Origin of the sequence: Natroniella sulfidigena, from assembly GCF_023223645.1 — a bacterium.
GTDB classification, from domain to species: domain Bacteria; phylum Bacillota; class Halanaerobiia; order Halobacteroidales; family Halobacteroidaceae; genus Natroniella; species Natroniella sulfidigena.
On record NZ_JALKBY010000011.1, the window covers coordinates 57,672 to 115,342 of the forward strand.

Genomic DNA, 57,671 nt, shown 5'->3' on the forward strand with positions numbered 1-57,671 from the left:
AGAGTTTGCTCTTACTTTACTTTCCTACTATTAGTCGTTGGGCAATAGTCTATGCTACTTTTCATTATCCTTATGTCCGCAAGGAAGGATTAGGTAAGGCTTATGTAAATCATTTTACAATAACTCATTTTTTATTAGCAACTGCCTGGACAATGGTGCTGGGAATAATTTTGTTTGGATTAACTGGAATAGTGATCCATTTAGTCAGTTGGCTAGCTGTAATCTTAATTGCTAAAATTATTATTAATCAGATAGATGGACTGACAGGTGATAGTTATGGGGCGATCAATGAGTTGATGGAAGTGGCGGCGTTGTTGATTATGGTAATCTTAGTTTAAGTTTAAGTTTGAGGTTAAGTCAACCATTAAAACCATAAGGTCTTAGGTTTTACTTAAACTTAGCCTTAGCCTTAAACTTAATATTAGTATAGGGAGTAAAAACTATGAAAGTAACAGTTAAAGTGCCAGGGACTTGTGGTGAGTTGGTACAGGGTCTATTAGATGAAACTAATTTTTTAATCAGCTGTCCGATTGACCTATATAATGCAGTTACAGTTAAAGTAGATAATTCTCAATCGGGGATTAAGATGGCTCAACAAGCAGATAAGACCTTACTGGCAATTAAAAAGACTTTACAGTACTTTGGTTATCAAAACTTAGGCTTAGAGGTTGAATTAGAATCTCAGTTATTAGTGGGCAAGGGAATGGCTAGTAGTACAGCAGATATTACAGCAGCTATTATTGCGACTACCTTGGCTTTAGGAGAAAAGGTAGAGCTAGAACTAGTTACTAGGTTAGCTTTAGCGATTGAACCTACTGATGCTTCCTTTTGGCCCGGGATAGTTGCTTTTGATCATTTAGAAGGAAGTAAGGTAACTAGATTAGGGCAGATAGAACCGACTACATTACTGATCTTTGATTGCGGAGGAGAGGTTGATACTGTTAGATTTAATCAAAGGGATGATTTAGTAGAGTTAAAGCGGGCCAACTCTGACCAGGTTGCTCGAGCTTATCAGTTGGTTAAAGAAGGGGTTAGACAGAATGACTGGGAGCTAATTGGACAAGGGGCTACTATCAGTAGCTTGGCTAATCAAGATATTTTAGTTAAACCTAATTTGGAGCAATTAATTGATTTAGTAGAACGAGAGGAAGGTATGTTAGGAGTCAATATTGCACATAGTGGAACTTTAGTAGGAGTACTAATTAAAGATGGATTTAAAGTAGAGTCACTCTTGAATAAGATTAGAGAAAGGATTCCTAAGTTAAATTATCTAACCTGTCGAAGAATAATCAATGGAGGTTATTTTGAATCTGCTCAGCTAAAAGAAAATATTTAGTTGTAAAATGGTTGATGGGTTTAGTGTTTTGAATCTTAATTGTCAATTGTACATTGTAAATTGTACACTAAGATGGGGGTGCAAAGAAACTTAACTATCTGCGAAACGTTGTAGTGAGAGGGTTAAATTTATCTGAGAGTATTGATCTTAATAAGTAGGGGGGATAAAGATGTCACAAGAGAAGCATGGCGGCAATCTCAATCAGGCAGTTAAGGAGTATGGTTTAGAGCAAGAAGAGATTATAGATTTTAGTGCTAATATTAACTTTTTAGGCCCTCCTAGTAAGGTAATGGAGGCTATTAAGGATAACTTAGATCAGATAGTTAATTACCCTGATCCAAACTGTACTGAGTTGAAGGATAAACTAGCAGAACAGTTAGGAGTAAAGCAGGAAGAGATTATAATTGGGAATGGTGCTGTGGAGTTGGTTTATTTACTGGCTAAGGTATTACAACCACAGCGGGCGTTGGTGTTGGCCCCGACTTTTTCTGAATATGGAGCAGCGGTAAGGAGTGTAGGGGCCAACATAGAAGAGTTTAAATTGAGTAGAGATGATGAATTTGAGATTGATCTAGAGCGATTGATAGTTAAATTGGCTGAGGTTGATCTCTTCTTTTTATGTAATCCTAACAATCCAACCGGGAAGTTAATTACTAGATCAGAGATAATTGAGATTATTGAGGCGGGCCAACAGCATGATACCTTTATTATGGTTGATGAAGCCTTTGTCGATTTTTTAGAGGAAGAGGTAACAGTAATTGATCTAGTTGATCAATATGATAATCTATTCGTATTACGTTCGTTGACCAAGTTTTTTGCTATTCCTGGACTGCGACTAGGCTATGGGGTCAGCAATTCCAGTCTGCTTGAAGAGTTAGAGCGGGGTAAGGATCCGTGGAATTGTAACTTCTTTGCTCAATTAGCGGGCCAAATAGCCCTTAATGATCAAGAGTATATCACAAGGACTAAAGAGGCTATCAAACGGGAAAAAGAGTTCTTGTATCATAACTTAAAGGAAGTAGCTGGATGGAAAGTCTACTATCCAACAGCTAACTATATCTTGATCGATTTGAGTTCACTCTCTATTACGGCAAGTGAGTTAGAGGAGATGTTGGCCCGGCAAGGAATTTTAATTCGTAATTGCAATACATATACTGGACTTGGAGAAGACTTTATTAGGGTTGCAGTGAAGAGTAGGGTAGAGAATAAAAATTTAATAGACAATCTGGTTGAGGTAATTAATGAGTAATTACAATATTGTGCCACAATATTGAGTTGACAGTTTACGGTTGACAGTTTACAGTTAAGATCAAAATCTTAAAATCTTAAGAACTATAAAAAGCCTTAAAATTATAGCTTTAGATTGGTTTGGGGTTTAAGTTTTAAATGGTTTTAACTGTCAACCGTCAACTGTTCACTGTAAACTGATATAAAGTGGCACTTTGCCACTTTATATCAATTAAGCTTTTTTAAGATTTTTAACTATACACTATTAATTATTAACTATTAACTGCTCTTAAGGGGGGGTTGAATGGAGACTGAAGTTATTTTGGTGCGGCATGGTGAAACAGAATGGAATCGAGATTTTAAATTTCAAGGAAGTAAAGACATTGAATTAAGTGCTGAAGGCAAAGAACAGGGAGCAAAATTAGCGGCTAGATTTGCCAGTGAAAAGATAGATAAAGTTTATTCTAGTAATTTAACTAGGGCCTACCAAACGGCTAGCTTGGTAGCTGAGAAGCATGATTTAGAAGTGATTCAAGTTGATGGGCTACAAGAGATCAACTTTGGTAAGTGGGAGGGAATGACTTATCAAGAGATTAATAAAGAATTTGACTTTACTGTTGATGAGTGGATGAAAGATCCTGCTAATAAAAAACCTCCAGCAGGAGAAAGTTTAAAGCAGTTAGAAAAACGTACTGTTAAAGCTTTAGAAAAAGTTTTAGAAGAAGAAGAAGGAAATAAGATAGTAATCGTTAGCCACGGGGGAGTAATCAGAACCTTACTCTGTAATCTATTAGAAATGCCCCTTAGTAAGTCTTGGAGATTAAAGCAGTCTAATACAGCAGTCAATATTCTTAAGTTTTATGAAGGGGAAGAGAGTGTTATTTTAGAGTTGTTTAATTCTACTGTTCATTTAAATGATTAATTAAGAAATTTTAGAAGAGTTTAAATAAAAAAGAGCCAATTGAGAAATTAATTTCTCAATTGGCTCTTTTTTATTTTGTCATTAAGGAAATTATACTTTTTAGAGCTTGTTGATAACTTTTATTAATTTGTATTTATTGGTTTTACTTAAACTCAATCTTAGACTTAAACTTATATTTAGCCTAAATTAAGAATTCGATGTTAAATCTTTGCCTAATCTTGAATAAGCTAGCTTCACGTCGTACATAATACCTAATATGATTGGCAAGTGATTCGGGAAATTTGACTAGCTAATAATCTACTACTATTAAATCTAAAGTAGTAGTTATGACATGCCTCCTCTCTTATAGTAATCAAGTATGTGATCTTTTGTGATTTAATTATATTTTTGATTAATTCTCTATGAAAAATAGATGTATAGATACTTTAATTACTGCTAATACTGTTAATGGATTAGAGGTTTTAATATGGCAATAAGTGGGAGGGTAATAAATGGGAAAGAAAGTAGATCTTTGTGGTGTTAACACTTCAGAGCTACCAGTTTTATCTAATAAAGAGATGAGAAAGTTATTCAAAAAGATGCAGCAAGGAGATGAGTCAGCTAGAAATACGATTGTTGGGGGAAACTTAAGGCTAGTTCTTAGTGTATTACAACGATTTAATAATCGTGGAGAGCCAATTGATGATCTTTTCCAAGTAGGGTGTATCGGGTTGATGAAGTCCATAGATAACTTTGACTTAAGTAAGAATGTTAAATTTTCTACTTATGCTGTTCCAATGATAATTGGGGAGATTAAACGTCATCTGAGGGATAACAACCCAATTAGAGTTAGTCGTTCATTACGTGATACAGCCTATAAAGCTTTGCAAATTAAAGAAACTTTAGAAAATAAAAAGTCTGAAGAACCTAATTTAACTGAAATAGCTCAAGAATTAGGAATTCCAAGAGAGGATATTGTTTATGCTCTTGATGCTATTCAAGATCCTATTTCACTTTTTGAACCAATTTATCATGACGGTGGTGATCCAATCTATGTGATGGATCAAATTAGCGATGATAATGATGATAATGATTGGTTAGAGGGAATTGCAGTTAGAGAAGCATTAAGACAATTAGAAGATAGAGAAAAGTTAATCTTAACATTAAGGTTTTATGAGGGTAAAACTCAAATGGAGGTAGCTGGGAATATAGGAATTTCTCAGGCCCAAGTTTCCAGATTAGAAAAAGCGGCTTTGAATAATTTAAAGAAGTATGTTAAGGAAGGTTGAGGAGGAGTAAAAGATGAAGCGGGTTAAGTTTATAATTTTAATTGCTATTTTGATCAGCTTTGTTTTTGTAACAGGCTATCGAAATAGTTTTACTATTAAGGAGGGAAATCTCAAAGCTTATGGGTCTGAAGATTTACTAAGGTTACATGTAGTTGCTAATAGTAACTCACTAGATGATCAACGAATAAAAAGAGCGGTAAAAGCTGAAATACTTAAAGAAACTACTTATTTATTCAAGCATTTAGATAATCCTTTACAAGCTGAAAGAGTTGTAAAGGATAATTTAAGTGAAATTAAGCAGATAGTAAAAGATAAACTAAGAGCGAATGATCAAGATTATAATGTTGAACTAGAACTAGGAAAATTTGATTTTCCTACAAGAAGTTATGGTGGAACAACTTTAGAAGCGGGAGAGTATCAAGCATTGCAGGTAAGGATTGGTGAATCAAATGGAGAAAATTGGTGGTGTGTATTATTTCCCCCATTATGTTTTGTCGATTCAATTGAGGAATTATCAGAAAAAGAGTTAAATAAACTAGCTAAAAAAGAAGATGATATAGAAAATGAGCTGCCAGTGGAATTTAAATTTAAGTTAGTTGAAGTTATAGAAGAAAATCCTCAAGTAGTTAAGTCTAAATTAAAGTTGGCCCAAATTTTAGAAAGTTCTTTTCCTGGATTAAATAAATTATTATTCTCAGGAGAACAGAATACTAAAGATAAATAATAAAGATTATCACTTAATATTAAGTGATAATCTTTATTATTTTGTAACAAACTTATATCTGGCACATATAATAATTATAAATAACTGGGTTAAGAAGGGGGAATAAAAATTGATCAAAACTTCTGAATTGAAAGCAAAAGAGATTATTAATGTTAGTAATGGACAGAGGTTGGGAACGATAGAAGATATAGATATTGATTTAGTGGCTGGTAAGATAAATGGAATAATTGTCCCTAAAGAAGAGAAATTTATAAAATTTTTCAGTGAAAATAATGATTTATACATATCCTGGTCAAATATAGAAAAGATTGGTGAAGATGTTATATTAGTTACAGTCAATGATGGATTAGACTCATCTCCTGGTGAAGATTAAGAGCTATCACCTTTATTTTCATTTGCAAAAATAAGACTTTTTTTAGATATTGTAGGATATAAAAAATTGAATTGGAAAATATAAATAATAAAGGAGGGAGAAAAAATGGATCTTTCAAAAAAGTTTAAAGATAAGTGGGCCAACTTATCAGAAAATGAGGTTGATAAATTAAGAAATATGGAAGAAGCAATGAATGAAGATAAAGCAGAAAAGAATATAAGATTGATGGTGGTTACAGATAAATAAAGCGACTAAGCTCTCTTTTTTAGAAAGGAATTCTTTAAAAAGAGGATTTTAAATAGCTCTCTTGAATATTTATAAGAGAAGTTAGTTCTTGAACTTAGTTATATTTATTTTCAAGGGAAAATAAAATTTGCAGTTTAAAATAGCTAATTTAATTTAATCTAATCTAATTGACTGAAATAGGGATAAACAAATTGCATAACAGTTAGACATATCATATATAGTATGATATTATTTCCAAGCACACAACATATTGTGTGCTTTTCTTTTGTGTGGGGAGTAGTTTAATGAGAGGGGTATAGTTTTAGTTATGAAATGTCCATATTGTACAGAGGTTAATAGTAAAGTGGTTGATTCAAGAGCTACAGAAGATAATACAACAATTAGACGGAGAAGAGAATGTTTAGATTGTAGTAAACGATTTACTACATATGAGAGAATAGATGAACTTCCTATCATAGTTGTCAAGAAAGATGGTAGAAGAGAAAGATTTGATAGAAATAAGGTTATGAGTGGTTTGATCAAAGCTTGTGAAAAAAGACCAATATCTAGAGAACAATTAGAAGGGGTAGTTAATTCAGTAGAGCAGAAGATCAGAAATCAAATGGAAGGTGAAGTTGAGAGTACTGTAATTGGTGAACTTGTAATGGATTATCTATGTCAACTTGATGAAGTAGCCTATGTTAGGTTTGCTTCAGTTTATCGTCAGTTTAAGGATATTGAGAATTTCAGAAAAGAATTAGATAAATTATTAGATAACTAAGGAGTGGAATAATCAATGACTAAAAGAATGAGTGCAAGATCTGAAGAGAGAAGATTCACTAAAGTAAAGAAACGAGATGGAAGAGTAGCACCATTTGATAAGCTTAAGATAGTAGATGCTATTTTTGGTGCAGCACAAGAAGTAGGGGGGCATGATCGAGAGCTGGCAAAAGAAGTAGCAGAACTAGCAATTAATTATGTAGAGGAGAATCTTAATTCTGAAATACCGACTGTAGAAGAGGTGCAAGATTGTGTAGAGAAAGCTTTAATTGAAAGAGGACATGCTAGAACTGCTAAGGCATATATTTTATATCGAGAGAAACGTTCTCGTTATCGTCATGCTAAAAGTGATTTAATGCAGCAGGTATCTGAAGTAGAAGAAGAGACTATTAGAGATAATGCTAATGTTGGAAACTCTCCTTCGGCTAAGATGCTGCAAGTAGGGATGGCAGCGAGTAAAGAATATTATCTTTCTAATTTAATCCCAGAACATATTGTAAAAGCTTATCGGAAAGGGAATATACATATTCATGATTTGGATTATTATGGTAAAACAATAAATTGTATGCAAATTCCTTTAGCTAAATTATTAAAAGAGGGGTTCAATACTGGGTATGGATATATTCGACCGCCGAAAAGAATTTCTAGTGCAGTAATGTTATCTTGTATTATTTTACAAAGCTGTCAAAATGATATGTATGGGGGGCAAGCTTTCCCGTGGTTTGATAAAACTATGTCCGATTATGTTCCAGAAAGGTATTCAGAATTAAAGGAAAAAGAAGAAGCAGGAACTATTACAGAAGTTGAAAAAGAACTTTTAGATAAGATTATTGATGATGTTTATCAAGGGATGGAAGCATTGGTTTATAATTTAAATACGATGCATTCTCGTGCTGGAGCCCAAGTTCCATTCAGTTCAATTAACTTTGGAACTGATACTACTCCTGAAGGTAGATTGATTAATGAACAATTGTTGAAAGCATTTAAAGCAGGGTTAGGAAATGGAGAGACTCCTATCTTCCCAAACTTGATCTTTAGATTAAAAGAAGGTGTTAACTTTAATCCTGAAGATCCAAATTATGACTTGTATCAATTAGCTTTAGAGGTAGCAGGAAGGAGAATGAACCCTACTTTTTCTTTCATGGATGCTAGCTTTAATCAAGAGTATGATGATCGAGCCTCATATATGGGATGTAGAAGTCGGGTAATGGGCAATAGGCATGGTGAATCGACTCCTGAAGCACGAGGGAATATTGCTCCTATTTCAATTAACTTACCAAGGTTAGGAATCAAATCTGATAGTATAATTCAATTCTTCAATGAATTTGATAAGGTGATTGATCTATGTGAAGAGCAGTTAATGCATCGCTATGAAGTCTGTAAAAAATTAAAAGTAAAGGATTTACCATTTGTAATGGGCCAAGGGATTTATGTTGATGCGGAAGGATTAGAGCCTACTGATAGTATTGAGGATGCTATGAAGCATGGTACTTTAAGTATTGGATTTATAGGATTAGCAGAATGCTTAAAAGCCTTGATTGGCCAACATCATGGAGAGAGCGAAGAAGCACAAGAGTTAGGATTGAAGATTATTGGACACTTGCGTGATCGTTTAGATCAATTAAGTGACAAGCATGATTTAAACTTTACTTGTTATGCTACTCCTGCTGAAGGTTTGTCAGGACGGTTTATTAAATTAGATCAAGATAAATTTGGAGAAATAGAAGGTGTAACTGATCATGATTTCTACACTAACTCCTTCCATGTTCCAGTTTATTATGATATTTCTTTTGAAGAAAAGGTAAAGATAGAAGCTCCTTATCATGAATATACTAATGCTGGTCATATTTCTTATATTGAATTACCAAGTGCTATTGAAGAGAATACAGCAGCATTAGAGAATATTCATCGAGTAATGAAAGAATCTAATATGGGATATGCGGGGATTAACTTCCCGATTGACGAATGTTTAGATTGTAATCACTCAGGCATTATTGCTGAAGATGACTGTCCATCCTGTGGTAGTGAACGGATAAGAAGGGTGCGTAGAGTAACTGGATATTTATCAACGTTAGATCGTTTTGCACCAGGTAAAAAAGCTGAATATGATCAAAGAGTAGATCATTTAGATAAGTGTTAATCTAAGAGTAGTTTAAATTTAGTTCCTGCAATAAAGGTATATACCTTTATTGCAGGAACTTTTTTATTGCTTAGGAAATTATGTTTTTTAGAGGTTGGAATAACTTTTAAATTTTATTTTTTTAAAGGTGATGATAACTTTTCTCAGTTTATATTTGTTGGTTTTACTTAAACTTAATCTTAGACTTAGTTGCCAGAGGCAACTTTCTATTTTAGCTTAAAAAGTTATTTATACAGGGAAAAGACAATTTTTGTTGAAAATAGTAATAGTATCAGTTTTAAACATAAAATAGATAGGGAGATGAAAAATGAAGAAGATTAGTGTTGGTTTATTAGTGATTATTCTGTTGGTGATAGTAACTTATCAAACGGATTTTTTTAATAAAACTTTAGTTAGTGAACAAGTTAGCTTAAATGCTGAAGAGTATAGTATGTATGATTTTGAGCTAGATCAAAAGACTAATGTAAAGATCAGTTGTAAGAGGTTAGAAGGAGCAGTAGTTGAATGGTTACTGATTGATCAAAAACATTTAGAAGAAGATTTATTTATTGGAGATATAATCGATAATCCTGAGTTTAGAGAGTATGGTCTTTTTATTTCTACTGATGATGGAGAAGCACAAAGGTTTACTTTGGAACCAGGTGCATATACTGTTATTTTAAATAATACTAAACATGGTAACATCTATCCTAGTGATTTTGTACAGCAGGATTCAACCTTAAAAGTTGAGATTGAAATTGTTAGGTGGTAGCGGAAATAAAACTTGAATATTTATTAAGTTACATGTATAATTATTTAAAAAGGAGTTGAGAATAAAATGGAGCATTTATTAACGATAAAAGATCTAAAAAAAGAAGAAATTAATGAATTGTTTTCTTTAACTAAGAAGTTGAAGGAAGAAAATAAAGAAGGTATTGCTCATAATTTATTAACTGGAAAGAGTTTGGGAATGATCTTTGCTAAATCTTCTACTAGAACTAGAGTCTCTTTTGAGGTTGGAATTTATCAATTAGGGGGTCAAGGGGTATTTTTAAGTTCTAATGATATTCAACTAGGACGAGGTGAATCAATCAGTGATACTGCTAAGGTTTTATCACGTTATTTGGATGGAATTATGATTAGAACCTTTGCTCATAGTGATGTAGAAAAATTAGCTGAACATGGTTCAATTCCTATAATCAATGGACTGACAGACTCTTATCATCCTTGTCAAGGCTTAACTGATCTATTTACAGTTTATGAACATAAGGGCCAACTCTCTAATTTAAAGCTGACTTATATTGGAGATGGAAATAATGTCGCCCATTCACTGTTGTTAGCTACTACTAAGATGGGAATGGATATCTCAATTGCTACACCTAGTGATTATCGACCTGATGCAGAAGTCTTACAGGTTGCTAAAGAGTGGGCTGCAGAGAGTGGTAGTCAAGTTGAAGTTGTAACTGATCCGCTACAAGCAGCTCAAGAAGCTGATGTTTTATATACTGATGTCTGGGCCAGTATGGGAGATGAAGCAGAGAAAGAAGAGCGCAAAGAGGCTTTTAAGGATTATCAGGTTAATACTGAAGTTATGAATGTAGCTCAAGATGATGCTATTTTCCTGCATTGTTTACCTGCTCATCGTGGTGAAGAGGTAACAGCCGATGTAATAGATGGAGAGCAGTCAGTAGTTTTTGATCAAGCAGAGAATAGAATGCATGTTCAAAAAGCAATTATGGTTAAGCTGATGAAATAAAAGAAGCTGCCGCTTAAGCGGCAGCTTCTTTTATTTCAGTAACTAAAAATAGACCAACAGACAACAAGAAAAAATAAAATTTATTTAATATTAAAAATATGAAGGAATTTTAGGTCAAATGGCGAAATTGTCTAAATAACACATTATAAAAAAAAGTGACACTGGATAAAAGGAGGGTTTATGATGCACTTGCCTGATGGAGTTGTTAGAGAAGGGGTTTTATTAGCAAGTTATGGAGGTAGTGCTTTACTATACTATTTATCATCTCGACAAAAAAAGGCTGATTTTAAATTAGTTCCTAAGATGAGTTTAGTAACAGCTGTTTTATTTGTAGCTTCTTTAATCCATATTCCAGTCGGAATGACAACTGTTCATTTTTCATTTGTAGGGTTGGCTGGAATCTTATTAGGTCCATTATCTTTTTTATCGGTTTTAGTTGCTCTATTTTTACAGTTAATATTATTTAATCATGGAGGCTATTCTACCTTAGGGGTTAATACCTTAAACTTTGCTATGGGAGCTTTGAGTGGTTATTATATCTTTAGACTTAGAAAGAATTTAGAAATGAATAATTTTTTAGAAGGGGTCTTTGCTTTTCTAGCAGGGGCTGGTTCTATGCTAGTTAAGGTTGCCGTTGCTTCTGTTGGTTTATACTTGTCGGACTATCCAGCTAGTGTAGCAATCTCTTTAACTACAGTACATCTGCCTATATTTTTAGGAGAAGGGGTAGTTACTGCTTTATTGGTTGTTGCTTTATCAAAGAAGAATAGGGGGTATATCTATGATGAAGAGTAAGAAGTTATTGCTTATTATCTGTTTCAGTTTAATGTTCAGTTTTATTATTATAGAAGATGCTTTAGCACATCGGATGTTGATTGAAGAGGTTGGTGAGGATTATGTAGTAGTTGGCTTTGATGATGGGACTAAAGCTATGGAAGTAGATGTTGTCCTGTATGACCAAGATGAAGAGGTTCTTTTAGAGGGGAAAACTGATTTAGAAGGGGGATTTGAGTTTGACCCTGAACTTCAACCCTATAAAATTGTTTCGAGTGATACTTATGGTCATCGAGCTGAATGGACTAGTGATGAACCAATAACTGAAGAGAGATTTCCACGCTGGGCAAGAGCTTTACTAGGGATTGGTATTTTGTTATTTATCGGAGTTAGTGCAAATTTTATTAGCAAGAAGAAGGACAATTAAGGATTAAATATTAGTTGTAGTTGAGGTTATTCTTAGCTACAACTTTTTTGTTTTAATAATGTGGCACTTTTGATATGGCGGGAAAAATAATTTTGTAGGGACAGGTCCCTGTGGATATGGTTTCTATGGTTTTCACGAAGAGTCTTGATTTTTAGACTCGTAGGTCTGCCCGTAAAACCAGGGCGACCACGGGGAGTCGCCCCTACAAATATCATTGGTTTCCATGTAGGGGTGAACCTTGTGTTCACCCTAAGTAAGCATTTCTCTAAAACAAGGGCGAATACAAGATTCGCCCCTACAAAAACACATTATTACACGAACGAAAGTGAAGCTTTATATCAATTTTATTATAAGGTTAATTGATTTCAAGAAGGATTAAACTATCTGGATCGAGAAATAATTAAAAGTGGAATTTTATTCTATTGTTAGTGGTTAAAAAGAGTGATATAATTTTAACAAACAGGTTTGTCCATTTATAATTGTCGGATTTTGAATTAGAGTGTCAATTAAAAAAAGGGGGGATAATAAAATAACTTTACTATTATTTCAATTAATAATAAATAATGATTGGAATAAATGAGATTTTTATGTACTAAAATTAGTAGTGAATATAATATTAAATTTATGGAATATTAAAGGTGATGAGAAATGAAAGATGTAAATTAATGTAAACTAGGGAGGATTAAAAAGTGAAGCGTGATCGTTTAATAGTCTTACTTGTTTTAGTTACAATAATTATCAGTTCAACAGTTGGAGTTGCTAGAGCTAATCAGCGGGTATTACAAAGAGGTATGCGGGGAAATGATGTTAGGGAATTACAAGAGAATTTAGTTATGCTAGGAGAGAAAATAATAATTGATGGTATCTTTGGAGAAGCAACTGAAGAAGCAATAAAGGATTTTCAAAGAAATAGTGATCTTCCTGATGATGGTGTTGTAGGAAGTCAGACCTGGGCTAGGTTAGAACAAGCCCTTAGCTTTGATGAGCATACAGTAAGAAGAGGGGATAATTTATCTCGTTTAGCTAATACATACGGAGTTTCGTTAGATGTAATTAGGGAAGCTAATGACCTTAGTTCTGATATTTTGCAAATTGGTCAGGAGTTAATTATTCCTAAAAGTGGCTTGGGTGGGGTGAGTACTACAGAGTTTTATGAATTTATTGAATATCAAGTTCGATCTGGGGATACTTTGGAAAGACTTGCTAGAGAATACAATACTACAGTTCGCAGAATTAGAGAAGAAAATGATCTAAGAACGGATAGAATTATTCCTGGACAAAAAATTACGATTCCGAAGTTGATGATTAATTTACCAGAGACTTCAGAAAACGTTGAATCAGTAGAAAGAGACTTTATTTGGCCAGTTGAAGGGCGGATAACTTCTGGTTTTGCTTGGCGGGTAAATCCTATTTCAAATCAACGACAATTCCATAATGGAATTGATATTGCAGTTCCTGAGGGAACACCTGTTAAAGCAACTAGAGCTGGAGAAGTATTAAGCAGTGGTTGGATTAGAGGTTATGGAAAGACAGTGACAATTGATCATGGAAATGGAGTTGTGACTTTGTATGCTCATAATTCTCAATTATCAGTAAGATCTGGTCAGCGAGTTGAACAAGGAGAAGTAATTGCTAGGGCAGGTAGTACAGGGCAGAGTACAGGGCCACATGTCCATTTTGAAATCAGAATAGATGGAGACCCAGCTAATCCTAAGGATTATTTAGAATAAAGAGAATGGAACTCCATTCTCTTTTTATTATCTAGAGAATAAAAAAGTAACTCTCTTTAAAGAGAGTTACTTTTTTTTGATTTTACTTATTCTTAAACTTAAACTTAGACTTAACCTAAAGTAGACGATAGGCCATTTTATTCAAATAATCACACCTTAAATTTACCTACTAATTCTTGTAACTCTTGAGCCATTTGTGCTAATTCTTGTGATGAGCTAGAGATTCCATCAGACATATTATTTATATCTTCTGTTGCAGTTGTAATCTTATCACTACTTTGAGCTAGATCATTAGTAGCACTTGCAGTCTGTTCTATTTGACTTGATGTCTCTTTAACTGAACTTTTAATCTCATCAAATATATCTCCAGTTTTTTCTACAATTTGTTGACCTTCTTTTGCTTTTGTTTCTACCTCTTTTATCTTCTTGATTCCTTGATTAGATTGTCCTTGAGTTCTGTTAACTAAGGTAGCAATTTTATCTGTTGCTGTAGCAGTTTCACTAGCTAGCTGTCTTATTTCTTCAGCCACAACAGCAAAACCTTGGCCATGTTCTCCAGCTCTAGCTGCCTCTATAGCTGCATTTAATGCTAATAAGTTAGTCTGCTCTGCTATATTTGTAATCAAATCAACTATCTCTCCTATCTCCTCTGATGTATTATCTAAGTCATCTATTACCGCTACTGTTTCTTCAACCACTTCATTAATTTCTTCGATATTATTTACGGTAGCTTCAATATTTTGACTACCTATATTAGTTTGAGAGTTAGCCTCCTGAGAAAAACCAGCTACTTCTTGAGCATTAGCCGAAATTTGTTGAATACCTGCTGACATATTATCTATTAAATCATTGGTGGCTTCTATAGTGGCATTCCCTTCCTCTGCTGAAGCAGATAATTCTTCACTATAAGCTGATAAGCTTTCAATTTTATCTAAGATATTAGTTATCACATTTTGCATAGCTGAATTTGTTTTATTAAATGCTCGGGCTAACCTACCAAATTCATCTTTCCTTGTAGTAAACTCTTCTCCAACAATATTAGTAAAATCACCATTAGCCATAGTTTCACAATCACTTGCTGCTCCATTTATAATATTACCAAAATAATTCCCCACCTTAAATCCTATAAATAGTAAGATCAATAAAGAAATAACTAACATTAAAATTAAAATATTCCTGATATTAGTTATTGGTTCGTGGATAAATTCATCTGGAACTCGAGTAACTACTCTCCAACCATTAGTTTCAGGAATTTCATAAAAATAAGCATATGTAGTCACACCATTGAGTGTGTAGTCTACTCGTCCCATTCCATTAGTTAATATATCATCTGCTATATCTGCAGTTCCGTTTAAAGTTGTAATACTTTCTTCTAATACAAAAGAGGAGTTAGGGTGAGCAAGAAAAGTTCCTTCTTCATCAATTATATATGAATAAGAGTCTTGATGATCGACTCCGATGTTAGAAATGAATTCAGTTAAATTATTTAAGTTAATTGAGCCTCCTATTGCACCTATTACTTCTCCATCTTCTTTAATTGGAGCTCCAACTACTGTGATAGGATTTCCAGTGAGCAAAGAGATAACCGGCTCTGAAATAACAGTTTCTCCAGCCATTAGATCTTGAAAATAATCTCGCTCACTTAAATCGCTAGTTGCTCCATCTGTGGAAGTAGAATTACCTGACTCATCTATCAGAAATAAATTTTCGAAAATATCAGAATTTTCTTCGTAACGTTGTTCTAAATAATCTTGTGCTTGATCCCAATCCATACTCTTGACTTTTGATAAAGCAGCATAGTCTTGCATTTGAGATCTTCTTTCTTCAAACCATTGTTCAACAAAATCAGCATTTTGTTCTGTAGTTATCATGAAATTATTATTAGATATATCAAATATTCTATCAGTAACAATAGAGTTAGATATTAAGATAATTAATGAAAATAAAATTATACTTGATATAGCTATAATAAACATAATTTTGAGACCAATGCTTTGTTCTATTTTTTCTTTAAGTGACATTTTATAACCTCCTGAGATATTAAGTTATTAAATAATAGCGTGTTATCAATTGTTTGTTTAGATTTAAATGCTTTCAATTTAGTTAGCAATAATCCCCCCCTTTAGTATACATTCTTCCCTTGAAATTATATCTATTTATGTTAGATTATAAGCTAACTATTAGAATATAATATCATAATTATATAAATAAATCAAAAATATTACAAAATGAATTAAATATGTTATAAAATAATTCCTAATTGACAAATAAAACTATATATTATCTTTTAAATAATATTATATACTAACAATATTAAGAAAGTATTAAAATTTGACTAAGTTTTAATTATAACTAAGAAAGATTAGTATGGATCTTTATTAATTGGATATTAAACTTATTTACAGAAGATAGTTATGGAAGAATTATTTTAGATTGGTTTGATTTAATAAAAAGGAGTAATTCTAATTTTGGTGAAATAATATAATTAGTTCTTTTACTGGATTTTAAAACAACTTATACCTGGAGGGATATAATGATTAAAGATAAAGATCTAGAAGAGCGAGCTTTAGAAATTTTAAGAAAAATTGATGAAGAAGAAAAGAAAGAGATAGAACAGGTAATAGAGGAAGCTGTTGAAAATAATAGTGATCAAGATGGGAAGAGTAAAGAAGAAAAGATTAAGGAACTAAAAGAAAAAATAGAGGAAATAAAAATGGAGAAAAAGAAAAAAGAATCCAAATTGGAAAAATTGAAACAGATAGATGAGTTAGATGAATTAAAAAGTGTAGAAAAGATAGATTTTGATCAAATTAAAATAGCCACTGAAGCTGAAAGAGAGAATTTTGCTGATAAACTTATGTTTTTGGCTAAATCAATTAAGGAGAATCGATTTTTAGCTAAAAAGACTTTACAAGCATTTGATTTATATCGAGCGAGAATGATTGATAGAAATATAAAAGAAAAGGATTTAGGAGTTAAGGTAGATAATTTGAGTTAATAGAGGTAAGATTTAAAATTAATTTCATAATTTAACGTTAGTTAAAGTTGCCAGCTGGCAACTTTTTATTTATAGTAGTAATTATTTTTTAGTAAATATTGACATTATAATTTCTGTTTTATAACATATAGATAGATTAGATGCAAATCATTTGCAAAAAGGGGGAGAGGTATGAAAAAATCAGGGTTCTTTTTGTTCATCAGTTTGCTAATGATAAGTCTAATTGCAGTTGGTTGTACTGGAGGGGAAGAAACTGTGCAACAGGAGAAATCAGAAGAAAATTTGAGTGTTTATAGTAGTTTTTATCCTTTATATGATCTTGTTAATAAGATTGGTGGTGATAAGGTAGATGCTGAACTTGTTGTCCCTCATGGGACAGAAGTACATAGCTATGAACCTTCACCCCGCAAGGTTGCTCAAATGGAGGAGGCTGATCTATTTTTATATAATGGATTGGAGTTAGAGCCGTGGGCGAATAGATTGGTAGAGAATTTAAGCTATACAGAGGTTAAGACAATTAATGCTAGTAAATTTGTAGAGGTATTAGAATATGATGATCATGACCATGATCACAGTCATGAAGATGAAAATGAAGCAGATGAGCATGGAGATAGTCATGAAGATGGAATTGATGAACATAGTCATGGGGATTATGATCCACATATCTGGTTAGATCCAATAAATATGAGATTGATTGCAGAAGGACTAGTAGATCAGTTAAGTGAATTAGATCCAGAAAATCAAGAGTTTTATCAAGCTAATTATGATCACTTTGCTCAAGAAATAGAAAAGTTAGATCAAGAGTATAAAGAGGGATTGGCAGATAGAACGAGTGATTATATCTTAGTTTCTCATTCATCTTTTCAGTATTTGGCTGATCGATATGGCTTGCAAGAGCTTTCTGTAGCAGGTGTCAGTCCACACCAAGAGCCAAGTTCTGGGACGGTGGCCCAATTAACCAAAGAGGTTAAGGAGCATGGTTTAGATTATATCTTTTTAGAGGTATTAGCCAGCCCTAGAACAGCAGAGGTCTTAGCTGAAGAAGCTGATTTGGAAGTGCTAACCTTAAATCCGATTGAAGGGTTAAGATCAGAAGATGTAGAAGTTGGCGAGGATTATTTTTCAATTATGAGAAAGAATCTTGAAACTTTAGAGAAAGCATTGGTGGATTAAAATGGAAGAAAAAGTGATAGAGGTTAATAATCTATCTTTTAAATATGATGATAAGCTTATTTTAGATGATATTAGTTTGGAGGTTAATAAAGGTGATTTTATCGCCTTTGTTGGCCCTAATGGTTCAGGGAAGAGTACTTTGTTGAAGTTATTGGTAGGTAGTTTAGATTTTAAAGAAGGTGAGATTAAACTTTTAGGTCAGCCCATAGGAAAGTTTAGTAACTGGACAAAGGTAGGGTATATTTCTCAGAAGGCACGAGATTTTAATGGTAGTTTTCCAGCTACTGTTAAGGAGGTTGTAGGGGCCAACCTCTATTCAAAGATGGGAATCTTTAAGTTTTTAACCAACAGATTAAATAAGAAAGTTGAGCAAGCTTTGGAGCTTGTTAATATGTTAGAGTTTAAAAATAGAACGATTGGTGAGTTATCTGGTGGTCAACAACAGAGGGTCTTTATTGCTAGAACCTTAGTCAATGATCCAGAAATAATCTTGTTAGATGAGCCGTTAGTAGGGGTTGATGCTCAAGCTCAGGATGATTTTTATCAATTAATTGGGAAATTAAATCAAGAGTTAAGGATTACAATAATCATGATCTCCCATGATATCAATATGATCAGTAGTCAAGCTGATAAGATTGCCTGTTTTTCTAATCGTAAAATCTATCTTCACCAAACTGAAGAGTTTGATTATCTTGCTTATCTTAATCAGATTAAAACAGATAGTAGCATCTTAGTTCCAGAACATAGTCATCAGGTGGTGAGTAATTAATAATGCTAGAGATCTTTAGTTATTCTTTCATGCAACGAGCCTTTATAGTTGGTAATATTATAGCAATTATCTGTCCATTAGTAGGAGTTTTTTTAGTTTTAAAGCGACTGTCATTAATTGGGCATACTTTATCTTATGTAGCTTTAGCAGGGGTAACTATTGGAATGATTTTGGGTATTTATCCTATCTATACTGCTTTGTTATTTTCAATTTTAGCAGCCTTGGGAATTGAAAAGCTACGGAAGGATTATAAGGATTATGCTGAGTTATCCTTAGCAATAATTTTGGCTGTTGGTTTAGGGATGGCTACTATATTAATCAGTTTAAGTAATAATAATGCTGGGGTCTTTAGTTACTTATTTGGGAGTATATCTTTAGTCACCAGACAGGATTTATTTGTAGTAATTCCGCTAGGAGTATTAATTATTGGGATAATAATATTATTGTACTATGGATTTTTCTTTTTAGCTTTTAATGAAGAGGATGCAAAGTTGGCTGGAGTTCCTGTTAGGTTATTGAACCTTTTATTTATGATTTTGGTCTCGATTACTATTTCTTTATCAATGAGGGTTATTGGTAGTTTGTTGGTCTCTTCTTTAATCACCTTACCAGTAGCTACAAGCTTACAAGTAGCTAAGAGCTTTAAGCAGACTATCTTTTATAGTGTGGTCTTCAGTATGCTGGCTTTAAATACAGGTTTAATCGGTTCATTTTATTATGATTTAGCACCAGGAGGAACTATTATCATTGCTAGTGTAGTTTATTTATTAGGGGTGATTTTATATAAAACTATTAAAAAAATAATTTATCAGAATAAAACTGTAAATCTAGAAATAGAGGCTAAAGACAGTTAAATTAAAGGTTAATTACTAAAATTGAAGAAGCAAATGAGGGGTTAAGATGGATGAATTAATCTTGTGGAAAAAGCGATTAAAGGACAAGGGAATTAGATGGACTAAACAACGAGCTGCTCTTTTAAGAGTATTACTACAGGTTAAAAGACCTTTATCGGCTCAAGAAATATTTGTTGAATTGGAGGAAGAAGGGATTAATTTAAGGCTATCGACTGTCTATCGAAATCTCAATTGTTTTAAAGCTAATGGGATTGTTAGAAATTTAAACTTTGATCAACAGGAAAATAAATTTGAGTTAATTAAGGGAGAACATCACCATCATTTAATCTGTGTTAATTGTGAAGAGATTAAGCCGTTAGATTGTCCGTTGCAGGAGTTTGAAGCTGAAGTAGATCAGAAAACAGATTATGCTATTTTAGAACATAGAATGAAGATGTATGGTATCTGTCCTAATTGTCAAAAAAAGACTGGTGATTAATAGCTATTTTGGTTGAAGAGGAGTAGACAAGAATAAAACTAATTTCCATAAATTGTAACTTGACATAGAGGGTTATATTTGTTATTATTACTTTGGAATTTCCAGAATAAGGTTTTTGATTGAGCGATCTGAGCTACTTAGTGATCCTAAGTGCTCAGATTTTTTTGTTATAAGCTAATTTTTGGGAGGAGATAATAGGTGAATCTTACTGAAATTAAGGAAGAATGGGCTTGTACTGAAGAAGAATGGAATGATTGGCGTTGGCAATTGGAAAATAGGATTACAACTGTAGAAGAATTGACGAGTAAGTTTGATCTTTCTGAAACTAAAGTTAAGGAGATTAAAAAAGCAACTGAAATCTTTCCGATGTCGATTACTCCTTATTATGCTTCATTGATCAATTTTGATAATAAAAACTGTCCGATTAAAAAACAGGCAATTCCAGATAAGTCGGAATTGGATAACTTTAATTATGAAATGGATGATCCATTATGTGAAGATGAACATTCTCCAGTTGATGGTTTGACTCATCGTTATCCTGATCGAGTTTTATTATTAGTGACTAATGAATGTTCAATGTTTTGTCGCCATTGTACTCGAAAAAGAAAGGTTGGAGATGAAAAACAACCGATTGATTTTGCTCAAATTGAGCAAGGGATTGATTATATAAAAAATAATTCTCAGATTAGAGATGTTTTATTATCAGGTGGAGATCCTTTATTAGTTGATCTGGAGAAATTAAGAATGATTATTACTAAATTGAAGGAAATACCACATGTAGAAGTAGTGAGAATTGGAAGTAGGGTTCCTGTAGTTCTACCACAGAGGATTGATGATTCTTTAGTGGAGATGTTACAAGATGTTGGCCCGGTTTGGATTAATACTCACTTTAATCATGAACAAGAGATAACCGTAGAATCTAAACAGGCATTAGATAAACTGGCTAATGCAGGAGTTCCTTTAGGGAATCAGACTGTTTTGTTGCGGGATGTTAATGATTGTCCTGAAATAATTAAGAACTTGATGCATCAATTGGTTGAAAATAGAGTCAGGCCGTATTATATGTATCAATGTGATTTATCGCAAGGAATTGAGCATTTTAGGACACCGGTAGCTAAAGGAATAGAGATTATGGAGCATTTGATTGGTCATACTTCTGGCATGGCAGTACCTCGTTATGTAGTTGATGCTCCTGGTGGAGGTGGAAAAATACCAGTAACCCCTAATTATTTATTATCTTCATCGAGCCGGAAGACGATCTTGAGGAATTTTGAAGGAACAATTACAGTTTATACTGAGCCAGAAGTTAGACCACATAATTGTCCACCAGAATGTAATATTTGTGAGCAACCTTTCGATGGGCAAGATGAAGAACAGGAAAAAGTAGGATTAGAACGTTTATTTGATGAAGAAGATGATGTAATTAGCTTAAAGACAGGTGAAAGAAGTTATGCAAGCTATAATGGATAAGAAGCAAGATGAGTTGCTTAATTTAACAGGAACTAATTATCAAGCTCAAGTTAATCTATCTTTTTTGAATAAGCGGATTGTGATTAAGCAGTATCAAGGAAGCAATTTGTCAGGTTTCGTAAAAGAATTAATAGCTATTGCTAACAGTAGAAATTTAACTAAGATTTGGGTCAAAGCTCATGCTGAAGATGAAGAAGAATTTAAAAGTATTGGTTTTGAATCTGAGGCAGTTGTGAAGGCATTTTATGGTTCAGAAGATGCAATCTTAATGGCTTTCTATTTAACTGAAGATAGAAAAGAGAGCCAAGATAGAAGAAAAAAGGAACAATTAATAAGCAAGGTTAAATCTAGTGAGCAGGATGATGAATTTACTTTACCAGCTGGATATAATTTTAGAATAGCTACTGAGAATGATTTGGCTCAATTGTCTAACTTATATGATGATGTTTTTACCAGTTATCCTTATCCAATTAAGAAAGAAGATTATTTAAAGCAGATGAGGCAGAAGGGCACTATCTATGGAGTCATTAGTAAAGAAGGAAAGATAGTTTCAGCTGCAGCAGCCGAGACAGTAGCAGAATATAAGAATGCAGAGTTGACTGATTTTGCTACTCATGTTGAGCATAGAGGTCAGGGATTAGCAGCATATTTATTAAATAGATTAGAAAAAGAACTAAAGAGTAATAATTACAAATCACTTTATACGATTGCCCGGGCCAACGTTTTTGGAATTAATAAGATTTTTAGTAGTCTTAATTATGAATATACAGGAAGATTGATTCAAAATTGTAATATTGCTGGTGGTTTTGAAGATATGAATGTCTGGAGTAAGGTAATTTGATATTTAGGGAGCAGCTTTGCTGCTCCTTTTTTTAGTTTTAATCTGGCAATTTCCACTATAGATGCAGGTATTTAATGATTAATATCTAAATTAATAGTTAAGCTATGTAATAAATATAAAAAATGACAAAATAAACTTGTTTTAGATTGAGAGTAATAATTAAGAGTTGAGAAGGTGGTGTAAAATGGTTACTAAAGATAGGTTTGAGTTGATGAGTGAAAAGTTAATTGACAGGATATTTACAGAAAGTTCTGACCAAGAAAAAGCAGTTTTAGATTATGGTCTGCAGGTTGTTTTATCAAGTTTACTTAATTATTTATTTATCATTATTATTTCTTCTTTATTAGGGGTTAGGACTTTAGCTTTAACAGCAGCTATTACAGCTTCTTTGATCAAGGTGTTTTCAGGAGGTGTTCATGCTAGTTGCTTAAGAAATTGTGTTTTGACTGCGGTTACTATTTTTACGAGTATAGGACTTATCTCTAAATATGTAGGGCCTATTCTAGGTGAAAATGTGATTATATTCTTTTGGTTAGTCCTTTTAGTTGGATTTTTAGTATTATATCTTTATGCACCGGTTGGGGTTAAGGAAAAGCCTATAACTTCACAAGCTAAGAGAAGTAAGTTAAAGAGATATTCTTTTATTGTTTTCTTTACTTTTCAGATAGTATACTATTTGTTGTACTTAACTGGGACAAGTGCTAGTCTGATTTTAGCTGGCCTATTAGGAGCCTGTTGGCAGTTGTTTGGGATTACTCCTGTAGCTTATAGGCTTTTTGGTAGAGAGTATAGAAAGGAGGTGAAAGAATATGAAAGCTAAAAAGGTAGTGGCTGAGCTATTGAAAAAAGCTGCTAAGGCCAATGTGGCTTCTGCATCTGGATTGTCTTTATATCAGCCAGAGGTACCGCAGTCGTTAAAAGAGGATAAGTAGTCTTAAGTACAAACCGAATCTTATAGAACTATAAGATTCGGTTTGTAGATTTTTTGGGATAGTAGATTATTTAGCACTTACAAGAGTAATTTTAAATTAAATAGTCAAGGAGGGGAGCTAATGGAGATAGCTACTGGTATATTACTGACAGTTGCTTTAGTCGAAGTTTTGTTGATGAGCTATGTAGGGTTAGGATTAGTGGGGGTTAAGACAGGTTTTAAAGATTATTTAAAAGTAGGGCTGCTCTATATCTTAGGGCTGTGGGTGTTAAGAAATCTAATTAGACTTTATGGGTTTCATTCACTAATCTTACTTCTGTTTTTAGTTTTATTAATTAAATTCATAGTTAAGGTTGAGTTATGGGTTGCTGCTACAGCTACATTGCTGGGCTGGATTTTTTTATTGATCGGTGAATCGTTTGTCTTAGGGTTTGTTGTTGAGCAGTTTGGTATAAGTTTAAAAGAACTAATTGCTGGCAGTTCATGGATCTCTTACATAATACTCTTAATGACTCAATTTGGACTGGTTATTGGAGCGATCTTGGTTCATTTCTTTGAGCTGAAGATCATTGATTTGGGGAGTGAAAAGTATGATCGAATCTAGCAAGTTGCAAATAAAAGCTTTGGTTCTTACTTTATTGTTGCAATCTTTTTTGTTGTTGTGGGTTCATCAGTGGCGAATATCAGAAATAATAAATATTCAAGATAATTACTTAACTAGAATAATCTTATTTATGGCGGTCTGTTTATCGATCTTATCTATGATTATAATCAGAAAAATCTTTAATTTGGTTAAATATGAGTTGGATTATAAGGTTCAAGAGGTTAAACTTGAGGAAAAGAAGAAGATGATCGAGGCTTTTAGGAGCCAAACCCATGATTTTTCCAATCACCTGCAGACAATCTATGGGATGGCACAACTAGATAAGACTGAAGAGATTAAAGAGTATATTAGATCTTTAAATAAAGATTTGGCTACTACTAAATATAATAATCTAGGAGAGGATGGCTCTATTTTGGATTCACTCTTGATTCCTAAGAAGTTGGAGGCAGTTAAAGCAAAGATAGATTTTGACTATCAAATTGACCAAGGGCTTAGGGAAGTAAATTTATCCTTGGATAAGCTTTTTCGGATAGTAAGTAATTTAGTTGATAATGCTATCGAAGCTACTAAATCTTTTAATGGCGAGAAAGTGATTAAAGTTATAGGGAAGGATCAAGAAGATGACTACTTATTAAGGGTTAAGAATAGCGGGCCAACGATAGAACAAGATGTGCTAGAGAAGATATTGGAGCCTGGTTTTTCTACTAAAGATGATGGTAGGGGATTTGGTTTATATATCGTTAAATCTTTAATTGAAGAGGATGGGGGAAGGATTGAAGTAAGAAGTGAAGCAGGTTATGGAACTGAGTTTTCAGTTTTATTAAAAAAGAAAAGGATTAGTAACTAAAAATTAAGATTAAATTGAATAAATAATTGATTAACGAGATATAATTAAGATTGAATCTAACTAAAATTAAAACTACTAATTATGAAAAATTGAAGGATTAATCGCTCTTGTGCTGAAATAAAGAAGAGAAATTCAAATTAGTTGTTGAATTTTTATTCATTCGGATGTATAATAATAAACAACAATCAACTTAAAAAAATATAGTTTCAACATAAATCAAGGAGGAATTAAGATGAAAAAAGAGATCAATAAGATTGTTATGGCTTATTCGGGAGGGTTGGATACATCAGTAGCTATCAAATGGTTACAAGATAAATATGGTGTAGAAGTTGTTACTTATTCAGCCGATGTAGGGCAGAATGAACCTTTGGAACCGGTTAAAGAGAAAGCTTTAGAAACAGGGGCAGTTGCAGCTTATGTTGACGATTTAAAAGAAGAATTTTTAACTGAGTATGCATTTAAGGGATTAAAAGCAGGAGCAATTTATGAAGATAAGTACCCATTAACTACTGCTTATTCTCGACCTTTGATTGCTAAAAAGATGATTGAAGTAGCTAAAAAGGAAGGAGCGGATGCTGTAGCTCATGGTTGTACTGGAAAGGGAAATGACCAGGTACGTTTTGATGTCTCATTTCAAGCTTTAGCTCCAGGGATTGAGATTGTAGCTCCATTAAGAAAATGGGAATTTAATTCGCGACCAGAACAGATTGAGTATGCAGAAAAGAAAGGGATTCCAGTAGGGGCTACTAAGGAGAGCCCTTATAGTATCGATCGAAATATGTTAGGGGTCAGTATTGAATGTGGAATCTTAGAAGATCCGGCTCAAGAACCACCAGAGGATGTTTATCAAATCACTACTGCTCCTGAGGATGCACCTGATCAGCCTGAATATGTAGAGCTTGAATTTAAGAATGGAGAACCAGTTGCTTTGAATGGAGAAGAGATAGATCCAGTAAGCTTAGTATTTGCTTTAAATGAAGTTGCTACTAAGCATGGCGTGGGCAGAATTGATATGGTAGAGAATCGTCTGGTAGGAATTAAGTCGCGAGAAATTTATGAAGTGCCAGCTTATACAGTATTACAGGAGGCTCACAGTCAGTTAGAGGATTTAGTCTTGGATAGAGAGACAGCTCACTATAAGCAAGCAGTGGCAGATAAATATTCTGAATTGGTCTATTATGGTCAGTGGTTCTCTCCACTTAGAGAAGCGTTGGATGCTTTCGTTGATTATACACAACAATATGTTAATGGAACTATTAAAGTTAAGTTATATAAAGGTAGTTGTACGGTAGTCGGTAGAGAGTCTAATAATTCACTCTACCAAGAAAACTTAGCTACTTATGATAAGTCTGATACATTTAATCATGAATCAGCGATTGGATTTATTGAACTGTTTGGATTACCATTGAAGGTTCATGGAAAGATCCATAATGAGTAAATTAGCTTTAAGCTATCAGAAAACGAAGGAAGAGAAAGTTAGAATTAGAACAGCTACCAGTCAAGATGTTAAATTAGTCTTTGATCTGACTAAGCGGATCTTTCAAGATTATAATGTTCCTACTAATTCTTCGGTTTCTCCTGCATTATTAGAGACAAAAGAGGATGTTAAAGAGGATATTGTAACTAAAGAAGTCTTAGTAGCTACTTATAATAACGAACCTGTTGGCTCGGTTCGTTATTATTCTTTAGCTGAGAAGAAGTTTTATTTGAGTAGATTAGGAGTCTTAGCTGGATATCGGGGCCAAAAGATTGGTTCTAAGTTGGTTGCTGCTGTTGAACAGCAGGTTCGAGCTTGTGGTGGAGAGGAGATTATGCTCCATTCTGCGTATCAATTAAAAAGATTATTACGATTTTATCAGAATCTAGGGTATCAGATTAGTGGATTAGAGAATAAAAGTGATTATACTCGGGCAATAATTAGTAAGAGGTTGAGTTAAGAAGGGGGTAGTCGGATGAAATTATGGGATGGCAGATTTGCTGAGAGTACAGATCAATTAGTAGAAGAATTTAATGCTTCAATTGGATTTGATTATAAATTATACCAATATGATATCCAAGGAAGTATTGCTCATGCTAAGATGTTAGCTAAGAGTGATATTATTTCAGTAGAAGATAAAGATCAGATAGTTACAGGATTAAAGGAGATCTTAGCTGAGATTGAAGCAGGTGATTTTGAATTTACAGTTGAGTTAGAAGACATTCATATGAATATTGAACGAAGATTGATTGAGAAGATAGGAAAAGTAGGTGGGAAGTTACATACAGCTCGGAGCAGAAATGATCAGGTTGCCTTAGATATTAGGTTATATCTAAGAGATCAGATTGAGCAGGTTACAGAGTTGACTAAGAATTTACAATTAACATTATTGGAGTTGGCAGAAGATAATATTGAGATTATTATGCCTGGTTATACCCATCTGCAGCGAGCTCAGCCAATTAGGTTGGCCCATCACTTGTTAGCTTATCAACAGAAATTGAAACGTGATCAGCAGCGTTTAGCTGACTGTTATCAACGGGTTAATGTCTTACCATTGGGTTCTGGGGCATTAGCTGGTACTAAATTTCCAATCGATCGTGAATATGTTGCTCAAGAATTGAACTTTTCTGAAATCAGTCAAAATAGTTTAGATGCAGTCAGTGACCGAGACTTTATTATTGAATTTTTAGGTATTGCTGCTACGGTAATGATGCACTTAAGCCGTTTAAGTGAGGAGTTGATTTTATGGTCATCTTCTGAATTTGAATTTGTGGAGATAGCTGATGCTTTCTGTACTGGAAGTAGTATCATGCCTCAAAAGAAGAATCCAGATATTCCTGAGTTGATTAGGGGGAAGACTGGTAGGGTGTATGGACATTTAATGCAACTGTTGACTACTATGAAAGGGTTACCTTTAGCATACAATAAAGATATGCAGGAAGATAAAGAAGGACTTTTTGATACTGTAGATACTTTAAAGATTAGCTTAGAAATCTTTGCTCGCATGCTAGCTAATACTAGCTTTAATCAACAACAGATGAAAGAAGCTACTGAGGGTGGCTTTGTTAATGCTACTGATGTTGCTGATTATTTAGTAGATAAAGGAGTACCTTTTAGAGAAGCTCATGAAATAGTAGGAAAAGCAGTTTTATACTGTATTGAGAATAACAAAAACTTATCAGATTTAGAGTTAAAAGAATGGAATGATTTTTCTGAAGTATTTGCAGAGGATATCTATGATGCTATTGCAATTGAAAATTGTGTAGATGCTCGAAGTACGATCGGTGGGCCAGCACAACAAGAAGTTGAACGGGTAATTGTTCAAGAAAAAGAAATAATAAGTGATGAATAAATACAAAAGGGTTAGGACTTAAGTCCTAACCCTTTTGTTTGTTTAGGAAATTTATGCTTTTTAGAGGTTGTGGATAATTTTTATTTTTAATGGTTTGGTTAATCTTAGACTTAGCCTTAGACTTAGACTATGACCGAAGGTCATTTTCTTTTCTGTTAGTTACTTGCTTTAAAAACTTTAATTTTTGTGATAAAATGGATTAACCTTTGGATAATGACGTTTTTTATAATATAATAGGGGTGAGGAAGTGGGAAGGAGGATTGAAATGAGTAAGGATAATAAGTATCGGGCCAACAAAATCAAACGAGAGCATACAATTATAGAAGATGTATTACCACTATTAGAAAATTTATCTAAATTAGCTATAGTTAAGAGTATTATTCCGGGGCGGATTAATCGGCGTGGTGGAAGTGGAATTCCTCCGCATTTAAAATTGAAGTATAATACATCCAGTGGAGTCAAAGTATTAGCTAAAAATAGTTCTTCCGTTCAGGAAGTCTTTGTAGTAACAGATGAACCTGACCAAGCAATGGAGGTAATGAAGGAGCGAAAGCTTGTTAAATAAAAGATAATGGTATTACTGATTTTTATTCGGTAATGCCATATTCATTTTAAAGGATATTTAATGATAATCTAGAAGTAATAAAAGGAATAATAATTTATAGTTGATAATTGAGAGTTGACTGAAAAATGAAACGAGGAGGTGTCTTTATGGTGAGCAGGAATAAAAAAGTTATAATTGTATTGGTATTGCTCATTAGTCTAATGATGACTAAAGTTGGTCATGCTCGAAATTTAGCTTTTGAAAATTATAAACAAGCAGTAATGGCTTTTGAAAGTCAGGATTGGTCTCAAGCTAAACAACATTTAGATCAAGTTATTTTAAATGACCTAGCTTATTCAGATTATATGGCTAAATCAGTTTATTTAAAGAGCCTATTACTGGCAGCAGAAATTGAACGGGATATAAAATTAAAGGAAGCATTTATAGCTGGTGAGGAAAAGTTGGACTTTGCTCAAGAAGATCTTAGAGAAAAATTTAAGATGCAAGCAGATAATTATCAATTGCAGGCTAAAAGAAAAGTCGACACATTACTTGGTTTGGCTAATTATTTAGCTATTAATCTACCTCCTGTCGAAATTGATATTGATTTACCACATAATCGCAGGGGTTATGATCAGCAAGTTTTGGAAGAGATTGAAAGTGGAGAAGAGGTAGCAGAAGATAATTTAAAGGAATTAGAAGAGAGGATTTTGATGCAAGGGGTTTATGATTATTTAAATTTAACTGTAGGGACTAAAACGGATATTTTTGATAATAATTTTGTTATTAGAGCTGAGGAAGGAGATAGTTTATTCAGCCTAGCTAGAGAACATAATATTCCATTGCAGTTGTTAGTTGAGGTAAATAATCATCTTCAAAACCCAAATCGAATTTACCCTGAGCAGAAAATTTATATTCCTCAAGTAGAGAATTATTACATAAACTACCCAGCTTATTTTTATTATTTGTCTTATGTTAGTTATCAAGCTAATCAGAGACGAAAAGAAGAAATTTCCGAATTAGTTGAAAAGGCTTATCAGTTAACAGCTAAAGATGATGGCCCAAGCTTGGGTGAAGAGTCTAAAGGACTAGTTGCTTTGATGAGGCTTGATGAATATGAGCAAAGAATAACTGAAAAAACAAAGACGATTGAAGAGTTGGAAAGTAATTATCAATTTTTATTACAAGAAGTAGAAGAGTTAACCTTAAATTTAAATGAAGAAGAACTAGAAGATGAGAAGGAAGAAAAAGAAGAGGAATCTGATTTTGATCCTACTCAGGAGCCATTAGATTATTAAATCTGTGTTTATTTTTAAATTTTGTTACAAAACAGCTTAAGTTTAAGGTTGAGATTGAGTCTAAGTCAACCGTTAAAAATATAAAGACTTTTAGTTTTTACTTAAACTTAGACTTGGACTTAAACTTAAGCTATATCAATTAAGAAGATTTTAGTTAGAAAAATATATTAAGCTGACGCAAAGGAAGTGCTTATTATAGATCAGTTTGTATAGTAAATAAAAAAGTTATCCGAGGAATTTATTCCTCGGATTTTGAAATAAGGGGGAGAATTATGAAACAGTATATAGGATTTTTATCGCTAGTATATATTATAGCTATTATTGTTAAATTAAAAGATAATACGAAGAGTTTTGACGATTACATTACTGAATATGAGGATATAAAGTCTCAATTAAAGTTGGCCGGCCAACAGAAGAATCCTTTTTTGATGTTAAAGTTTGTTAACTTTATTTTTTATCTATTCTTAATTCTATATTACATAGCTAATTCGATCTTATTTGAAAATTATCTACTGTTACAAATTTTGAGTTATGGACTAATCTTGATCTGTCTTTTTAAATTGGGTCGAAAATTGGTGATAAGTTCTGTTGATGACTTTGAAGCAAGAATCAAACATGATAGGAAAGATTATAATAAAAAGCAAAGGTTAAAATTAATGTTGGGGTTATTAGAATTTGCATATGCTTTTAATGCTTTATCATTACTTAGCTTGTACTATTAAGTTTTACTTTAGTTTCTCATTAAATTCCTTTGTATTAACAATAGCTTTGAGTAGATTGATGACACCATCTAATTCGTCTTCTTTGATATATCTAACATCTTTGGCTTCTTGACTTTGAATTCTTTTAAGATCTGTTACTATCTGTTTTAGACCATTTAAGTTTGTATAATCTAGCATATTAGTTATCCTCCTTAGTGATGAATTCATTTATATTATTTGTCAAGACTAGACTAATAATGTTAGTAAAAATAGTTATTAGTTTATAATATTTGTAGTATAACTAAAAATATTGGAGGGGAAAATAGTGAAAAGTGATGTTTATTTTTGTAATTTAAGGGCCAACAATAAACAGGATAATTTAGTTAATAAGCTAGCTAGATTATTTGACGCAGCTAATTTTAATCAACTAATAGATCAGGATGATTTATGTGGGGTCAAACTCCATTTTGGAGAGTTAGGAAATAATGCTTTTATTAGACCACTTTTTGTTAGAAGGATAGTAGAAAAGATCAAAGAAGAAGCAGGAAGGCCTTTTTTGACAGATGCTAATACCTTATACTCAGGAGCACGGGCCAACTCTGTAGATCATCTAAATACAGCAATAGCTAATGGATTTGGTTATTCTACAGTTTTAGCACCGTTGATTATTGCTGATGGATTAACTGGGAAGAACTTTTCTGAGATAAAGATAGATGGTGAACACTTTAATGCAGTTAAGATTGGGAGTGAGATTGTACAAGCAGATGGGATGATCAGTTTGGCCCACTTTAAAGGGCATGAATTGACAGGCTTTGGTGGAGCGATCAAGAATGTAGGAATGGGCTTAGGTAGTAGAAGTGGCAAGCAGATGATGCATGCTGCTGTAGAGCCAGAGGTTGCTAGTGCAGAATGTATTACTTGTGGTAAGTGTAAAAAGTGGTGTTCTCAGGATGCTTTTGTAATCAATGAGGTCAGTGAAATAGATTTAGAGAAGTGTATAGGTTGTGGAGAATGTGTAGTAACCTGTCCGACAGATGCTATTTCAGTCCAGTGGGATGATGCTCCAGTTGCTGTCCAAGAAAGAATGGCAGAGTTTACTTTAGGAGTGGTCAAAGGTAAAGAGGAGAAGGTAGGGTATATAAATTTTGTCCTTGATATTTCACCTGATTGTGATTGTTGTGGTTGGACAGATCAACCGATTGTTAATGATATTGGGATCTTAGCTGCTAAGGATCCGGTAGCAATTGATCAAGCATCTGCTGATCTGGTTAATCAACAACGAGGTAATCAAGATAGTGCATTAATAAATAACTTTGCTCCTGGAGAAGATAAATTTAGAGGTGTACACCCTGAAGTGGATTGGGAAGCACAGTTAAGGCATGGAGAGAAGATTGGGTTAGGGAATCGAGACTATAATTTGATCGAAATCGATTAATGTTAGATTAAACTAAATTTGGATTGTCAAGCAAAATTGTTTTGAATTAAAGGGATAAATAGTATATAATAGATTTAGATAAAGACAGCAAGTTGACTTGCTGTCTTTAGTCTATAAATCAGGAGTTAAGATAGCTGATCAGTATTATAGATTTGGCTTAGAAACTGTAATAATAATTGATGCAATCTTAGAAGGAGTGGAATTGGATAATGATCAAGGTAGGTCTATTGAGTTTAGGATGTTCAAAAAATCAGGTTGATTCTGAAATTATGTTAGGATTGATTGCTGAAGCAGGTTATCAAGTAGTAGATAATTATAAGAGTTCAGATGTATTGATTGTCAATACTTGTGGGTTTATTGATGATGCTAAAGAGGAATCAATTAATTCGATTTTAGAGTTGGCCCAGTATAAACAAGAAGGTACTTGTAAACTATTAATAGTAACAGGGTGTTTAGGACAAAGGTATAGTCAAGAGTTAGAAGAGCAGATTTCAGAGATTGATGCTATTTTAGGAACAGGAAATTTCGATCAGATTGTAGAGGTCATTGAGGAGAGTTTAGAAGGAGCAAAAAGGATAGAGGTTGAGAATCCAGATTTTGATTACGATCGCTATCTACCTAAAAGTAATTTAAGTCCTAATTATACTGCTTATCTGAAGATAGCAGAAGGGTGTAATAACTGTTGTTCTTATTGTGTGATTCCTCAATTGAGAGGGACTTTAAAGAGTAGATCGATTGAAACAATTGTTGATGAGGCTGAAAGGTTGGCCCAACAAGGGGTTAAAGAGGTCAATATTATTGCTCAGGATATTACTCAGTATGGGCTTGATCTATATGGTGAATCTAAGTTGATTGAGTTATTGAAGGAGTTAGTTAAGGTTGAAGGTATTAAGTGGTTTAGGTTATTATATGCTTATCCGAGTCATTTAACTGATCAATTGATTGAATTAATAGCTGCTGAGGATAAGATCTGTAATTATCTCGATCTGCCCGTTCAACATGCTGATGCTACGATTAGAGAAAGGATGAACCGGACTGGTAGTCAAGATGATATTTTAGCTGTAATTAAGAAATTACGGGCCAAAATACCAGATATCTCACTACGAACCTCTTTGATTGTAGGTTTTCCTGGTGAGACAGAAAGAGAGTTTCAAAATTTGATTGACTTTGTTACAGAAGCAGAATTTGATCGATTAGGTGTCTTTACTTATTCGCAAGAAGAAGGAACTCCAGCTGCTAAAATGGCTGAGCAAATTCCAGAAGAAGTAAAAGAAGAAAGATATGAAGAGATTATGAAATTACAACAAGAGATCTCTTATCAGCGTAATCAAGAGTGGATTGGAAAGCAAGTAACTGTCTTAGTAGAAGAGGTTCAAGCTGAAGAAGCACCATTAGTGATTGGTAGGACTGAACGAGATGCACCCGAGATTGATGGAGTTGTATATGTTAAGGATTCAACTGCAGAAGTTGGTGAGTTGATTGAGGTTGAGATTGTTGATGCCTATGAATATGATTTAATGGGAGTGGAGGTTAAATGAAGTTAAATTTGCCCAACAGATTGACATTAATTAGAATTTTACTGGTTCCAATCTTTATGGCATTTTTATTATTTCGCATTGAAGGTTATCAAACATATGGAAGGTATATTGCTGTAGGGGTCTTTATAATAGCTGCTATTACCGATGGAATAGATGGCTATATTGCTCGGAAGAGAGGATTGGTTACTAAATTAGGAAAGTTTATTGACCCTTTGGCTGATAAATTATTAATTTCGGCTGCTTTGATTGCTTTGGTTGACTTAGGAGATATTACAGCTTGGCCCGCTATTATTATCATTGGACGAGAATTTGCTGTAACTGGTTTACGAGTCTTAGCAGCTTCGGAAGGGATTGTAATTGCTGCGAGTAATTTAGGTAAATATAAGACTAATGCTCAGATTTTTGCAGTGATTGCGCTTATTATACAATTGCCTTATGCTAGCTTATTATTATGGATTGCAGTATTTTTAACTATTATTTCCGGATTAGACTACTTAATCAAATCTAAAAAATTAATTAAGGATGATGATAATGAATAAACTAATCAGGTTACTAGCAACAGGATTTAATAGTGGCTTTAGTCCAGTAGCTCCAGGGACAGTTGGAACTATAGTAGGGTTAGCTTTGACTTGGTTGTGGTTAATATTTGGTTTTGAAATCAATTTTCCACTAGTCTTTATTTTAGTAGTAGTAGGGACTTATCTGGCTGATAGTGCTGAAAAATTTTTTGGTAAGAAGGATGCTCAACAGATTGTGATTGATGAAATTGTTGGATTTGTAATTGCAATTTATGGCTTAGGAATTAATATGTTGATTCCTGCGTTTGTTTTATTTAGATTATTTGATATTTTAAAACCACCTCCAATTAATAAATTTCAAGAATTAGAAGGTGGAGTTGGAGTTATGGTTGATGATATTTTAGCTGGAATTATGGCTAATTTATTATTGAGATTAATCTTATTCTTTGTTTAAGAGTACAGCTTTTGGTTGTACTCTTTTTCAGTGAATTTAAAAGAAGAGGATGATCTAGATGAATTATAAAGAGAGTAAGTATTATAATAGTAAGCAGCTTAGTTGGATTAAATTTAATGGTAGAGTGTTAGAAGAGGCTCAGGATGAATCTAATCCATTGTTAGAACGGGCCAAATTTTTGGCAATAACTGCTTCTAATTTAGATGAATTTGTAATGGTTCGAGTAGCAAGGTTAAAAAAGAAGGTTAACTTAGGGGTTACTAAGCAAGATAAAGCAGGTTATAAACCGCAGCAGTTATTAGCTGAATTGTTGGCTAGAATACATGAGTTGGTTGCTGAACAGTATAGTTGTTTTGCTGATCTTTTAACCAGTCTAGAACGAGAAGGCATTTCTTTTACTAGAATTGAAGATCTGACAGAGAAACAAAGATTATTTTTAGAGCAATATTTTACAGAAAGTATCTATCCACTTTTAACTCCACTAACAATCACCCAAGTTGATTCCTTTCCGTTGTTATCAAATAAAAAATTATACTTAGCAGTACGATTAACTAAAGATCAAGAAGAACTCTTTTCTGTAATCAAGATACCAGATGCCCTATCTAGAATTGTTGAACTTCCTACTGTTGATGACGAGAAACGAGAGTTTATTTTGATAGAAGAAGTAATAAAAGAGTACTTAGAAATATTCTATTCTGATTATCAGATTGAAGCGGTAGATATCTTTAGAATTACTAGAAATGCTGATATTGAAATTGACGAGGAAGCAGAAGATATATTATTAGAAATGGAAGATTACTTAAAAAGAAGAAAAAGAGGCTTTCCAGTGCGACTAGAGGTTGAAGAGAAGATGGATGATCAACTGAAGCAATTTCTATTGGCAGCTTTAGAGTTGGATCAAGCTGATAGATATGAAGTTGCTGGGCCAGTTGATTTGACATTTTTGCTGGAAATTAGTCAGTTAGAAGGATATGAGCAGTTAAGATTTGAACCATTAGTACCTCAGCCAGCTCAAGATTTTAATGGTTATGATGATATCTTTGCTCAAATTAAAGAGCGAGATCGGTTGGCCAATCATCCTTATGAATCCTTTGAACCAGTAATTGAGTTGGTTCAACAAGCTGCAGTTGACCCTAAAGTAGTGGCAATTAAGCAGACTATTTATAGGGTTAGTGAAGACTCACCAATTATTGAGGCATTGATTAAGGCAGCAGAGAATGGTAAACAGGTTACTGTATTTGTAGAGTTGAAGGCAAGATTTGATGAGGAGAATAATATTGCTTTGGTTAAAAGATTAAAAAAGGTAGGTTGCCAGGTGCTTTATGGTTTAGTTGATGTGAAGGTACATGCGAAAGCATTAATGGTTTCTAGAGTAGAAAATGATAGAATTAAACGTTATATTCATTTGAGCACAGGCAATTATAATGATCAGACTGCTAAGGTATATACAGATATAGGTATGTTTACTGCTAAAGATGATTTTGGAGTAGATATTTCCAAGTTGTTTAATTTATTGAGAGGTTCTTTAACAGCAATTGATTGGGAAAAGATAGCAGTTGCCCCATTTAATCTACGTGAAAATTTTATTAAATTAATTAGGAATGAAATCAAGCAAGTCAAACTGGGTAAAGAAGGACGAATTATTGCTAAGATGAATGCTTTGGTTGACCAAGGGATTATTACAGAGTTGTATCGTGCCTCAAAAGCAGGAGTTAAGATTGATTTGATTGTTAGAGGTATGTGTTGTTTATACTCTGGGCGTAATAAGTTAAGTGAAAATATAAGGGTAATTAGTATTGTAGGTAGATTTTTAGAGCATAGTCGGGTCTTTTATTTCCACAATGGGGGAGCAACTAAACTCTTTCTAGCCAGCGCTGATTGGAGACCACGTAATTTGAATCGAAGAATAGAGGTTTTATTTCCAGTAGAGGAAGAAGATTTAAAGGAGAGAATTATTAATACTTTAGAAATAATCTTGAGTGATACAGTTAAAGCTCGTAAACAGCAGCCAGATGGAACTTATCAGCGTGTTGAATCAGAAGAACGACAGTTGGAAGCACAGCAGATACTCCTCCTTCCAGAAATTACATCTTTCTTCTATTAGAAGGAAGTCGTTATCTATGTTATAATATCTTGTGTCAGAGAAAACTGATAATAGTTATTAATTGAAGGAAGGGGGAAAGAAGATGAAACAGATTAATTTTAAATTATTGGCTGGTGTCTTAATTGTTTCATTGGCTGTCTTTTTTCTAGGAAATTACTTGTTAAATAACTATCGTTTGAATAGTAACTTGACTGAGCAATTGATAGAAATTGATGGTATAGAAGAAGTTGAAATCAATCAAAACAATGCTCAATATAGATTGGAGATATTGTTAGATCAAGAAGTTGAAGACTTACAGTTAACCTTCAATCAACTTAAGGATCAAGTTGATGATACTTTTGAAGACCGAGAATATGAAATAGAAGTGAAAGCAGATTCGAATGAGGTGCTTGAGCAAACAGGTAAGGTAGCTGATTTGGCCTTGCATGAGGCAATCACAACTGGTGAGTTTGTTAAACTAGCTGAACGAGTGGAGGATTATAAAGAAGAGTATGAGTTGGAAGAAGCAATAGTTCAGGTTGATAATGATCATATTTATTTAACTTTAACTGAAGATGAAGCAGTTCTTTATAAAGTGGTAGAACGAGAACAAAAAAATGATTAGGAGGTGACCAAGATGGTTAAAGAATTCAGTTTAGGAATTGGACTAGCAATTGTTATCTTTTTAGCTGTACAAGGAATTAATCTATTTCCGTTCGTCTTTTTAGGTGGAATAGGTTATTATTTCTTTAGAACTATTGGTAAAGAAGAGTTAGGAAATAAATTTTCAATTACAGGTGGTAATAATGATCAATCAAATGTTCCTCAAGTTGATTTTGCGGATATTGGGGGGCAAGAGACAGCTAAAAATGAATTGTTGGAAGCATTAGAATTTGTTAAGAGCAAAGAAGAGATCAAGAAGCTAGGAATTAGACCTTTAAAAGGTCTACTGTTGAGTGGGCCACCGGGAACAGGAAAGACATTGATGGCCAAAGCAGCAGCTAATTATATTGAGTCTGTCTTTATCTCTACATCAGGAAGTGAGTTTATTGAGATGTATGCAGGTGTAGGGGCCAAGCGAGTTAGAAAGATATTTAAGGAAGCTCGAGATAAGGCTAAGAAGGCAGAGAAGAATAATGCGATCATCTTTATCGATGAGATCGATATTTTGGGTGGTAAACGAGGTCAAAACAGTAGCCACATGGAATATGATCAGACTCTAAACCAATTACTTGTTGAACTTGATGGAATCTCTGTAGATGATCAAGTCAATATCTTGGTTATTGGTGCTACTAATAGAATGGATATTTTAGATAATGCCCTATTACGGCCAGGTCGATTCGATCGAATTGTAAAGGTTGACCTACCTGATAAAGAGGGAAGAGAGCATATTCTAGAGATTCATACTAATAATAAGCCTTTAGTTGCTGATGTTAGTTTAGAGCAGCTTGCTAAAGAGACATTCCGTTTCTCAGGAGCTCAGTTAGAAAATCTGACCAACGAAGCTGCAATTATGGCAATGAGAGAAGAAGCAGAAGAAATTGAAATGAAGCATTTCAAGGAAGCAATCGATAAAGTAATGATGGGAGAAAAATTAAACCGTCGTCCTAATGAAGAAGAGTTGAAACGGGTTGCTTTTCATGAGACTGGACATGCTTTATTAGGAGAAGTAGTTAACCCTAATTCTGTCTCTAATATTACGATTACGTCACGAGGAAAGGCATTAGGGTATGTAAGGCATAATCCTGAAGATGACTTTTATCTACAGACAGTTGATTATCTAAAGGATCAGATTGCAGTCTTGATTGCAGGTTCTTTAGTGGAAGAAGAGATTTTAGGGAATCGAAGTACAGGAGCAGCCAATGACTTCAAAAAAGCGATGGAATTGGCCAAAAAGATTGTATTTTCAGGAATGTCTAAATTGGGTGTGGTAAGTAAAGATACGGTTCCACAAAAGCTGCTCTATGATACTATGAGTGAGATTATTGCTGAACAAGAGGAACGAGTTATAGCAGAAATCTTACCGAAGCAAGAGTTTATTGCTGAGGTTGTTGAAAATTTATTAGCTGAAGAAAGTATTACAGGAGACGAGTTTAGAGCAAGATTGAAAACTGAAGAGGAAGTAGTAGCATAAACAGGCTAACTTGTAAAAGTTGGTCTGTTTTTTTACGTTAAATTAGTACATACAGTTGACAAGGGATAGAGTTACTGCTATCAAGTATAAAATTAAGTTAGTAAATTAAGAAGTGACCCTAGATTTTAATTTAGTAATAAATATCAGAGATAATCATTATTTTTATTGTAGTTGAGTATAGATATATAGGAGTAGAAAAAATATTTTGGGGGCCAAAGGTGTGTTTATAGTACAAGATAGAATTGTATTAGGGATGGCATTGATTCGACTTATGTCAGGGATTATTGAGATTTCAGCTGCTATGTTAATGTTAAGATTTAACTCCAGGGTAGTAGCTTTTAAAATTAACTCTTTTTTAGCTTTAGTCGGGCCAACAATAATGGTCTTAGTAACCAGCCTAGGATTAATAGGTTTAGCCGGTAAATTTTCTTTACTACAGATGGCAGTGATTACTTTGGGTGTAATCTTAATTTTTGTGGGAATGAAGATGTAAAAAAGTATAATGAGGTGATTTGGTGAAGGAAAATGGGTGGGGACTTGATTTTGAATTTCCGTTGATTGGAAGAGAGGAGAAACCACGTAGGAATGGTTTGACGATGGTGTTGGATAAAGGATTGGGAATGACTGAGTTGGAGGATTTATTAGATTTAAATGCAGATTATATTGACTTTTTGAAATTAAGCTTTGGAACGTCAGCTTTATATCCCCAGCAGATATTACAAGAAAAGATTAAATTAATCAAATCCTATGGGATTGATGTTTATCCAGGAGGGACCTTTTTTGAAGTGGCAATTATCCAAAATAAGAAGGATGATTATCTTAAACGGGCCCAGAAACTAGGGTTTACAGCTATTGAAATCTCTGATGGAACGATTGACTTATCTGCTAATTTGAGATCGAATCTGATTCATCAGGCCAATAAATTAGGGTTTAAAGTACTGACTGAGATTGGTAAGAAGGATAAGCAAGAAAAGTTCAAAATAAATAAGATGGTTAAACAATTAAAGAGAGATTTAGCTGATGGGGCTTATAAGGTAATTGTTGAGGCTCGTGAATCAGGAACTGGAGTTTCAATCTATGATGAGCAAGGAGAAGCAGATGAATTTAAACTAAAAAAATTACTCCTAGAAGCTCCTAGTCCAACTGATATTATTTGGGAAGCACCATTAAAAAAGCAGCAAGTATTCTTTATTAGTCTGCTTGGTAATAATGTTAACTTGGGTAATATTAAAACAGAGGAGATATTAGCCTTAGAATCTTTAAGGAGAGGTTTAAGAGGTGACACCTTTAAGACAGTAGTTAATAATTCTCAAGCACCAATAAAAATGGGTAAAGGGTTTATAGAGATGGATTTTTAATAAGATACTAAAATTGATAATACTAACTTAGGAGGATTAATTAATTATGAAGATTGATCTAATTTTTTCAGCAACTGACATTAAAAGAGAAGAGGTAAAAAATAAGGCTGTGGTTGTGATCGATACATTACGAGCTACCAGTACGATTATAACAGCTTTGGCTCAAGGATGTAGCAAGGTGATACCGGTAGCTGAGATTAAAGAAGCTAGAAAGTTAAGCAAAAATTTAAAAAAAGACTGCTTATTAGCTGGTGAACGACAGGGGATTAAAATAGATGGGTTTGATTTAGGTAATTCCCCACGTGATTATACAGCCAAAAAAGTTGCAGGGAAAGTGATTGTTTTAACAACAACTAATGGCACCCAATGTTTTAAACGCTTGATCGAAACTGAAGAGATACTAGTAGCATCACTTTTAAATGTAGAGCAGGTTAGTGCTCGATTAGAGTCAAAAAAAGAAGTTGTTTTTTGTTGTGCTGGGGTTGCTGGTCAATTTGCTTTGGATGACTTTATTACTGCAGGCAAGATTATAGCAGAATTGGTTGCAGAATCTGAAGTCAGTTTGAGTGATCGAGCATTGGTTGCTTATCAAACTTATTTACAGAACAAGAATGGTTTAAGATCTATTTTAAAACGCTCACAAAGTGGAAGAAATTTAATCAGCCTTGGCAAGGAAGGCGATATTGATTATATTGTTGAACATCAGAAAGATTATTTACCTTATTATGAGAATGGAGAAATCAAATAAGCTTAAAGGGCGTCAGGGCCAACCTGGCGTTTAATATTGTGGCACTAAGAGTGCCACAATATAGTTTACAGTTGACAGTGAACAGCTTACAGTTAAAAGTCAAAATCTACAAAACTAGATCTCTAAAAGTCTTATAGAGTCACTAGTACCATGGTTTTAAAGTTTCAGAGTTTTAATGTTTTTTTATCAACTGTCAACCGTCAACTGTATACTGTAAGCTGTTAGTAGCGAGGAGTGAATAGAGCAGTGGAAGGTAGTTATATTTTTCTATTTATTATTTTTGCAGTAGGTTTATTAGGTCATTCTTTTGTATTAGTTATGGCTAGTTTGATTTTAGGGCTTTTGAAATTAAGTGGACTAACTGGAGTTTTATCATTAATAGAGAGTAGAGGGATTAAGCTTGGTTTATTATTTTTATTGTTGTCAGTATTGGCTCCAATAGTAAATGGAGAAATATCACTTGCTGATATGGTCAAAAGTTATAAATCAGTCTTGGGTGTTTTGGCTTTAATCAGTGGTGTTTTGGCTACTAAGGTAAATGGAATGGGGCTAAATTTATTAGATAGTAGTCCAGAGTTGATTGTAGGGATAGTTTTAGGCTCAATTATTGGAATTATCTTTCTAGATGGCATTCCTGTTGGCCCGTTGACTGCTGGAGGTTTAATGGCTCTGTTTTATCAAGTCTATTTATTATTAAGTTAGGAGGGGTTAGATGTTTTGGTTATGGGGAGGGATTATCGTAATCTTGATCTGTTTATTTATAAGCCACCCCAAAAGCAAGGATAAGAATAAAGAAAAGAATAACTATGGATATTATTCAAAAAAACAAGCCAATAAACAGAAAAAAAAGGAAGATTAGTTATCTTCCTTTATTAGTTTATATTTGTTGGTTTTACTTAAACTCAATCTTAGACTTAAACTGAGTTGCCGGAGGCAACTTTTTTAATTTTGTTGTTGATCACCTTGTTGCATATCATCAGGTAATAAGACATTTTCATCTACAAATAAGTAGGTTAAGATTGAGACAATAAGACTGATTACTGCAGCTGTGAAGAACATAACTGTAGTACTTATTTCATTTAATAAACTAAAAGTTGGTGGGCCAAAGGCAACTCCTAAAAATCTAGAGCTTCCATAAATTGAGGTGATTCCTCCACGTTGTTCTTTAGAAGCGGTACTGGTTACTAAAGTATTTAATGCTGGTAAGACCAATCCATTACCAATCCCTAATAATGCAAGTAAAGCTACAAATAAGACTATTCCATCTAAAAATGGCAAGGTGGCTAAAGCAATTGTATCGATAAGCAACCCTAGAGCCATTGTCTGTTTGAAATATTGGCCCTTGTTTTTAAGATATAGTCCTGATAGATAAGCAGTAGTAGACATAAATAAGATAGGTAATGAAATTAATAATCCTTTCTTTAATCCAGTGATATTGTATTCAGTTTCAAATAGATCGGAGATGAATGATAAGACTCCAAATAGAACAAATAAGATTGTAATCCCAGCTAAAAGGCTGAAAAATAATGGTTTGCCTTTTTCTGAAAAGATGTCCTTTATTTTACCTAAATAATTTTTGAGGTTATCTTCTTGTTCTTCCCTCTCTGGCTCTTCAACAATAAAATAAACAGCAACTACTATAGGAACTGCTAATATAGCATAAGAGAAAAAGAGGGCATGCCAGACAATTAAAGCAATTGCTGCTCCTAAGATAGGACTGAGAACCTTTCCTAGTCCATTAGCAGCTTCGATAATTCCTAAAGCTTCACTACGTTCGGTTGATTGAAAGATATCCCCTACCAAAGCGATTACGATTGGATAAGTTCCTCCTGCTCCAATCCCTTGGACAACTCGACCAGCCAAAATAATATAATACCCATTTTCTTTTAAGAAAGCAGCAGCTAAACCAGAGATTACACCTCCTAAACCATAGGTGATTAAAGAGGGAATCAATATCTTTTTCCTTCCATACTTATCGGATAAGTATCCTAAAATAGGGATAGAGATTCCCGCTGCAGCAGAAAAGAGGGTAATCATTAATCCTACCTGGAATTGATTGATATTCAAAGCTGAGCTTATTTTAGGAAATTCTGGGATGAGCATTGAATTTCCTAATACCATTAAAAATGGTACTGTAGCAAAAACGCCAACCATTAATTTATATTTGCGATCCATTTATTTCAGCTCCTCGTATTTTGAATAGATAGTAGTTCGCTTTTTTAATTTATTGACCATTTGGTTGATAGATAACCCCATAACCACCTTGTGGGAAATTCCAATCAATATTATTGAGTGGACAACCAAAAGGACAAGCCAGACATTCAATACATCTCTCATATGCAACTTTAATTTTATTACTTTGGTCATCCCAAGAAAAAACCCTAGTTGGACAGTAGTAGGTACAGGGTTTGTTTTCACATTTATTTAAGCATTTTTTTTGACTTTTAATCTTAATATGAGATTGATCATCAACTTTAATTGTGACATAATCAAGGGGTGATTGATTATCTTTTAAGAAGTTTGACATTAAAATACACTCCAATCTTGTAAGCCATAATAAATATCTTTAACTGTTTTTTTAATAGGTTGCATATCTAAGATCTCTTGGCGGATCTTTTTCATCTTTTCTGAGCTTGATTCTGAGCCGACTTCAAAGAATTTATAGGCTGCATCATTAGCTGCTTTGGTCAATAAATAATCAGCGTCGGGATGGTCTTTTTGATATTGATGACCACCTTTACCCTTTTTAATATTTTTCATAAAGAAACTATTGGAAACTCTTTTGTCATAGCCTTTTAATACTCTAGAACTATAATCTTCAGCAGCTCTAGCTTGAGCAATTATATCAGCAGCGTATAACCCAGTTAACATTGCTAAATCTGTTCCGCGCCGGCCACTGATCATTACTGCAGCATCACCAGCAACTAAGATTCCATCATCATAAAGTTGTGGTAGGCTTTCATAACCTCCCTTTGGAATAATTCGAGACTTATAGGCAACTGTCTTTGCACCGTCTATCAATCTACTGACTAAGGGATGGGCTTTAAAACGGCTGAGCATCTGGTAGGGACTAGCTCCTTTTTTGATGATTTGATTTAAATAGCCCCCAACAATTAAAGAGATTGATTCTTTATTGGTCCATAAACCTCCTTTGCCAGCGATTCCAGAGGTAGGATAACCGATCATTCCGACGTTGGCCCCTTCATTTGGTTCAAGGTTGAATCTTGATTCGATCTTTTCAGCAGGAAGGGCCAACTCCTCTTTAACATATAAGAACATACTAGAAGTTTCTATTTCTCCTCTTAAACCAGCTTTTTCAGTTAAATTGGCACTGGCTCCTTCAGCTAATAAGACTACATCTGAATGGATAACTTCGCCTGAATCTAATTTGACTCCCGCTACTTTTTTATTTAATAAACCAGTTTTTTCGTAAACTAAGTCCTTAACTAAAGTACTTGTCATTAGATCAGCACCTTCGTTGACTGCTTGCTGAGCAAACCAAGGGTCAAATTTTGATCTTAAAGCAGAAAATTTATTATAAGGAGATCTTTTATATTTTAAACCAGTAAACCCTACTTTGACTGCTGAATCACGATCTAATAGCCAAAACTCATCTGTCACAAGTGGTCTTTCTAAAGGGGCATCTTCCCAAAATTCAGGAATAACTCGAGAGGTTGGATCAGCATAGATACTTCCTCCAAACATAGTTTTAGTTCCTGGTTTTTCTCCTCGTTCTATTAAAGCAACAGAAAGATCATTTTGAGCCAGCCTAATTGCTGCAGCTGAACCAGCAGGACCTGCACCAACGATGATTACATTATAACGATCATTTCCCATTTTCTCACCTCACTAAAGTTAAGCTAGTTTTATTATTGGCATTTTAAACTTCTTTTATGTTAATAGAGCTTCTATTTTTAGGAATAAAATTATCACAATCTTATTCTCTACAATATAATGTAGTAAAAAGGAGGTAAATAGATGGAAGGACAGAAAATTTCTAGAGAAAAATTGAGAAGAGAATGCTCATTAGAGCAATTTGACTTTGAAACTACTCAAGATCTTGAACCTTCTTTCGAGATAATTGGTCAACAACAGGCCTTAGAAGCAATTGAATTTGGTTTGAATGTTGAACAAGATGATTATAATATTTTTGTAGTGTCTTCAAAAGGAAGAGACAAGATTAAATTTATTATTGAACAGATAAAAAAGCAAGCTAGACAGGAAACAGAACCTGATGATTGGTGTTATTTATATAATTTTAATGATCCTCAACAACCAGTTGCTTGTAATTTACCAGCAGGTATGGGCCAACAGTTCAAAGAGGAGTTAAAGATAGCAGTTGATAATATGGAACAAGCAATTAAAGAGAATTTATTTAATGAAGAATTTATGAAAAAAAGAAGTGAGCTAGAGAATAAACATCAACAAGAGGTTGGGCAGTTACTAGCTCAATTAGAATCTCAGGCAGAGGAATTAGGTTTTATTTTAGAAAAACAAGAGTCAGGTTTTGCAATAATTCCTTTATTAGATGATGGAAGTCCAATGGAGGAAGAGCGATATGACAACCTGCCTCCCGAAGAAAAAGAAAAGCTTGATCAAGAAATAGAGCATGTCCAGGAGAAATTAAATCAAGGTTTACAGAAATTATCGAGATTGATAGAAAAATATCAACAGGAATCAAAGAAGTTAAATCAAAGGGTCAACTTTCAAATTATCAATTCCTTTTTACAGCCATTGTTTGAAAAATATGAAGCGTATGATAAAATAATTTCTTATTTAAAAGAATTAAGGAAAGATATCATAAAGAGTTTAGGTCAAGTTCAAGAAGTAAGTGAAGAGGAGGTTGGGCTCTTTAAAGAGGTAGAAGAAAAAAGCTGGAGTGCTAATCTTAAGTACGGGGTTAATTTATTAGTTGATAATAGTGAGCTTGATGGAGCACCGGTGGTTTTTGTAGAGGAACCGACTTATTATAAGCTATTAGGACGAATAGAATATGAAACTAAAGGTAATAGTTTAGTAACTAACTTTAAAAAGATTAAAGTAGGGGGCTTACATCAAGCAAATGGTGGATATTTAGTCCTTGAGGCTGAGGAATTATTAACTAATTTTCAATCCTGGAAATTGATTAAACAGGTGCTTAAAACAGGTAGTTTACAGATGAAGAACTTAGGAGAAGAATATGACAAAGTACCTTTATCAAGCTTAGAGCCAGAAAGAATTCCACTCGATATCAAGGTTATTTTGATTGGTAGTCATAGAATTTATCAGTTGTTGTATAACTATGATAATGATTTTAGTCAACTCTTTAAAATAAAGTCAGTTTTACAATCAGAGGTAGATTGGACAGTGGAGAATAACTATAAATTAGCTAGATATATCAGTTATCGATGTCAAAAAGATAGCTTACGACCTCTTAATAAAGGAGCAGTTGGAAGGGTAATTGAGTATGCTGCTCAACTGACTGGTAATCAACAGAAATTGACAACCAACTTCGAACAACTATCTTCTTTATTGTATGAAGCAGATACGTGGGCCAACCTTGAAGGTGAAAAATTGATTACTAAAGAAGGGGTTGAGCAGACATTGAGACAGAAAAAATATAGAGTTAATCACTACCAAAAGCAGATAGAAGAGATGTATCATAAAGAAAAGATTTTATTACAAACGAAAGGGGTTGAAGTTGGTCAGATCAACGGATTATCGATTATAGATTTAGGTGATTATTCATTTGGCAAGCCAACAAGAATTACTGCAGCTGTCTATCAAGGAAATAGGGGGGTTATCAATATTGAACGTGAGACTAAATTAAGTGGCAAGATACATAACAAGGGATTGATGGTTCTAACTGCCTATTTAGGCCAAAAATATGCTCAAAGAAATCGCTTGTCATTATCAGCAAGTTTATGTTTTGAACAACTATATTCTGGAATTGATGGAGATAGTGCCTCTAGTACAGAATTATATGCTTTATTGTCTGCATTATCAGAGGTGCCGATCAAACAGAGCTTGGCAGTAACAGGCTCAATTAATCAAAAGGGTAAAATTCAGCCGGTTGGTGGTATTACTAAAAAGATTGAGGGTTTTTTTAGAATCTGTAAACTAAAGGGGTTAACAGGAGAGCAGGGGGTTTTAATTCCTACACAAAATATCGAAGATTTAATGTTGGCTGATGAAGTGGTTGAGGCGGTAAAGGATGAGCAGTTTCATATTTATGCCATCTCTGATGTAGAAGAAGGGTTAGAAATTTTAACAGGAGTTGAGGCTGGTAATAAGAATGAAGCAGGAGGATATCCTCAAGGTACAATCAATTATCTAGTACAGACTAAGCTTGATCAGTGGGCTAAATAAGTTAGATAATTAGTTTACTTTTTTATAATATCTAGCCGCTGTTCCGGTAATTGCAATAGCAAATGAGATAGCTCCTGCAATCAATATAGTATCAATTCCAGCTTCTAAGCCTTCAAGATAATCTCCTTGGAGGATAAAGAACATGGCATTGTAGGCTGGGATACCAGGAACTAATGGTAGAATACCGGAGATTATAAATACTGTAGCCGGTAACTTGATCCATCTAGCAAAGAGCTCACTACAGATGCCGATGATTAATGAAGCGATAAAGGCAGAGGTGACAATATTATCTATCAATTCTTGACCGATAAGAAAACCTCCCCATCCAATACTACCAGTAACTCCTAATAGCCATAGGCTTCTTTTGGGTGCTTGAAAGATAACTCCAAAGGCTAAGACCATGATAAAGGCTGCAATTAAGTTTAAAATGATATTCATTAGATAAATCCCCCCAGTGAGATAGCTACTCCAATAGCAAGGCTGATAGCAATCAAGATAGCTTCGACTCCTCGACTAGTAGCTGATATCAGATCTCCATTGATAACATCACGAATCGAGTTGGTAACAGAAACACCAGGAACAAAGGGTAAAATACCACTAATTACCATAACGTTGAGTGTATCACCAATATTAAAATGGTAAAGTAGTGAGGAGACAAATCCAGCAATCAACCCAGCAATAAGTTCCGGAATAAAATTAATTGTTCCTAGAAAACCTATCTTTTTAATTGTCAATTGAGAAGATAGGCTGACTAAAAAAGCAGGAATAAGATTGATATAATTAGCTTCTGCTAGGATAACAAATGTTGCTGCTCCTAATGAACCAAGTAATGTACTTAAGGTCAGACTATATTCATCTTCTCGATAATTAATCTGATTTAACTTCTTAATAGCTGTTTGATAATCTAATGGTTCAGCTTGTAATTGTCGAGAAAAGTTGTTGATTTGGCTAATTTTAGTTAGATTATGAGTACGATTAGTTACTCTTTTCACGATCGTTTTAGAGGTATTATTACCATCATCAATTGAGATGAAGATGCCAGTAGGAGTGACTAAACTATCGACATATTTCATTCCATATGCTTTACAGATCAGGGTAATCGTTTCTTCAGCACGATAAGTTTCAGCTCCATTGCTCAAGATGATATTACCTGCATAGGCTGCAATATTTAATATTTCTTTTCCAGTAGGCATCTTAGACACTCCTTTAAAAATTGTTCATGTTATTGTATCATAAAAGGAGTTTTTTTAAAAGTCTTTCTGATTAGATCCTTTATATATTTTTATTCTGATGGAAGGCGAGTATAATAGGAAGTATTAGTAATATATTGATGGTTATAGAATAAATTTATATAGATAACAGTTAAAAACTTAGGATGAGGTTAGAACTTGTACTAAAGGAGGATCTTATGTATAAGCAGCTGGTTAAGGTCGCTGAGTTAAGTCCTGGGGCTGTTTTGGCTGAGAAAGTATTCAATTTTGAGCAGGAGGTTTTATTAAAGAAAGGAACTGAACTAACAAAGAATCATTTAGGATTGTTGGCCCGTTATGGTATTGATGTAGTTTATATTTATCATCGAATTCAAGAAACTGAAGCTAAGGGCTGGATACGAAAGAAAGTTAATTCAGCAATTGATTTACCCTTACAGAAGGTAGTAGTTGATTCTAAGATAGATCAGCGAGTAAGGAAGTTAGTTGATGAAGTAGTTTCATTTGCTGAGTCTAGAAGAGGACTATTAAGTTATTTACATAGATTAAAGAGCTTAGAGAATGATATAGTATTACATTCAGTTAATGTAACTGTCTTTTCATTGATTATTGGTTGTAAATTAGGATATGGGGAAGAGAGATTAAAAAATCTAGCATTAGGATCATTTTTACATGATATTGGAAAGTCATTGGTTGGCCCTCAAATTTTAAATCAATCCAGTAAGTTAACCTCTGTTGAGTTTACTAAAGTTCAAAAACATACAGTTTATGGTTATCGAATTTTGGAGGAGCAATTAAATATTAATGAATTAGCAGCACGAGTGGCTTATTATCATCATGAACGGGGAGATGGTTCTGGTTATCCGGATGGTATAAGAGCAAAGTTTGTTGATGAATTTTCTCGGATAGTAGCTATAGCTGATGTCTTTGATGCAATGACTAACCATCGTACTTATCGAGCCAAGATAAAATTACGAGAGGTAATTGAATATTTATATGTAGCGATTTCTCAAAATAAGTTAGATCAAGAGTTGACTAAAATATTTTTAGATTGCTTACTTCCTTACCCTGTAGGAACTAAAGTTAAATTAAGTATTGGCTGTGAGGCAATAGTAACCAAAGTAGATAGGAATGCTAAAATGCGTCCAGTAGTAGAATTAACTAACTTGTATGGGTTAAATAAAAAAGTAGAACTTGATTTAAGTAAACAGTTACATATTTGTATTGAAGAAGTAATTAATTAGTACTTTTTAGAAATAAAGGAAGGTAAAAATGCTTTTTTGGTGAACAATATTATTATAGCAATAATTGTATCAAAGCGATATGAATTAGAGACAGAAATAATATTTAATTGTAAGGGAGCGATAGCAATGAAACTTGATCTTAAATTACGCCAGCGATTGATTATTTTTATGGGCTTATTGGTGGCTTTACCGTTGATTATTTATGGCTTCATTACATACAATAGAGAAACTACTAATATTAGGGAAAATATTATAGAACAAAATCAAATTGTAGCAAATCAATTAGCAGAAGAGGTAGAAATTTTTGTTCTTGATAAAAAAGACTTATTAGCTACTCTATCATTTACAGAGGATATTAGGGCAATGGATGTTGAACAGCAGAGTTCTATTTTAGAAAGAGTACAAGCTAATAACGATTTTTTTGAGATGTTATTTGTGCTAGATGAAAATGGTGAGTTGATTGCTATAGGAAATGAAAGTGATCTAATAGGAGAAGAATTAGACTCTTATGCTTATTTTCAGGAGGCAATCACAGGGGAGAGTTATATTTCTGAATCTTATATCTCAATAGGTGCTGAACGACCTACAGTTGCTATTTCAGTACCTATCGAAAGTGAAGGCGAGATTAATGGGGTCTTGGTAGGAGAAATTAATTTGGAACATTTGCAAGAAATGGCAATGAATTACAGTGTAGCAGATGAAATAGCTTATATAACAGATGAAATCGGTACTGTTACAGCTCATCCTCAGATGGAAGAACACACTTTAGAACAGGATGACTTTACTGATTATACTGTTGTGGCTGAGGCTTTAGATGGAGGGTTTGGAACAGAAAGGTATGAAGATGATCATGGTGTTGAGATGTTGGGATCCTATGCCCCTGTTGAAGAGCTTGGTTGGTCAGTAGTATATCAGATTAGCGTTGCTGATGCTTTTAGCCAAGTTACTACAATCTTGTGGCAGACAATCATAATTAGCTTAATTGCAATTATATTAGCTATTGGAGCTGCCTTCTTGTTATCTGATAAATTTACTAAACGGATAACTAAGGCAACTAATTTTGCAGAAGAGATTGCTAGTGGTAATTTGGACTCGGAACCTTTGGAAGTAGAGATAGAATTGAAAGATATATTAGGATTTGATATGAAAGAAGTTGCTCACAAAGAAGGGCAGTTAGATAAATTTTTGATTGAATTGACTAAATTGATTGAAGAGAATTTACAAATGATCTCAGAAGAAGAGTTGATAACTGAAATTAGTAAGATGGCTGATGACCTTAATATTCCTGAAATTCATCTATCGGATGAAGAAGGTGTAATTCAGTGGAGTAATGTACCCGATTTTATTGGATATGATTTTTCTATGTTAGAACAGACAAAGGTATTTTTGCCAGCTTTGGAAGATAAGGATTTTTCTTTAGTAGAAGAACCTCAAGAAAGAGGATCAGATGGTAAACTGTTTCAGTATGTAGGGATTGCTAGACAAGATAAGCCAGGAATTTTACAGATTGGTGCTGCACCAGATAGATTAGCAAAACTTCCTGAACGGCTTAATGTAGTTGGTTTGGCTAAGCGAGTTAGGAACGATGAAATCAGTAATTTAGCTGCTGCTCTTAATCGAATGCAGGCTAAATTAAAAGAAGTTATTACTAACATAATGAATAACATAGAAGATTTATCAGCTTATAGTCAAGAGTTATCTGCTTCAGCTGAAGAGGGAAATGCTACGATTGAGACTACTAATGGACTGATTGAGAATATATCGGCTGAGATTGAAGAAATTTCTGCTAGTTCTCAAGAAGTAACCAATTTTGCTCAAGAATCTAACTCCCAAACTAAGATTGGTGGAAGAAAGATTGAAGAGACTATTAGTAGTATGGAAGAGATCAATCAGGCTGTTACAGAGACAATGGGAGTGATAAATGAATTAGATACTAACTCTGAAGAGATTGGACAGATAGTGGATTTAATTACTAATATTGCTGAAGAGACTAACTTATTAGCATTGAATGCTTCGATTGAAGCAGCAAGAGCAGGAGAACATGGTAGAGGTTTTGCTGTAGTAGCAGAAGAGATTAGACAATTAGCTGAACAGACAGCTGATGCTACCGAAAACATCTCTAATTTAGTTTATCAAACCCAACAGAAGTCTTCTGTAGGTTTAGAAGCGATTAAGAAAGTAAAAGAAAAGACCAAGCAAGGTAAGAAGATTGTACAAGAGACTGGCAATGTCTTTAGTGATATTGAGACAGCAAATAATGAGACTACAGAACAGACCCAGCAGGCAGCATCTGCTACGCAGGAATTATCAGAAGATAGTGAACAGATAGTTACTGCTGTAAGGGAGATATCTACTATGTCAGATGAGGTTACTTATTCAGCTCAGGAACTAGCAGAGATGGCACAAAGATTACAAGGTTTAGTAGAAGAATTTAGGGTTTAATTAAAAGTAAATTGAAGGAAGCTGGCTTGATATTTCAAGTCAGCTTCTTTATAATAAAGTCAAGTTGGCTGAAGGTGACTAGTAATTAGTGACTTAAAAAATATAAAGGATTTGTAGACAATTAAATATTTTTGGTTTAATTTTTTTGAATATTCATATAATTATTACAATATTAAGGGGCTAACGTTAAGAAGAAAGGGTGGGAATAAGTTGAAACAGCTACCGTACTTATTTGATCAGATAAATGATGCTGTCTTTTTGTATCAGTGTCAAAAAGATAACTTAAGAAAATTGATAGATGTCAATCAAAAAGCTTGTGAGTTGTTAGGGTATAAGCGAGAAGAATTATTTGCTCTAAAGACTGAAGAGCTGTTTACTTATAAGCTAAGTGGACAGTTTAGTGATTCAAAAAAAGAGCGTGCTGAAAGTAAATTAATTGCTAAGGATAAAATAGTACCTGTTGAAATCAGTATTAAACTATTTACTGAGCAAGGAAAAAAATTTGCTTTATTGGTAGCAAGAGATATAACCGCTAGGTTAGAAAAAGAAGAGAGCTTAAAAGATGAGAAAGATGAGCTGAAAGCTTATAATGAGGTGCTTGAAAATGTAACACAAGAGCTTGATCGTTCTTATTATACTGTAAATCAAGTCAATCAAAGTTTGGAAGAGATGATCGAGTTGACAACAAGTTTAAGTAAGGTTTCTGTGCAAAATCAAAATAAATTTTTATCTAATTTATTAACCACTGCACTTGAGATAGTTCCTGAGGCCGATTATGGAAAAATCTATCTGTTTAAAGAGGGGTATCTTGAATTTAAGGGAGCAGTTGGTCATGATTTATCACAATTAAAAGAGTTGATGATTACTCAAGAAGCTTTTTGTGATAACACTAATCAAATTTTAATTTTTGATGGCTTATTTAGAGAGGAGTTTTTTAGTCAACTAGATAAGCAAAGGCTAAAAAGGGCAAGTAAAGCGGTCAAGCAGACGATGGCTGTTAACTTCTTTGTTGAAGATGAAAAGATAGGTGGTCTAAGCTTAGAGATTGCTGAAAGTAATGAAGCTAGCTTCAGTCAAATTAGCAAACGGTTAATTAAAGTTTTTAGTTATATAGCCAATTCTTTATTTAGATTACAAAAATATAATCAGATGCAGAATGAATTTCAGGAAGAATTAATTATTTCTATAACTCAAATGCTGGAGATACATGATCGCTATACTAAAGGGCACTCACAGAGTGTAGCTCAGATTGCCCAACAGGTAGCAAGGAAAATGGGTTTGCCTGATCAAAAGATTACTGATGCTTATTGGGCAGGGATAGTTCATGATATAGGTAAGACAGTAGTCCCTAGAGAGATTTTAAATAAGAAAGGAAGATTGACTGATGAAGAGTATGAAATAATCAAAAAACATCCTAAATGGGGCTATTTAACTTTAAAGAACTCTAAACATTTAAAAAGAATTGCTGAATATGTGTTGGCCCATCATGAACGTTGGGATGGAGAAGGTTATCCTCGAGGGTTAAAAAAAGATGAGATACCATTAATTGCACAGATTATTACTGTTGCCGATGCTTGGGATGCGATGTGTTCAAATAGATCTTATCGAGATAAGATGTTTCGTGAAACGGCTTTACAAGAGATAAAGAAAAATAAGGGGACACAGTTTGCTCCTAAGGTAGTGGATGCTTTTTTAGAGTTATTAGCTGAACAAAATAAATTAACTGGTTAAATTTTAAGGGAATTGATATTGAATGAAAAAAATTAGTTGCTATTTAGTGAAAAAAGTCTCAATTTAAGCAGGAGATTTACTATAAGTCTTGAATAGTTATAATATACACTACAACAGCTGTCTAAATTCAGTTATAATTGTGAATATACTAACAATAATACTAGTAAAGGTGGGATTAGTCATGGAAAAATTAATAACAAAAACAAGAAGGATAAATGATCTTATTCAACATTGTGGAAGAGAAGCAATTGATTTTGAGAAGATGGCAAGGGTATTGAGTAATTGTATAGGGGCCAACGTCTATATAATCGATGATGAAGGGAAAATTTTAGGTAGTCAATTACGTAATAAATTCAGTTGTGAATTAATGAAAGAAGAGGTGGTTGAAAAGGGCCAATTTCCTCAAGAATATAACCAATGGTTATTGGAAAATTACCATATGTTGACTAACTATGAAGAGCGTGATAATTTATGTAGTTTTAAAGATGAGCGGTGCTGTTTTAAGAAAAAGTTAATTACTATTACTCCAATAAATGGTGCACAAAAGAGATTAGGAACATTAATTATTTCTAGATTTGATGAAAAATTTGATGATAGTCAATTATTATTGGCAGAATATGGAGCAACAGTAGTAGGGATGGAGATATTAAGATTGAGCAAGAAGAAATCTGAAAAAGAAGCTCGTCAGAAAACAGCAGTTAATATTGCTTTACGTTCTCTATCTCATTTAGAGTTAGAAGCAGTTGGACATGTTTTCGAAAAATTAGATGGGGAAGAAGGATTATTAGTAACTAGTAAAATTGCTGATAAAATGGGAATTGCTCGTTCAATAATTGTTAATGGATTAAGGAAGCTTGAAAGTGCAGATGTGATTGAATCTAGATCTTTAGGAATGAAGGGAACTTATATTAAAGTTTTAAATGACAAGATATTAAATAAAATAAGTGCATAAACTAATAGTGATAAAATCAGACAGGTTACCTGTCTGATTTTTTAATTAAGTTTTTAGAAAAATTTAATTTATCTTAAAAAAATATCACATTTTCATTGTATAATTCAAATAACGACTTAATCTTAAGTTTGGAGGGTTAATATGTTTGAAAACAAGTTTTTTTTAATGATAATGGTAGTTGTAGTTATTGGGTTTGTTTTTGCAGGTTATACTGGAGTTTATTGGTATTTAGAGGCAGCTACAGAAGAAGAGTCACTTGAAGTTAAAATAGTAGATGATCCAGCAGAAGAAGCACCAATAGAGGAAGAAGTTGAGGAATTACCACAACAAGAAGTGATGGAAGCCCCCCCTGAAGAAGAAGTACCATCAGAACAAGAAGCTGAGGAGTTACCAGAACAAGAAGTGATGGAACAAAAAGAAGATGAGTCTCAAGTTGAAGTAGAAGTATCGACTGAAGAAGAAAAAGATGATAATTAAAGTTATTTTTATCGAAGCTGCTGAGAAGCAGCTTTTTGTTCATTAAGGAAATTATGATTTTTAGAGGTTGTGGATAACCTTTACTAGTTTGTATTTGTTGGTTTTACTTAAACTCAATCTTAGACTTAAACTGAGTTGCCGGAGGCAACTTTTTTACTTTGTTTTTTTTTATGGGTTACTTAGTAGACTATGACTGAGGGTCACTTTATTCATTTTTATGAACATAATATTTTATTGTGAATACAATATAGTAATCTTATTAAGAAAGGAGTGATTCAATGGGAGATTATCGTAGACCCCCAAAACGCAGGCGGAGAAGAAGAAGAAGAAGAAGACGAAAAAGGAGACGTAGACCGCCACGAAGAAGACGAGGGAGACGAAGGCGCAGACCACCAAGGTATTATAGTAGGAGCTGTTCGGTAGATCCACCTTGCCCAGCAGGAAGTAGAGCATATAGAGTTCAGTCAGGAGATACCTTTTATTCAATAGCAAGAAGGCTTAATACTACGGTTGACAGATTAAGAACGCTTAATCCAGGTGTAGATCCAACCAATTTAGGTATTGGTGATATTATTTGTGTTCCTGAATAATTATAAAAAAAATATTTTGATGCAGGAGAAAGCAAAGTTATCAAGAAAATATAATGTAACACAATATTAATTTTTGTGTTACCAATTCAAGTAAATACCTTACCTTTAATAGAGATTTTAACCCGAAGTGTGGTGGCTTTGGGTTAAAATTTTTTTCTTTCACAAGTCCTTTATTATTCTTATTTCTATAATTACTCAAAAAATGTTTTTTTTAGTTTGATTTCCCTGATATAATTATATTAAAGTCCGAATTATAATTGAGGAAGATTAGATATAGTTAAAAGGAGGTTGTCCTGTTAATAAAAAATAATTAATATTTCTTTAGAAGTAGGAATTGGTTTAGAAAGGGGCAGTAGCAAAGATGATTAAATTTTTAACATCACTGTTTTCTAAAGATCTAGCAATAGACTTAGGAACATCTAATACATTAGTTTATATTGAAGGAGAAGAAATTGTGATTCGTGAATCTTCAGTAGTAGCTATTAAAAATAAAGTAGATGCGGAAGAAGAGGTAGTGGCTGTAGGAAATGAAGCTAAGAGAATGACTGGTAAAGCTCCATGGGAGCTAGTCATAGTGAGGCCGTTAAAAGATGGAGTTATTGCAGATTTTGAAGTTACAGAAAAGATGTTAAATTATTTTATTACTAAAGTCCATAACAGAAAGAATTTAGTTAACCCTAAGATTGTTGTTTGTATACCATCCGGTGTAACTGAAATAGAAAAAAAGACAGTTGTTGATACTTCTTTAAAAGCGGGGGCTAAAGAGGCATATCTAATTGAAGAACCAATGGCTGCTGCAATTGGTGCTGGTTTGCCAATTAATAAACCAATTGGAAATATGATTGTTGATATAGGTGGAGGAACAACAGAGATAGCAGTTATATCGTTGGGAGGTATTGTAACTAAAAAATCTATTAAGATTGCTGGTGATGAGATGGATCAAGCAATTGTTGATTATTTAAGAGATGATTATAATTTAATGATTGGTAATAAAACAGCTGAAAGAATAAAGATTGAAATTGGTTCAGCTTATTTTGGAAGCGGTTCTGCTGTAACTAGAGATAATAAAATTGAAGTAAGAGGACGTAATTTGCTAGATGGTTTACCTAAGAGGATAGAGGTTAGTGCATTAGAGATTCAGCTTGCTTTAGAAAATTCTGTGAATAGTATTATTAGAGCAATTAAGGAAACTTTAGAAGAAACTCCGGCCGAATTATCAACAGATATTATAGATAGAGGAATAACTATGGCAGGAGGGGGTTCATTATTATCAGGGTTAGATCAATTAATTGCTAACAAGACAGGAGTTTCAGTCTATTTAGCTGATAATCCTCTAGATTGTATTGTTTTAGGGACTGGGAAGGTACTTCAAGAGTTAAAGAAATTGAGAAAAATACTGGTTTGAATTATAGAGTATTATCTAATTTCAAAATAAAAACCATTTCCTCACCCTTAAACTTAAAGTTAAATAGGAATAGTTTTTTACCCCTACACATATAATCGTATGAGTATGTTTTGGAGGGGAATGTAGCTATTATAATAAAGTTAAAAAGATGTTTAATAATATTATTGGTGTTGAGTTTTTTAATAGGCTCTGGATTAGGGGTTTATTTGTGGAGAGGAACTAGGGGAAATTCTATTACAGTGATGGATGAAAGTTCTAATGATATGTTAGCTTTAAAAGTACAAAAAATGTTTGAAGGTCGTAGTAATGCTTTATTAACAGAAGATAGATCATTGTTAAAAAGTTTGTATGATGAAGAAATTAGGTATAGTGTATGGGCTTATGAACATGAACTCAAGAAAATGAGGTACCTAAATAAATGGTCAGATAAACAAGGGGTTAATTTTATAGAGATTAATCCTGAAGTTGTTGTCAGACGTGCTGATAAGAAAGAAGATGGGTATGCATT

General features: G+C 33.6%; 60 protein-coding genes (2 of these 60 cut by a window edge). 53 read left to right on the forward strand and 7 right to left on the reverse strand.

The annotated features are described in order from the left end of the window. The 15 genes from cobS to MWH28_RS08495 all read left to right on the forward strand — a co-directional run. Positions 1 to 338, forward strand: the 3' portion of a protein-coding gene (gene cobS / locus MWH28_RS08425; RefSeq protein WP_248618916.1) for an adenosylcobinamide-GDP ribazoletransferase. 397 nt of this gene lie to the left of the window's left edge; only the last 338 of its 735 coding nucleotides appear in the window; its start codon lies beyond the left edge, outside the window; it ends in the stop codon at positions 336 to 338. Positions 339 to 442: 104 nt separating this feature from the next. Further along, positions 443 to 1,336, forward strand: a complete 894-nt coding sequence (locus MWH28_RS08430; RefSeq protein ID WP_248618917.1) for a GHMP family kinase ATP-binding protein — start codon at positions 443 to 445, stop codon at positions 1,334 to 1,336. A 169-nt stretch (positions 1,337 to 1,505) separates the two neighbouring features. Continuing rightward, on the forward strand, positions 1,506 to 2,585 hold the full coding sequence (gene cobD / locus MWH28_RS08435; RefSeq protein ID WP_248618918.1) for a threonine-phosphate decarboxylase CobD: 1,080 nt from the start codon (positions 1,506 to 1,508) through the stop codon (positions 2,583 to 2,585). A 282-nt stretch (positions 2,586 to 2,867) separates the two neighbouring features. After that, the gene (cobC, locus tag MWH28_RS08440; RefSeq protein ID WP_248618919.1) at positions 2,868 to 3,485 is read left to right on the forward strand and encodes an alpha-ribazole phosphatase; all 618 of its coding nucleotides are present in this window, start codon (positions 2,868 to 2,870) and stop codon (positions 3,483 to 3,485) included. Positions 3,486 to 3,976: 491 nt separating this feature from the next. Further along, positions 3,977 to 4,753 (forward strand): RNA polymerase sporulation sigma factor SigG, encoded by a 777-nt coding sequence (sigG, locus tag MWH28_RS08445; protein WP_248618920.1) that lies wholly within the window; start codon positions 3,977 to 3,979, stop codon positions 4,751 to 4,753. Positions 4,754 to 4,766: 13 nt separating this feature from the next. Then, positions 4,767 to 5,477: a stage II sporulation protein R gene (spoIIR, locus tag MWH28_RS08450; RefSeq protein WP_248618921.1), complete on the forward strand. Its 711-nt coding sequence runs from the start codon at positions 4,767 to 4,769 to the stop codon at positions 5,475 to 5,477. 109 nt (positions 5,478 to 5,586) lie between these two features. Beyond that, positions 5,587 to 5,850, forward strand: a complete 264-nt coding sequence (locus MWH28_RS08455) for a YlmC/YmxH family sporulation protein (protein ID WP_248618922.1) — start codon at positions 5,587 to 5,589, stop codon at positions 5,848 to 5,850. 105 nt (positions 5,851 to 5,955) lie between these two features. Further along, the gene (locus tag MWH28_RS08460; protein WP_248618923.1) at positions 5,956 to 6,096 is read left to right on the forward strand and encodes a hypothetical protein; all 141 of its coding nucleotides are present in this window, start codon (positions 5,956 to 5,958) and stop codon (positions 6,094 to 6,096) included. A gap of 307 nt (positions 6,097 to 6,403) precedes the next feature. After that, entirely contained in the window at positions 6,404 to 6,856 is a 453-nt protein-coding gene (gene nrdR, locus MWH28_RS08465) for a transcriptional regulator NrdR (protein WP_248618924.1), read from the forward strand. A gap of 15 nt (positions 6,857 to 6,871) precedes the next feature. Beyond that, on the forward strand, positions 6,872 to 8,995 hold the full coding sequence (nrdD, locus tag MWH28_RS08470; RefSeq protein ID WP_248618925.1) for an anaerobic ribonucleoside-triphosphate reductase: 2,124 nt from the start codon (positions 6,872 to 6,874) through the stop codon (positions 8,993 to 8,995). Positions 8,996 to 9,302: 307 nt separating this feature from the next. Then, positions 9,303 to 9,746 (forward strand): hypothetical protein, encoded by a 444-nt coding sequence (locus MWH28_RS08475; protein ID WP_248618926.1) that lies wholly within the window; start codon positions 9,303 to 9,305, stop codon positions 9,744 to 9,746. Between the two features lie 66 nt (positions 9,747 to 9,812). Further along, a complete protein-coding gene (gene argF, locus MWH28_RS08480; protein WP_248618927.1) occupies positions 9,813 to 10,730 on the forward strand; it encodes an ornithine carbamoyltransferase in 918 nt (305 codons plus the stop codon). A gap of 183 nt (positions 10,731 to 10,913) precedes the next feature. Next, positions 10,914 to 11,525 (forward strand): CbiM family transporter, encoded by a 612-nt coding sequence (locus MWH28_RS08485; protein ID WP_248618928.1) that lies wholly within the window; start codon positions 10,914 to 10,916, stop codon positions 11,523 to 11,525. Beyond that, the gene (locus MWH28_RS08490) at positions 11,515 to 11,931 is read left to right on the forward strand and encodes a hypothetical protein (RefSeq protein ID WP_248618929.1); all 417 of its coding nucleotides are present in this window, start codon (positions 11,515 to 11,517) and stop codon (positions 11,929 to 11,931) included. Before MWH28_RS08485 ends, MWH28_RS08490 begins: the two co-directional genes overlap by 11 nt. Before the next feature lie 689 nt (positions 11,932 to 12,620). Then, entirely contained in the window at positions 12,621 to 13,661 is a 1,041-nt protein-coding gene (locus MWH28_RS08495) for a peptidoglycan DD-metalloendopeptidase family protein (protein ID WP_248618930.1), read from the forward strand. A 149-nt stretch (positions 13,662 to 13,810) separates the two neighbouring features. On the opposite strand, the gene MWH28_RS08500 is transcribed toward MWH28_RS08495, so the two are convergent. Continuing rightward, on the reverse strand, positions 13,811 to 15,682 hold the full coding sequence (locus tag MWH28_RS08500; RefSeq protein WP_248618931.1) for a methyl-accepting chemotaxis protein: 1,872 nt from the start codon (positions 15,680 to 15,682) through the stop codon (positions 13,811 to 13,813). 512 nt (positions 15,683 to 16,194) lie between these two features. On the opposite strand from MWH28_RS08500, the gene MWH28_RS08505 reads away from it, so the two are divergent. From MWH28_RS08505 to MWH28_RS08585, 17 genes are all read left to right on the forward strand, one after another. Continuing rightward, positions 16,195 to 16,659, forward strand: a complete 465-nt coding sequence (locus MWH28_RS08505; protein ID WP_248618932.1) for a hypothetical protein — start codon at positions 16,195 to 16,197, stop codon at positions 16,657 to 16,659. 171 nt (positions 16,660 to 16,830) lie between these two features. Then, positions 16,831 to 17,832: a metal ABC transporter solute-binding protein, Zn/Mn family gene (locus MWH28_RS08510; RefSeq protein ID WP_248618933.1), complete on the forward strand. Its 1,002-nt coding sequence runs from the start codon at positions 16,831 to 16,833 to the stop codon at positions 17,830 to 17,832. A gap of 1 nt (position 17,833) precedes the next feature. Beyond that, complete coding sequence (locus tag MWH28_RS08515; protein WP_248618934.1) at positions 17,834 to 18,601, forward strand: metal ABC transporter ATP-binding protein; 768 nt, start codon at positions 17,834 to 17,836, stop codon at positions 18,599 to 18,601. A gap of 2 nt (positions 18,602 to 18,603) precedes the next feature. Beyond that, positions 18,604 to 19,455: a metal ABC transporter permease gene (locus MWH28_RS08520; protein WP_248618935.1), complete on the forward strand. Its 852-nt coding sequence runs from the start codon at positions 18,604 to 18,606 to the stop codon at positions 19,453 to 19,455. A 46-nt stretch (positions 19,456 to 19,501) separates the two neighbouring features. Further along, positions 19,502 to 19,933, forward strand: a complete 432-nt coding sequence (locus tag MWH28_RS08525) for a Fur family transcriptional regulator (RefSeq protein ID WP_248618936.1) — start codon at positions 19,502 to 19,504, stop codon at positions 19,931 to 19,933. A 198-nt stretch (positions 19,934 to 20,131) separates the two neighbouring features. Beyond that, positions 20,132 to 21,403, forward strand: a complete 1,272-nt coding sequence (gene kamA / locus MWH28_RS08530; protein ID WP_248618937.1) for a lysine 2,3-aminomutase — start codon at positions 20,132 to 20,134, stop codon at positions 21,401 to 21,403. Next, a complete protein-coding gene (gene ablB, locus MWH28_RS08535) occupies positions 21,384 to 22,244 on the forward strand; it encodes a putative beta-lysine N-acetyltransferase (RefSeq protein WP_248618938.1) in 861 nt (286 codons plus the stop codon). The genes kamA and ablB overlap by 20 nt, the downstream gene beginning before the upstream one ends. 184 nt (positions 22,245 to 22,428) lie before the next feature. Further along, positions 22,429 to 23,064 carry an accessory gene regulator ArgB-like protein gene (locus tag MWH28_RS08540; protein ID WP_248618939.1) on the forward strand — a complete coding sequence of 212 codons (636 nt, stop codon included), beginning with the start codon at positions 22,429 to 22,431 and terminating at the stop codon, positions 23,062 to 23,064. Continuing rightward, entirely contained in the window at positions 23,054 to 23,176 is a 123-nt protein-coding gene (locus MWH28_RS08545) for a cyclic lactone autoinducer peptide (protein ID WP_248618940.1), read from the forward strand. Before MWH28_RS08540 ends, MWH28_RS08545 begins: the two co-directional genes overlap by 11 nt. Before the next feature lie 120 nt (positions 23,177 to 23,296). Beyond that, positions 23,297 to 23,779 carry a hypothetical protein gene (locus tag MWH28_RS08550; protein WP_248618941.1) on the forward strand — a complete coding sequence of 161 codons (483 nt, stop codon included), beginning with the start codon at positions 23,297 to 23,299 and terminating at the stop codon, positions 23,777 to 23,779. Continuing rightward, positions 23,766 to 24,626: a sensor histidine kinase gene (locus MWH28_RS08555; protein WP_248618942.1), complete on the forward strand. Its 861-nt coding sequence runs from the start codon at positions 23,766 to 23,768 to the stop codon at positions 24,624 to 24,626. The genes MWH28_RS08550 and MWH28_RS08555 overlap by 14 nt, the downstream gene beginning before the upstream one ends. Positions 24,627 to 24,858: 232 nt before the next feature. Further along, positions 24,859 to 26,064 (forward strand): argininosuccinate synthase, encoded by a 1,206-nt coding sequence (locus tag MWH28_RS08560; RefSeq protein WP_248618943.1) that lies wholly within the window; start codon positions 24,859 to 24,861, stop codon positions 26,062 to 26,064. Then, the gene (locus MWH28_RS08565) at positions 26,057 to 26,563 is read left to right on the forward strand and encodes a GNAT family N-acetyltransferase (RefSeq protein WP_248618944.1); all 507 of its coding nucleotides are present in this window, start codon (positions 26,057 to 26,059) and stop codon (positions 26,561 to 26,563) included. Before MWH28_RS08560 ends, MWH28_RS08565 begins: the two co-directional genes overlap by 8 nt. A 15-nt stretch (positions 26,564 to 26,578) precedes the next feature. Then, positions 26,579 to 27,955: an argininosuccinate lyase gene (gene argH / locus MWH28_RS08570; protein ID WP_248618945.1), complete on the forward strand. Its 1,377-nt coding sequence runs from the start codon at positions 26,579 to 26,581 to the stop codon at positions 27,953 to 27,955. Between the two features lie 265 nt (positions 27,956 to 28,220). Beyond that, the gene (locus tag MWH28_RS08575; protein ID WP_248618946.1) at positions 28,221 to 28,520 is read left to right on the forward strand and encodes a DUF2103 domain-containing protein; all 300 of its coding nucleotides are present in this window, start codon (positions 28,221 to 28,223) and stop codon (positions 28,518 to 28,520) included. A gap of 149 nt (positions 28,521 to 28,669) precedes the next feature. Beyond that, complete coding sequence (locus MWH28_RS12985) at positions 28,670 to 29,797, forward strand: LysM peptidoglycan-binding domain-containing protein (RefSeq protein ID WP_248618947.1); 1,128 nt, start codon at positions 28,670 to 28,672, stop codon at positions 29,795 to 29,797. Between the two features lie 272 nt (positions 29,798 to 30,069). Continuing rightward, the gene (locus MWH28_RS08585) at positions 30,070 to 30,519 is read left to right on the forward strand and encodes a hypothetical protein (protein WP_248618948.1); all 450 of its coding nucleotides are present in this window, start codon (positions 30,070 to 30,072) and stop codon (positions 30,517 to 30,519) included. Between the two features lie 3 nt (positions 30,520 to 30,522). Here the strand turns inward: MWH28_RS08585 and MWH28_RS08590 are convergent, their stop codons facing one another. Then, positions 30,523 to 30,696 (reverse strand): hypothetical protein, encoded by a 174-nt coding sequence (locus tag MWH28_RS08590; RefSeq protein ID WP_248618949.1) that lies wholly within the window; start codon positions 30,694 to 30,696, stop codon positions 30,523 to 30,525. 127 nt (positions 30,697 to 30,823) lie between these two features. Here MWH28_RS08590 and MWH28_RS08595 point away from each other — a divergent pair, with 127 nt between their 5' ends. The 12 genes from MWH28_RS08595 to MWH28_RS08650 all read left to right on the forward strand — a co-directional run bounded on the left by MWH28_RS08595 (position 30,824) and on the right by MWH28_RS08650 (position 41,625). Continuing rightward, positions 30,824 to 31,933, forward strand: coding sequence for a DUF362 domain-containing protein (locus tag MWH28_RS08595; protein WP_248618950.1), 1,110 nt, complete (start codon positions 30,824 to 30,826; stop codon positions 31,931 to 31,933). 209 nt (positions 31,934 to 32,142) lie between these two features. After that, entirely contained in the window at positions 32,143 to 33,471 is a 1,329-nt protein-coding gene (gene rimO / locus MWH28_RS08600) for a 30S ribosomal protein S12 methylthiotransferase RimO (protein WP_248618951.1), read from the forward strand. Continuing rightward, positions 33,468 to 34,010 carry a CDP-diacylglycerol--glycerol-3-phosphate 3-phosphatidyltransferase gene (gene pgsA / locus MWH28_RS08605; protein WP_248618952.1) on the forward strand — a complete coding sequence of 181 codons (543 nt, stop codon included), beginning with the start codon at positions 33,468 to 33,470 and terminating at the stop codon, positions 34,008 to 34,010. The genes rimO and pgsA overlap by 4 nt, the downstream gene beginning before the upstream one ends. Then, a complete protein-coding gene (locus tag MWH28_RS08610; protein ID WP_248618953.1) occupies positions 34,003 to 34,443 on the forward strand; it encodes a phosphatidylglycerophosphatase A family protein in 441 nt (146 codons plus the stop codon). The genes pgsA and MWH28_RS08610 overlap by 8 nt, the downstream gene beginning before the upstream one ends. Before the next feature lie 58 nt (positions 34,444 to 34,501). Next, on the forward strand, positions 34,502 to 36,547 hold the full coding sequence (gene ppk1, locus MWH28_RS08615) for a polyphosphate kinase 1 (RefSeq protein WP_248618954.1): 2,046 nt from the start codon (positions 34,502 to 34,504) through the stop codon (positions 36,545 to 36,547). 82 nt (positions 36,548 to 36,629) lie between these two features. Then, positions 36,630 to 37,151, forward strand: coding sequence for a hypothetical protein (locus tag MWH28_RS08620; RefSeq protein ID WP_248618955.1), 522 nt, complete (start codon positions 36,630 to 36,632; stop codon positions 37,149 to 37,151). A 12-nt stretch (positions 37,152 to 37,163) separates the two neighbouring features. Continuing rightward, a complete protein-coding gene (locus MWH28_RS08625; protein WP_248618956.1) occupies positions 37,164 to 38,660 on the forward strand; it encodes an AAA family ATPase in 1,497 nt (498 codons plus the stop codon). A 220-nt stretch (positions 38,661 to 38,880) separates the two neighbouring features. Then, positions 38,881 to 39,153: a YqhV family protein gene (locus MWH28_RS08630; protein ID WP_248618957.1), complete on the forward strand. Its 273-nt coding sequence runs from the start codon at positions 38,881 to 38,883 to the stop codon at positions 39,151 to 39,153. Between the two features lie 22 nt (positions 39,154 to 39,175). Then, positions 39,176 to 40,018 (forward strand): phosphosulfolactate synthase, encoded by an 843-nt coding sequence (comA, locus tag MWH28_RS08635; RefSeq protein ID WP_248618958.1) that lies wholly within the window; start codon positions 39,176 to 39,178, stop codon positions 40,016 to 40,018. Between the two features lie 46 nt (positions 40,019 to 40,064). After that, positions 40,065 to 40,766, forward strand: a complete 702-nt coding sequence (locus tag MWH28_RS08640; protein ID WP_248618959.1) for a 2-phosphosulfolactate phosphatase — start codon at positions 40,065 to 40,067, stop codon at positions 40,764 to 40,766. Positions 40,767 to 41,012: 246 nt separating this feature from the next. After that, positions 41,013 to 41,468 carry a DUF441 domain-containing protein gene (locus MWH28_RS08645; RefSeq protein WP_248618960.1) on the forward strand — a complete coding sequence of 152 codons (456 nt, stop codon included), beginning with the start codon at positions 41,013 to 41,015 and terminating at the stop codon, positions 41,466 to 41,468. 10 nt (positions 41,469 to 41,478) lie between these two features. Further along, complete coding sequence (locus MWH28_RS08650; RefSeq protein ID WP_248618961.1) at positions 41,479 to 41,625, forward strand: hypothetical protein; 147 nt, start codon at positions 41,479 to 41,481, stop codon at positions 41,623 to 41,625. A gap of 83 nt (positions 41,626 to 41,708) precedes the next feature. On the opposite strand, the gene MWH28_RS08655 is transcribed toward MWH28_RS08650, so the two are convergent. The 3 genes from MWH28_RS08655 to MWH28_RS08665 are packed head-to-tail and all read right to left on the reverse strand — an operon-like array spanning position 41,709 to position 44,603. Further along, positions 41,709 to 42,941, reverse strand: coding sequence for an MFS transporter (locus tag MWH28_RS08655; RefSeq protein ID WP_248618962.1), 1,233 nt, complete (start codon positions 42,939 to 42,941; stop codon positions 41,709 to 41,711). A 49-nt stretch (positions 42,942 to 42,990) separates the two neighbouring features. Next, positions 42,991 to 43,293: a ferredoxin family protein gene (locus MWH28_RS08660; protein ID WP_248618963.1), complete on the reverse strand. Its 303-nt coding sequence runs from the start codon at positions 43,291 to 43,293 to the stop codon at positions 42,991 to 42,993. Continuing rightward, positions 43,293 to 44,603, reverse strand: a complete 1,311-nt coding sequence (locus MWH28_RS08665; protein WP_248618964.1) for an FAD-dependent oxidoreductase — start codon at positions 44,601 to 44,603, stop codon at positions 43,293 to 43,295. Before MWH28_RS08665 ends, MWH28_RS08660 begins: the two co-directional genes overlap by 1 nt. Positions 44,604 to 44,744: 141 nt before the next feature. Between MWH28_RS08665 and MWH28_RS08670 the strand changes: the two genes are divergently transcribed. Then, a complete protein-coding gene (locus tag MWH28_RS08670; RefSeq protein ID WP_248618965.1) occupies positions 44,745 to 47,114 on the forward strand; it encodes a Lon protease family protein in 2,370 nt (789 codons plus the stop codon). Between the two features lie 9 nt (positions 47,115 to 47,123). Here MWH28_RS08670 and MWH28_RS08675 read toward each other — a convergent pair whose 3' ends face one another. Beyond that, positions 47,124 to 47,552 carry a threonine/serine exporter family protein gene (locus MWH28_RS08675; RefSeq protein ID WP_248618966.1) on the reverse strand — a complete coding sequence of 143 codons (429 nt, stop codon included), beginning with the start codon at positions 47,550 to 47,552 and terminating at the stop codon, positions 47,124 to 47,126. Then, a complete protein-coding gene (locus MWH28_RS08680) occupies positions 47,552 to 48,307 on the reverse strand; it encodes a threonine/serine exporter family protein (protein ID WP_248618967.1) in 756 nt (251 codons plus the stop codon). The genes MWH28_RS08675 and MWH28_RS08680 overlap by 1 nt, the downstream gene beginning before the upstream one ends. 215 nt (positions 48,308 to 48,522) lie before the next feature. Between MWH28_RS08680 and MWH28_RS08685 the strand changes: the two genes are divergently transcribed. From MWH28_RS08685 to MWH28_RS08720, 8 genes are all read left to right on the forward strand, one after another. Next, a complete protein-coding gene (locus MWH28_RS08685; RefSeq protein ID WP_248618968.1) occupies positions 48,523 to 49,566 on the forward strand; it encodes an HD-GYP domain-containing protein in 1,044 nt (347 codons plus the stop codon). Positions 49,567 to 49,692: 126 nt separating this feature from the next. Beyond that, positions 49,693 to 52,008 (forward strand): methyl-accepting chemotaxis protein, encoded by a 2,316-nt coding sequence (locus MWH28_RS08690; protein WP_248618969.1) that lies wholly within the window; start codon positions 49,693 to 49,695, stop codon positions 52,006 to 52,008. 210 nt (positions 52,009 to 52,218) lie between these two features. After that, complete coding sequence (locus MWH28_RS08695; protein WP_248618970.1) at positions 52,219 to 53,739, forward strand: HD domain-containing phosphohydrolase; 1,521 nt, start codon at positions 52,219 to 52,221, stop codon at positions 53,737 to 53,739. 181 nt (positions 53,740 to 53,920) lie between these two features. Then, the gene (codY, locus tag MWH28_RS08700; protein ID WP_248618971.1) at positions 53,921 to 54,691 is read left to right on the forward strand and encodes a GTP-sensing pleiotropic transcriptional regulator CodY; all 771 of its coding nucleotides are present in this window, start codon (positions 53,921 to 53,923) and stop codon (positions 54,689 to 54,691) included. A 141-nt stretch (positions 54,692 to 54,832) separates the two neighbouring features. Then, entirely contained in the window at positions 54,833 to 55,168 is a 336-nt protein-coding gene (locus MWH28_RS08705) for a hypothetical protein (protein WP_248618972.1), read from the forward strand. A gap of 278 nt (positions 55,169 to 55,446) precedes the next feature. Beyond that, positions 55,447 to 55,758: a LysM peptidoglycan-binding domain-containing protein gene (locus MWH28_RS08710; RefSeq protein ID WP_248618973.1), complete on the forward strand. Its 312-nt coding sequence runs from the start codon at positions 55,447 to 55,449 to the stop codon at positions 55,756 to 55,758. Positions 55,759 to 56,119: 361 nt separating this feature from the next. Continuing rightward, on the forward strand, positions 56,120 to 57,163 hold the full coding sequence (gene mreB, locus MWH28_RS08715) for a rod shape-determining protein (protein WP_248618974.1): 1,044 nt from the start codon (positions 56,120 to 56,122) through the stop codon (positions 57,161 to 57,163). Between the two features lie 242 nt (positions 57,164 to 57,405). Continuing rightward, positions 57,406 to 57,671 carry the start of an amidase domain-containing protein gene (locus MWH28_RS08720; RefSeq protein ID WP_248618975.1) on the forward strand. Its footprint extends 739 nt past the window's final position, so the window shows 266 of its 1,005 coding nt (coding positions 1-266); it begins with the start codon at positions 57,406 to 57,408; its stop codon lies beyond the right edge, outside the window.

Bases quoted from the DNA above. Each gene is read 5' to 3' on its own strand.
- MWH28_RS08430 (WP_248618917.1), top strand. From the start codon at position 443: ATGAAAGTAACAGTTAAAGTGCCAGGGACTTGTGGTGAGTTGGTACAG.
- cobD (WP_248618918.1), top strand. From the start codon at position 1,506: ATGTCACAAGAGAAGCATGGCGGCAATCTCAATCAGGCAGTTAAGGAG.
- cobC (WP_248618919.1), top strand. From the start codon at position 2,868: ATGGAGACTGAAGTTATTTTGGTGCGGCATGGTGAAACAGAATGGAAT.
- sigG (WP_248618920.1), top strand. From the start codon at position 3,977: ATGGGAAAGAAAGTAGATCTTTGTGGTGTTAACACTTCAGAGCTACCA.
- spoIIR (WP_248618921.1), top strand. From the start codon at position 4,767: ATGAAGCGGGTTAAGTTTATAATTTTAATTGCTATTTTGATCAGCTTT.
- MWH28_RS08460 (WP_248618923.1), top strand. From the start codon at position 5,956: ATGGATCTTTCAAAAAAGTTTAAAGATAAGTGGGCCAACTTATCAGAA.
- nrdR (WP_248618924.1), top strand. From the start codon at position 6,404: ATGAAATGTCCATATTGTACAGAGGTTAATAGTAAAGTGGTTGATTCA.
- nrdD (WP_248618925.1), top strand. From the start codon at position 6,872: ATGACTAAAAGAATGAGTGCAAGATCTGAAGAGAGAAGATTCACTAAA.
- MWH28_RS08475 (WP_248618926.1), top strand. From the start codon at position 9,303: ATGAAGAAGATTAGTGTTGGTTTATTAGTGATTATTCTGTTGGTGATA.
- argF (WP_248618927.1), top strand. From the start codon at position 9,813: ATGGAGCATTTATTAACGATAAAAGATCTAAAAAAAGAAGAAATTAAT.
- MWH28_RS08485 (WP_248618928.1), top strand. From the start codon at position 10,914: ATGCACTTGCCTGATGGAGTTGTTAGAGAAGGGGTTTTATTAGCAAGT.
- MWH28_RS08490 (WP_248618929.1), top strand. From the start codon at position 11,515: ATGAAGAGTAAGAAGTTATTGCTTATTATCTGTTTCAGTTTAATGTTC.
- MWH28_RS08500 (WP_248618931.1), bottom strand. From the start codon at position 15,682: ATGTCACTTAAAGAAAAAATAGAACAAAGCATTGGTCTCAAAATTATG.
- MWH28_RS08505 (WP_248618932.1), top strand. From the start codon at position 16,195: ATGATTAAAGATAAAGATCTAGAAGAGCGAGCTTTAGAAATTTTAAGA.
- MWH28_RS08510 (WP_248618933.1), top strand. From the start codon at position 16,831: ATGAAAAAATCAGGGTTCTTTTTGTTCATCAGTTTGCTAATGATAAGT.
- MWH28_RS08515 (WP_248618934.1), top strand. From the start codon at position 17,834: ATGGAAGAAAAAGTGATAGAGGTTAATAATCTATCTTTTAAATATGAT.
- MWH28_RS08520 (WP_248618935.1), top strand. From the start codon at position 18,604: ATGCTAGAGATCTTTAGTTATTCTTTCATGCAACGAGCCTTTATAGTT.
- MWH28_RS08525 (WP_248618936.1), top strand. From the start codon at position 19,502: ATGGATGAATTAATCTTGTGGAAAAAGCGATTAAAGGACAAGGGAATT.
- ablB (WP_248618938.1), top strand. From the start codon at position 21,384: ATGCAAGCTATAATGGATAAGAAGCAAGATGAGTTGCTTAATTTAACA.
- MWH28_RS08540 (WP_248618939.1), top strand. From the start codon at position 22,429: ATGGTTACTAAAGATAGGTTTGAGTTGATGAGTGAAAAGTTAATTGAC.
- MWH28_RS08545 (WP_248618940.1), top strand. From the start codon at position 23,054: ATGAAAGCTAAAAAGGTAGTGGCTGAGCTATTGAAAAAAGCTGCTAAG.
- MWH28_RS08550 (WP_248618941.1), top strand. From the start codon at position 23,297: ATGGAGATAGCTACTGGTATATTACTGACAGTTGCTTTAGTCGAAGTT.
- MWH28_RS08555 (WP_248618942.1), top strand. From the start codon at position 23,766: ATGATCGAATCTAGCAAGTTGCAAATAAAAGCTTTGGTTCTTACTTTA.
- MWH28_RS08560 (WP_248618943.1), top strand. From the start codon at position 24,859: ATGAAAAAAGAGATCAATAAGATTGTTATGGCTTATTCGGGAGGGTTG.
- MWH28_RS08565 (WP_248618944.1), top strand. From the start codon at position 26,057: ATGAGTAAATTAGCTTTAAGCTATCAGAAAACGAAGGAAGAGAAAGTT.
- argH (WP_248618945.1), top strand. From the start codon at position 26,579: ATGAAATTATGGGATGGCAGATTTGCTGAGAGTACAGATCAATTAGTA.
- MWH28_RS08575 (WP_248618946.1), top strand. From the start codon at position 28,221: ATGAGTAAGGATAATAAGTATCGGGCCAACAAAATCAAACGAGAGCAT.
- MWH28_RS08585 (WP_248618948.1), top strand. From the start codon at position 30,070: ATGAAACAGTATATAGGATTTTTATCGCTAGTATATATTATAGCTATT.
- MWH28_RS08590 (WP_248618949.1), bottom strand. From the start codon at position 30,696: ATGCTAGATTATACAAACTTAAATGGTCTAAAACAGATAGTAACAGAT.
- rimO (WP_248618951.1), top strand. From the start codon at position 32,143: ATGATCAAGGTAGGTCTATTGAGTTTAGGATGTTCAAAAAATCAGGTT.
- pgsA (WP_248618952.1), top strand. From the start codon at position 33,468: ATGAAGTTAAATTTGCCCAACAGATTGACATTAATTAGAATTTTACTG.
- MWH28_RS08610 (WP_248618953.1), top strand. From the start codon at position 34,003: ATGAATAAACTAATCAGGTTACTAGCAACAGGATTTAATAGTGGCTTT.
- ppk1 (WP_248618954.1), top strand. From the start codon at position 34,502: ATGAATTATAAAGAGAGTAAGTATTATAATAGTAAGCAGCTTAGTTGG.
- MWH28_RS08620 (WP_248618955.1), top strand. From the start codon at position 36,630: ATGAAACAGATTAATTTTAAATTATTGGCTGGTGTCTTAATTGTTTCA.
- MWH28_RS08625 (WP_248618956.1), top strand. From the start codon at position 37,164: ATGGTTAAAGAATTCAGTTTAGGAATTGGACTAGCAATTGTTATCTTT.
- MWH28_RS08640 (WP_248618959.1), top strand. From the start codon at position 40,065: ATGAAGATTGATCTAATTTTTTCAGCAACTGACATTAAAAGAGAAGAG.
- MWH28_RS08650 (WP_248618961.1), top strand. From the start codon at position 41,479: ATGTTTTGGTTATGGGGAGGGATTATCGTAATCTTGATCTGTTTATTT.
- MWH28_RS08655 (WP_248618962.1), bottom strand. From the start codon at position 42,941: ATGGATCGCAAATATAAATTAATGGTTGGCGTTTTTGCTACAGTACCA.
- MWH28_RS08660 (WP_248618963.1), bottom strand. From the start codon at position 43,293: ATGTCAAACTTCTTAAAAGATAATCAATCACCCCTTGATTATGTCACA.
- MWH28_RS08665 (WP_248618964.1), bottom strand. From the start codon at position 44,603: ATGGGAAATGATCGTTATAATGTAATCATCGTTGGTGCAGGTCCTGCT.
- MWH28_RS08670 (WP_248618965.1), top strand. From the start codon at position 44,745: ATGGAAGGACAGAAAATTTCTAGAGAAAAATTGAGAAGAGAATGCTCA.
- MWH28_RS08675 (WP_248618966.1), bottom strand. From the start codon at position 47,552: ATGAATATCATTTTAAACTTAATTGCAGCCTTTATCATGGTCTTAGCC.
- MWH28_RS08680 (WP_248618967.1), bottom strand. From the start codon at position 48,307: ATGCCTACTGGAAAAGAAATATTAAATATTGCAGCCTATGCAGGTAAT.
- MWH28_RS08685 (WP_248618968.1), top strand. From the start codon at position 48,523: ATGTATAAGCAGCTGGTTAAGGTCGCTGAGTTAAGTCCTGGGGCTGTT.
- MWH28_RS08690 (WP_248618969.1), top strand. From the start codon at position 49,693: ATGAAACTTGATCTTAAATTACGCCAGCGATTGATTATTTTTATGGGC.
- codY (WP_248618971.1), top strand. From the start codon at position 53,921: ATGGAAAAATTAATAACAAAAACAAGAAGGATAAATGATCTTATTCAA.
- MWH28_RS08705 (WP_248618972.1), top strand. From the start codon at position 54,833: ATGTTTGAAAACAAGTTTTTTTTAATGATAATGGTAGTTGTAGTTATT.
- MWH28_RS08710 (WP_248618973.1), top strand. From the start codon at position 55,447: ATGGGAGATTATCGTAGACCCCCAAAACGCAGGCGGAGAAGAAGAAGA.
- mreB (WP_248618974.1), top strand. From the start codon at position 56,120: ATGATTAAATTTTTAACATCACTGTTTTCTAAAGATCTAGCAATAGAC.